Source organism: Bacillus sp. S10(2024) (assembly GCF_050473865.1).
Classification (GTDB): domain Bacteria; phylum Bacillota; class Bacilli; order Bacillales; family Bacillaceae_G; genus Bacillus_A.
Map to the genome: position 1 here is coordinate 920,692 of NZ_JBFLUR010000002.1, position 57,671 is coordinate 978,362.

Genomic DNA, 57,671 nt, shown 5'->3' on the forward strand with positions numbered 1-57,671 from the left:
AAGAAACTAAAGCTAATTCCTAGCACGGCAAGAACAAATATTTCAGCGATAATATTAGGAATAAGTGTTAAGAATGGAAAGCAAAGAGCAGCCATTATAAGTCCAATAATCATTGTTTGATTTCTGCCAAGCTTATTTGACAGTTTCCCAATTACTGGAGCGGTAAACCCATAGGCAAGAGTAGGAACCGCAAATAAAAGTCCAATTGTTCCTGAACTTACGTGTAAAATATTATGTAAATATAAAGGAAGAGTCGGCTCTAAAGCGCTAGGCAAGGCAGCTCCAATTATAATAATTCCGATAATCATAAATAAAGAGTGCATCTTTAAGATGGAACGATAAGAAATGCGTTGGTCAGTATCCTGTTTCGGTTCATCATGAAGTAATGTGATTCGTAATATCCCATCAATAAGTGCGATTGCTGCAGCGAATATAAATGGTAAGTGATAGCCGCCCCATTGGTAAAGAAAGCCGCCGATAGTTGGTCCTAAAAGCATCCCAATTGCTTGGCCGGATAGAGCAATCCCCATAGCCTTCCCGCGTTCTTGCAGAGGGAATACATCTGCAAGAAGGGCTAACCCAGCTGTCCATGTTGCAGCTGCAGATATACCTTGTAGCATTCGTGCTACAAGCAATAACCAAAAACTGTTCGCAAATCCAAATAATATAGTTGCAGCTGCTAATCCAAATAAACCTAGAATCATAGGGAGTCTTCTTCCTACTTTATCAGAGAGCACTCCTAAAATTGGGGTTGCGAGAAGTAACGTAATGGCATAGCTGCCAAATAAAAATCCAATCTCAGCTTGTGTGGCCCCAAGTGTTTTTGCGTAGCTTGGAATAATAGGCACAATCATTCCATAAATAAGCATGTCAGTAAAGACGGCTACTGCTACAACCCATAAAGCGGCTTTTTGTATTCGAGACATTTTTATTTGAGATTTCATCATTTTTCCTCCTTTCTGGTCTTTTCTTCTAATATAGATAACTTCTTTTCTAGCCTTTCAATAAAACGAAGCTGCATCTCACATTGCTCATAAATATTTTCAAAGATAAGAGTTACATGCTCAGGAAGGTCAATCATTTTCTCTTTAATCGATTGTCCTGCTTTCATATTTTCGTACATGTCTACAATCCCTTTTTTTTGCTCCTGCAAAGCAACTGTAATTTTCTCGACAGAAACTGCATCAGCTGTGAAAAAAGTTAGTGCTGTATATAGATGAGTTGGGAAAACTACCGAAGATTGCTGAAAAGATTCAATCATTAACTTATAAAATTTATCTTTTCCAGCTGGTGTGATACTATATATTGCCTTGGAACGATTTCCTGTTTTTTCAACAGTATCTAGTCCTACCAATCCTTCTTTATCCATTTTTTTTAAAGCGTGGTAAATAGAAGCAGGGAAAACACCTGCCCACGTATCAGTTTGCGCAGATTGCATTGCTTGCTGTAATTCGTAGCCAGACATAGGGCCATACTGCATTAATAAACCAAGTACCATTAATCTCGTCATCATTATCCCTCCATTAAAATAGAAAACATTTAATACTAAACGTTTAGTATTAATGTAAGTTTATTGAAAAAGTTTTGTTTTGTCAAGAATTGGAATGTGACTTTTAAACATGTGGAGCAACGAGTAATAACTAAAAATAATTGACAATAATCATTTTTCTGATTATTATTAATGCAATTAAAAAATTGAAAATATTAGTAGCGATGAAGAGAAGAGTAATTAAGAAATGTTATGTAACAGAGAACTCCGGTAGTTGAGAAGGAGAGATAACGATCTTAATGAAAAAAGACTTGGAGCTTCGTATGGAACTAAGTTGATTAGGGATAATGCGACGGGTTCTCCCGTTATAGAGATAGGGTATATGCAATTTGCCGTACCCGAAGAGGTTGGTATGGTGACATATCAATAAACTGAGGTGGTACCACGATGAGCACAACTCTCGTCCTCAAGATTTCTAATCTTGGGGGTGGGAGTTTTTTTATTTGGAAAAAGGTAAAAGTAATTTGAAATAATTTTATGAAGAGGTGATAGTATGCACTGGGTATATAAAATAGCAAATGAATTAATTCATAAGTATCCAAATAAAAATACTTTTGTGTGCGCATCAGGAATTAGTCCTTCTGGATCAGTTCATATAGGGAATTTTCGAGAGATTGTAACAACGCATTTTGTAGTAAAGGCACTTCAAGACTTAGGAAAGAAAACACGTTTTATTTTCTCATGGGACGATTATGATCGTTTTAGAAAAGTTCCTAAAAACATTGATCCGTCTTTTGAAAAATATATTGGTTTGCCGTATTCAGATATTCCAGATCCATTTGGGTGTCATGCGTCGTATGCAGAGCACTTTGAAACAGAATTTGAAAAGTCGCTTATGGCTTTTGGGATTGAAGTAGAGTTTCTATACCAAAGTAAGGAATATAGAACTGGTAGATATAACAAGCACATTCTTCATGCTTTACAACAAAGAAAAGAAATATATGACATAGTCATGAAGTATAAAACGGGAGATGCTTCAGAAGAAGAGAAAAACGCTTTCTACCCAATTGCACTATATTGTGAGAATTGTGGAAAAGATAATACAGAAATAAAAATCTTTGATGAAGAAAATGAAACGATTGAATATGTTTGTAGATGCGGAAACCATTCTATATTATCAGTAATGAGAGCGAATAATCTGAAATTAAATTGGAAAATAGATTGGCCAATGAGATGGATGGTTGAAAATGTTATATTCGAACCTGGAGGAAGAGATCACTCTTCAGAAACAGGAAGTTATAACGTGTCGAAAGAAATTACCCGGAGAATTTTTAACTATGAAGCACCTAGCTATGTAGCTTATGAATTTATAGGAATAAAAGGCGATCATAAAAAAATGTCTAGCTCTGCTGGAAATATAATAACGCCAAATGAACTACTAAACATATATTCACCTGAAATTATCCTCTTTATGTTTTCTAAGTATAAACCAAATGCATCATTTAACATTGGTCTAGATGAAGATGTGATTAAAAATTATTCTGAATATGAAAGGTTTCGAGAAAATTATCGAAATGGAACATTACAAGATAAAGATATATGTTCGTCACTTAAATTATCAAAAGTTAACGATGACAATGAAGTGTTTCCGAATTTTAACCAAGTTGCAAGTGTCTTACCATTAGTAAACTTCCAAGTACAAGTATTACAAAGCGTTCTTAGTAAAACAGGTGAGGAATATACCATAACAGACACCCAGGCAATAAGTGATCGAGTAGAATATTGGATTAAAAATTGGAATCCACAAAAAATGATTCGTATAAATGATAAAAAAGATATCGAATACTATGAAACATTAGATGAGATTCAGAAAAAGTGGCTAAATGAACTTTGTGACGTAATTCGTAAAAGTTGGCAGATAGATCAATTAATGGAGAAAACATATGCAATTTGCCATGACGGGGATAAGAAAACCATGAGAGCCAATCAAAAAATATTATTTAATATAGTGTATAAACTCGTTTTGAATAGTTCAAATGGACCACGATTGCCACTGTTGATTCAGGCGGTAGGGGTTGAGCGAATGGTTTCTTTATTAGATTTTTAATAAAAATAGATTGAAGATATTTTTCAAAATGATAGTTCTTCCTATCTCGAGATATGGAGGAGCTATTATTTTGATGTAATTTATACTTTACATAAGGGAAAATATATATTACATTTTAAGTGGAGGGTGTCATATGAAAAATCACGTAAAGGTTGCTCGCGTAAAAGCAGACTTGACACAACAGCAGCTTGCTGATGCGGTCGGTATTACAAGACAAACGGTTAGCCTTATTGAAAAAGGGAAATATAATCCGTCATTAAAGTTATGTTTACAAATTTGCTATGCCGTAAATGCAAAACTAGATGAAATATTTTGGGTGGAGCAGGAGGATTTTGAATGAAAAAAATTACAGATGAAAGACTTACTTTAAGGAATTTACAAAACATTAAAATTGCGTATATCGTCCAAACAACAGGGGTTTTATGTATTCTTGGCTACGACTTCATTCAAGGTGGAATGGAGAGGATGCGTGAAAATCCTCTTTGGATGGTATTTATGTTAACTGCTATTGTAGCTGCTTATTTATCAATGAGTATTAGTGTAGAACATGAAAAGAAAATAAAAAACCCTAAGAAATCGTTTATTGTTAGCATGGCAGTATTAACTGTAATTGGGACAGGTGTTGCATATCTTACTTCCATTACACCCAACTTTGGCTGTAAAGATGGTCTATTATTAGGAGCTATTATATTTATTTGTGGTCTTATACCGGTTTACTACGTATATAATTTAAGGGTGAAACAGGGACTGGATCTAGAAGATGAGTAGAATGTGTTAATATAATTGTTACTATTTTTTAGAAGAAAAGATAAGTTGTTATTATATTACATTTACTGAAAATACATGTTTAATTGATATTTGCTTTTACTTCAAAGCAATATCAACTACACGCTACAATGTATTTTGGTAAATCCTTTGGATGATGTCGAATGGAAGTAGCGATGCAACAATGATTTATTAATGAGAAATAGAAGAAGGATTCTACATTCCATTCATAGAATCAATTGTATGGCCAAAAGAGAAAATCAACATAAGAAATATAAGTTTACATAACATAATTATGTTAATAAAATTGATAAATATTTTGATAAGGGGAAATACAATTGAAGTATATTGAATTTGGAATCGGGAATAAGTGGCTTATTAGAACAGAAATAGAATATGATGATGGAACTGAGACGGAGCAACGTGGTGTTTTGAAGCCAATTCATTTTGAATCGGCGTATATGAGATGTTGGGTAGGGGAAACGTGTTTTATTGTAGATACAAAAGAAGGTTTTAAGAAAATGAAAAAGAACCGTAAAGAATTTAAATTTATTTTTGGAATTGTTAGTAGAAGATAAGTAGAAAGGAATCAAAAGGTTACATATAATGCACTTTTGATTCCTCTTATTTCATCTATGCCCTTGTTTTCTGGCTTCTACAAATCCATAGTACGCACAAGCACCATTTTGAGAAAGATCTTTAACTTCAAAGCCACATTTTTTATAAAACTCAAAGTTATTTGCTGAAGTATTCGCAAACCAATCACCGTGGGGTAACTTTTGTAAGCATAACTCTACGAGCTTTTTTCCAATGCCTTGTCCTCTATATTCACTTTTTACGACTACATCCATAATCATAGCAGCCATAATTTGATCTGATATGACTCGTATCATCGCAATCATTTCCTCATGATCCCATACTGTAAAAGCCCAAGTAGAATTTTCAAATATTAAACTGAAGCGTTCATCTTGCCAAGTAGGAGTATGATTTCCAATCCAGCCAGCATCTTGAAATAGAATTTTCACAGAAGAAGCAGGGATTCCTTTTGTTCCTTCGCGAATAATGAGTCCGTTATGATAAATGTACATAATATATTGCCTCCTTTTGTACTTCATTTCTTTATGGATTAGATATTTCTTGCATTATGGCTTGTAAATGATAAAGGATTGATGATGAGAAAAAGACAAAATTAAAATTAAGATAGAAGTAGAGAGAGGTTATTTCATAGAGTGAAACATTTCGGAGTGATACGATTCATTCTGATTTAAAATGGTATTGTCAACCAGATAGTTGGAACGTAAAAAAAGAAAAATCAGGTCCCATCATTGAACCTAATGAGATGACTGATTATTGGCAGAAAACTCATTATGTTTTTGCTGTGGACAATGGGCATTTTCTTTATACAGAGATGAATGAGGATGTCATTATTATGACTAGAGTACGATCACATCCTGTACATCAATATGATCAAGCGGGACTAATGGTGCGTTTTTCTAAAGATTGTTGGATCAAAACATCTATTGAATACGAGCCAAATGGTCCATGTAAACTTGGAGTGGTTGTTACAAATTATGGATACTCAGATTGGTCTACTCAAAATTATAGCAAAGGGCCATTAGATTTATATTTTCGTATACGTAGGGAATCAGGAGATTATATCGTTGAATTTTTGGAAGTTGAAAAAGATAAGACTCTTTCGCCAAGTGAACTGATGGAACGAGAGTGGAATCAACTCCGTATTGCTAGATTAACGGAGGATATAGATGGACAATTATTTCAATGTGGGGTATATGCATGTAGCCCACAAGGAAGAGGTTTTGTGGCTGAGTTTGACTTTTTATCTATCGAAAAAGGGATTCTAGCACATCGCTATCAAGCTAAGAAATATTAATACCCCAAAAGCGAGAAAATTGACATCTTTATGTGAAAATGTACAATTTTTTGTTTTTAGGGGTTATAAAATTCTTAAGTTGATGGGCATGGGAGCACTATATCATAAAAAGAAAATTTTACATTTAGACACATTTTGGACACGGTTTAACCAGTACTCAGTACGCTAAGCGAAAGCCTAATTAAACAAGTTAATATAAGCAACCAGTAGGTGTTACAAATTAAATTTTAATAATGACATGCTATTTTATAGCAAAATAGAGAAAAGATTTATGCAACATAGAAGAGGATACATCTACATTTCACCTGGTTACAGCGACGCTGGTACTGAGCCCTATTAAGTCAAAGAAAGGCACTCATTGGAGTGCTTTTTCGTTTTGGGGAACAAAGAATTTCTTAACTTAATGGGGTCATATTAGGGAATAAAAGTAAGGCTATGACTCATTTTTACACGTATCTCAGCTATACTACATTATGTGAAATATTCCAATTTTGCATTTGGAAAGAACTTTTTCATATAAGAATAAAGGTGATTTTTTATATCTTCTTCTTCTTCTTTTTGATAAATATATTTACCAATCCCATATTTCCCCCATTTATATCTTCTTCTCTCTTCATCTAATTCTAATTTTGTCATAGGGTAGTTTTTTTCAATTACCCTCTTAGCAGGCTTTGTAAAACGATGTTGAATAAATTCAAATGTAATATCATCTCTTACATCAAGGGGTAATTCAGCATCGAGACGTTCAAACATATGATAGTAACCGTCCTGCCAACCTTCATGAAGATAGATAGGAGCCACTATGAACCCTAACGGATATCCTGCTCTGGCTACTTTTCCCGCTGCTTCAATTCTTTTAGGTAACGGGGAAGTACCTGGCTCAAAGTTTTTAATAACGTAATCAGCGTTTACACTAAATCGAAATCTTGTTTTTCCATTATGTTTTGCATTAAGCAAATGGTCCACATGATGAAATTTTGTAACAAATCTCAGCTTTCCATATTTAGATTCTCCAAAATGCTCAATTGCATGTTTAAGAGTATGAGTTAAGTGATCAATTCCTACAATATCTGATGTACACGAAGCTTCAAATCTTGTCAATTCAGGTACACGGGCCTCCATATATTTGTCAGCAGTTTCTAGAATTTCGTCAACATTTACATAAGTTCGGATATACGGCTTGCTTCCCATCGTTGTCTGTAAATAACAATAATGACAATGTCCCATACACCCTGTTGCAAAGGGAATAGCATACTCTGCTGAAGGCTTTGAAGTATCAAATTTCAGTGTTTTTCTAACACCAACGACAAGAGTAGATTTTGCTACTCGATATTTTTGGAAATCGTTTTCGCCTGGCAGGTCTCTCACTTGATTGTGGGAAGTAGTATGACGAATTTCAACATCCATATTTGAAAATTTCTCATAAAGTTCTCTCCCTAATGGATAATCTAATGCTTTGGGTTCAAAGTATACAAGTTTAGGCATAAACGGGTTATTCATTCTAACATCCCTTCTGAAACATCCCCATAATAGTAGGTATAGGCTTGATTTGCCTCTTCTTCAGTAGAATAAACCGCCATCTCATTTGTTAGTGGATAATAAGTTTCATAAAGAAATAATGCTAATTCATTTGGTCTCTCAGGATTATTGACAACTGCTGCAGCTTGTATATTTGCTACGTCCTGAGTGTGGGGGTTTCGATAAAAAATATAAACAATATCTCCAGCATGATAAACATTATTATTGTTAGAAAATTCCATCTTATCACCTTTTCTTTTTATAAAATTCAATGTGCTAAGTTATACATTATAAACTTTTTCCAATAGTGGATAAAAATATGTCTTCTTTTATCTAAAATAGGGGAGAATACTCCCGTCTCAAGGAATGTGAAGGGCGTAGCCCAATGAGTAGGTGGGGGATGAATCGCCTTCGGACAAGAGATGGCGATTTACCATCTCGATTGTCCGACTGTTCGAGTGCTACTTTTAATTCTAAAAGAATGTTAGAAAATTGTAATACTACTGTTTGTTTTTCTATGTCTTCACCTCTAAAATTATATACATAAGGAGGTGAAAGTCATGATTGTTAATAAAGCATATAAATTCCGTATATACCCAAACAAAAAACAAGAAATTTTAATCGCTAAGACGATTGGTTGTTCTCGATTCATATTCAATCGCTTTTTGGCACGTTGGAATCACACATACAAGGAAACAGGAAAAGGATTGACATATCATTCTTGTTCAGCAGCATTAACACAGTTGAAAAAGGAATTCATATGGCTGAAAGAAGTGGACAGTATTTCCCTGCAATCCGTACGCAAAAACCTTGTGGATACGTTCACTCGTTTTTTCAAAAAACAAACGGATGCACCTCGCTTTAAGTCTAAAAAGAATAAGATCCATTCCTATACAACAAAACAAACAAACGGAAATATTGCGATTGCAGGAAATAAAATAAAATTATCGAAACTTGGCCTCATTCGTTTCGCAAAGTCAAGAGAAGTAGAAGGGCGTATTTTAAACGCTACCGTTCGACGTAATCCAAGCGGGAAATACTTTGTTTCAATTCTTGTTGAAACAGAAGTGCAACGATTAGAAAAAACAGGTTCGTCTGTTGGTGTTGATGTTGGATTAAAAGACTTTGCTATTCTTTCGACTGGTGAAGTATTTGGAAATCCTAAATGGTTTCGTACATTGGAAAAGAGGTTGGCTGATGCGCAGCAGATTCTTTCCAAACGTGTAAAAGGTTCTTCAAATTGGAATAAACAGCGTGTCAAAGTCGCTCGCATTCACGAAAAAATCACCAACGCAAGAACAGACTACTTGCAAAAAATTTCTACCGAAATTGTCAAAAACCACGACATCATTGGTATTGAAGATTTGCAAGTGTCAAATATGCTGAAAAAACAGAAGTAAAGTATTTCATTTAACGATGTACAATGATGTGTGTAGAGATTAGTTTAAATGAGATTGCTAGGTTTTTGAATCAATACAAATAACATTTCGATTATCACACCTATTCCAATACCTATCGCATAAGCCAATAAGTCACTCCATAAAAAACCATAACCTAATACTAATCCACCTAAAGTTGTTTCGCGAATATGATCTATCCAACAAGCATGATACAATTGGCTGAACTCAATGATATAACAAAATGATATGGCAAGTAACACAATAATTTTTGTTTGAGCTCTATTGAAAATAAATCCAAAACCAATAAAAATCATTAACGCCCATAGTGCATCTCCTAAGTATGTATTCAAAATATGTGGTAATACATAAGCAATTTTTCTTGAAGTTAGCCCTAATATAATTACAATGACGGTCATCATTGCGTATAGGAATCGATTGCGTTTTAATGTCATATGTAAATCTCTCCTCAAAGTATACTTTCGAAAATTAATAGCTTAATGATTTGTAGATTAAAATATTGTTACGTGCTGCAAATATGTTCTTGTTAAGAATACAGTCTCATGTAACTATGCAATTGTAGTTTATACCATTCCTTGTAACGAGAGGGTTTTTATACATTATAGATTGAATAACAATAAAAGGAAATGTTCAATCGTAGTTTATATATAGTGGGTTAGCGGTGTGGAACGTATAAAAGGAGTTGCTTCGTTATTTTTTTGTAGTTTGGATATACCTTCTTTATTGAAAGAATTAGGTTTAGTTTTTATGTTTGAAATAAAGTGATATTAGATAGTAAGGGATGGGAGGTCCATAATTGAGGAGCATTCAGTATAAACGTGTTTATATTTCAGAATAGCCTCTTCAAAATATTTAATTATGCTTTACATGCTTTTCAATTCAAACTGGAATGGGGCTAGTTTACTTAGACCTCATATATAGGTGTGAGGCGCTCTGCGCTTTAAATTAAGTATAAGATTTTTAAATCTGTCATTTTCGACAGGTTTTTTATTTTAAGGAGGGAATTTGTATTATTTGTCGTATTTTAAAAAAATAATAGATTATATAGAATATCTGAATGATTTTGTGTAATTAGCAGTTGAAACTCTAAATAAGTTTGGAGTTAGTGCAAACAGCAAACTCTTTTGTTTAATTTGAGGTTTTTATATAGCGACATAATTCTGACATGCTACATTGGGCATATAATCCTAACAGAAGCTTGGATATTCAGATGTGTAACACTTGTTTAGAAAGATGGAGGTTATTAATGTTTAGTCAAAAAAGAATAAGAGATTATGGTGTGAAAATAGGACGCTTAGAAACAGGCTACTATAACTCTATTACAGATGTTGAAGGAGTTACTGTTGGGCATGTAACTCTTAGTGATAAGGATATACAAACGGGTGTCACAGCTATTCTTCCTCATCAAGGCAATATATTTAAGGAAAAACTAATTGCCTCAAGCCATGTAATTAATGGGTTTGGCAAGACTATGGGAACCATACAAATCAATGAACTAGGTACATTAGAATCTCCCATAATTTTAACGAATACATTAAGTATCGGAACAGCTGCCGATGCATTAATTGAATATATGTTAGAACATAATCCAGAAATAGGACGAACGACTGGAACTGTTAATCCAATCGTATGTGAATGCAACGACATGCTATTGAACGATGTTCGAGCTAGATTTATAAATAAAGAACATGTGATTCAAGCATTAAACAATGCCTCATTCGAAGTTCAAGAAGGTACTGTTGGAGCAGGTACTGGAATGCTGTGTTATTCATTAAAAGGTGGCATAGGTACTGCTTCTAGACGCATGAGAATGGAACATGGAACTTATACTATGGGTATTTTAGTATTATCTAACTTTGGAATCTTGAGTGATTTAAAAGTGAATGGAAAAGCTGTTGGAGAAGAATTGAGAGATGCTATCATTCAATCGCGTGAAGAACAAGATAAGGGATCAATTATCATAATTGTGGGAACAGATCTTCCCGTATCAGAAAGACAGCTAAATCGAATTATAAAAAGAACTATAACAGGCTTATCACGTACTGGTTCTATCATTACAACTGGAAGTGGTGAGGTGGTAATTGGTTTTTCAACAGCTACAAAAATCCCCCATGAAAAAACTGCACATTACATTTCGGTTCCAATGATTCACGAAGAAGATATAGATTTAGCATTTCGAGCTATTGGTGAGGCTACTGAAGAGGCTGTTTTGAACTCATTAGTGACTGCCACACATGTTATTGGACGAGATGGAAATGAAAGACCCACTTTCAAAGATTTATTAGATAAATATGACATTCAATTAACATAGAAAGTGAAAATGTTTTTTATAAGTGATATTCCTTCCTAACTACCGATAACACTGATTGTGCGAGGGGGCTTTTAAAGATTTTGCGATACCTTGGTTTTACATTAGAAAACAGAAGCTTCGATATTGGATTATGGATGTGGATATGGAAGAACGTTACTTGAGCTAAAACAAAATCAATTTATGAATTTGTACGGTGTAGATTTTTCAGAGGAAATGATTAAGCGAGCGAAGTTACTTAATAAAGACATCCATTTTGAGGTTGTTGAGAGTGGAAAGATTCCTTTTCCAGATCATTCTTTCGATGCGGTACTGTTAGTTGCGGTATTAACTTGTGTCTATCGTAATCAAGAGCAGGAGGCTATTTTACAAGAGGTGAAAAGAGTATTAAAGCCTGAAGGAATTGTTTATATTAATGATTTCTTACTAAATGATGATGACAGAAATATAGATTGGTATACCAAATATTATGAAAAGTATCATACATACGGTGTATTTGAGTTACCTGATGGAGCTATGTTGCGGCATCATAATGAGGAACGAGTAAAAGAATGGACAAGCAATTTTCAACAGTTAGAATATGAAAGAGTAGAATATGTGACGATGAATAGAAATCGCTCTAATGGATTAGTATATATGGGAAGTTTGAAGTAATAGAATTTTTGAATCATATGTGATGAAGGGATGAATCTAGTGGATACAGTAATAGTTTATCATTATGACGCATTTAGCGATAAACCAAATAAGGGAAATCCGGCAGGGGTTGTTTTACAGGCTGACAAGTTACCTGATGATGAGATGCAGAGTATAGCTTATAAAGTCGGATTTAATGAAACTGCTTTTGTAATGGAATCAAGCGTAGCAGATTGGAGAATCCGTTACTTTACTCCAGGATATGAAATGGATCTTTGTGGTCACGGGACTATAGCTGCCATTTATGCAATGCAAACTAGAGGTCTAATTAAAGAGGCGGGAGACTTTACAATCGAAACGAAAGCAGGGGTTTTACCAATAGAAGTGGAGTTAGATTCCAACAGTAGACCATACATAACGATGAAACAAGCAAATCCACAGTTTCAAGGATTTGATGGTTCAATAGAAGAGTTAGCTGCTTCTATCAACCTACATAAAAATGAATTAGAAGAAAACTTATCAATTGTATATGGAAGTACAGGGAATTGGACTTTATTAATTCCAGTGAAAAAGCTTGCGTCTTTTAAAAAGATGAAACCAAACAACAGGTTATTTCCATCTATCTTAAAAGAAATGCCTCGAGCTTCCATTCACCCTTTCTGTTTCGAAACATACGACTCAAATGCTCATATGCATGCACGTCATTTTTCATCAGCATATGCTGGTACAATAGAAGACCCAGTAACTGGAACAGCTTCTGGAGTTATGGGTGCATATTACGTTATGTTTATTGATAAAGAATCTAACGAAAAAAGAGAATTTTTAATAGAGCAGGGGCATGAAATGGGGAAAGATGGAAGAGTGCGAGTAATGGTGAGAAAAGAACAGAATGATACTTTAGAGGTTAAGATTTCGGGAAGTGCGGTGTATGTGAACGAGTTTGAAGTTACTTTATAAAAATGTTTAGCAAGAATGGATGTTTAGTTTTTTATTATAAGTAATTTTATAAAATTGATTCAAAAAGCCATGGGGGCGGAGATGTTATTAAATAATTTTATGCACAAAACATTTCCTAATTTAGAACTTAGACCACCTTTGTTTGATAGTTGGGAGATTGGTATCCGTTTTGAATTAGGTGTGGACTATATTTATGATGACAGGGGTGTGATTTGTTAGCTACATCACCTGAAACAATAAGAGAAATTTATAATAAATATAATGAGTAGATTTTAGATTACAACAGGGATGAAATTGCTAAGGTGTTTAAATAATATATGAAGGACTTAGCTTGAATATAGGGAAATCTTATTTATGAGATAATTCTTTTTTTATTTATGTAAATATTAACAGTAATGTTTAAAACAATCTATAAAAATTAATGTATTTTTTATTTTACTTGAAATGAATAAAGAGATTATTAATGAATGGAGAGATTTAAATATTGAATGCACTATTAGGAATTACAGAAATTATTGATGAAAATAAAGTTAAGATCAACTACAGAGAAGCTGTCAGAGCAATTATTATTCAAGACAATAAGATCCTTCTCGTTCATTCTAACTTAGGAGATTATATATTTCCTGGAGGCGGGGTTGAGAAGGATGAAAGCCATGCAGAAGGGTTAATGAGAGAGGTAGCTGAAGAGACGGGTTATCTTAACTGTGTAATCGGAAAGAAAATGGGTGTGGTCGTTGAAAGGTATATAGATAAATATGATGAGAAAGCTATCTTTCAAATGACTTCCCATTATTATTTTTGTGAAGTGAATGGTGAGAAAAGCGCTCAAAAGTTAGAAGGCTATGAGCTTGAACAAGAATATACACCACAATGGGTAAGGCTTGATGAGGCAATTAATCAAAATGAAAATATCATTAACCAATGTGAACAAAATTGGTGGATACATCGAGAAAATTTTGTTTTAAAGGAACTGCATAAAATCAAAAATTAAATTCATGATATAAAAGAAAGTGGGAGTGACAAGTTGAATATTAGAGTAGCGAATGAATTAGATTATCCTTCTTTAAGAAAAATATATTTAGAATCACGTCGTAATAGTTTCCATTGGGCGAATATAGAAAAAATGACTCTAGAAGATTTTGATAAGGACACTGTAGAAGAATATATTATTTTAGTAGAAGAAAATAATCATATCCTTGGATTTGCTTCTTTGTACTTGCCAGAAAACTTTGTACATAATTTATTTGTTCATCCTGATTTTTTCGGTAAGGGTGTTGGTGGAGAGTTACTTAATGCTTCTATAGAAAAAATGAATAAACCGATAAGATTGAAGTGCATATCTGAAAATGAAAAAGCAATGAAATTCTATGAAAGTAAAGGTTGGAAGAAGGTTGTTGAAGAGGGAGAACCTGGGGAAAGATATTGGGTTATGGAATATGAATGAAAATATATAAGGAAAAGCCTGTTGATTAGGCTCTTTTTTGTTGAACTTATGTAAGATGAAAACACAAAATTACACTGCTAATCTTTAATCACAAATAATTTAGGGGGAGAGGCATCGATACATGCCATCAAGTCACGAATTTTTTATAATTATTTGCTACTTTGTCCCGAGTTACAAGAACGCTGGTACTGGGCTAACAAAACAAACTCCCCCCTAAAACGTTAAAAATTTCAGGTGTTGCAGGTTATTCTTTGAATTGTTGCTGTCCACTTACAGGAAGTCAGTTAATTTATGCTCAAAATGTGTCTAAACGTGCAATTTTCCTGAAATAATATGTGCTCCTCAATAGACTAGGCACAAAAAACAATCTCTAACTCTTCTTTTCTCGTAACCTAGTTGGGTTTAGTGGTTTTAAAATTACGAATAGATATTATTTTCTAACTATATTTTTTACAAAAAACATCTTTTGTGGAAAAATATACATTGTGGTAAATTTCTAATTTAATGTAGAAGAAAGGTTATGTATAGATAAAGAAAAAGAAATTGTTTGTGGACTTTCTGGAATAGGACATATTAGTGATGAAGCTAAAAAACATGGAGAAATTTTAGATTTAGAGGAGAGGATTTGAGATGAAATCCTTTAAAGCCATCATACATAATAAAAATTTATGCATTGTATTAGGAAGTCAACTAGTCTTTCAATTAGGGATATGGTTCGGTACAATTGGTAATTTACAATTTTTACAAATACATATAAAATCTCATGTTCTTCAGGCTTTTTTTCTTGTTATTGGTGGTGTCCTTGGGGTTATAATAGGCCCTTATGCAGGACGTTATATAGATTCTACTTCTAAATTAAAAGTATTACAATTAGTCGGATTGATGAGAATTGCATCTGTTTTATCAATGTTAGTTGCCATATATACGGGATCAATTTATTGGATGGTTATTTATAGTATAGGAATTGGCTGCTCGGCTTCTTTTTTTAATCCCACTATACAAACAATATTGCCAACTTTAGTTAAAGAAGATGACTTAATTACGGTTAATGCTATCAATATAAATATTATCACTTTATCAAGAATTTTTGGAGCTGTATTAGCTGGTCTTTTATTAACAGTCGCTCCTCTATATACATTATTTATTATTGCTCTTATTGCTTATGTAACCTTATATTTTATCAATTTTTTATTAGTTATTCCAAACGATGTACGATTGAATCCTAAAAAATTTAAGACTAATTTTAAGGATATTTTCCCTGTTATTATAAAGAATCATTCTATTAAAGTAGTTCTTACGTTATCCATTATCCCTCTAATCTTTATTTCAGGCTTTAATTTATTTGTTATTGAGATTGGAAAGGGACAACCGGGTTCAATCATGGGTATACTCTATTTTATGGAAGGGGCAAGTATATTAATTGCAGGATTATTTATCAAAAAAGTAATAAAACGATATCAAAAACAAGTGCGTATCCTTTTATTTACTTGCTGTTTGATGGGTATAGCTCAAATTTTATTATCATTGACAAACTTTTATCTAACTATTTTCTCTTTTAGTATATTTGGTTTGGCATATGGTATGTTTAATCCTCTTTTATACACATATGCACAACAAAAAGTTCCTTCAAGTATTCATGGAAGATTTTTTTCATTTAAAACAATGTTAGATCGTACCATTATGCAACTATGCTTGGTGTTAATTGGATTTTTACTAGATCAAATAGGATATAGAAGTTTAATGGTTTTGTTAGGTATATGTACTCTTACCCTAGTTTCTTCTATTATAATTGATTTTAAGGTAAACCCTAAAAGCTATACAATTGAGAATAGAAATAATTATTCTGATGTTTAATTAACTAATGGGCCTAGTGACAGGGTTCTTACTGCAAACCGCAAAGTAAATAAGATAATACTTTTATCAGTGGGCGATTGTATCTGGTAATGCTAGAAAATCTTTTGATAAAGCGATATGGTATTATTCTTAAGTGCAGATAATGTTTAGTTGTTTTTAGAAAACAATTCTAGTTTATCAGAAATCAATAAATTCATATCAAAAACGTTATCTTTTTTGTGTATTTCTCCAAAAAGAATAACGTTTTTTCGTTTTATAGATACAATTTCACTTAAGTTTGATAGGCGTAAGACGGTACTCCTAACTGTGTTTATCATATACAGTTAAAACAAGCACCTTACGACTGTATTGTTTCAACTAACATCAACTTTTTAAGCAATTCTTCAGTCGTTAAAACGGTGGCAAACTCATCTTCAAAAGCTTTTTGAACATCAATTATAATTCACTTGTTACTATACTAGATAGTCGGGGAACAGCGTTGAAAAAAGATGAACTTCTATAGTCACTACCTTAATCAAGAAAAGCAGTAACTTGATTTATGTTTTCTAACGCATTTGGGCCAATCTTCAACGTTGATGTTGGTTCGCCTGTACCTCCGTAAATAAATGGATAGCACATAAGTCCTCTATCTAAGATACAAGGTAATGGAAGAACTAAAGATACGCTGCCAACATTGTATCCAGTTATTTGCTTAATTTCTTGTGGAGTCGCCATTTTCAATTGATTACATCTTAAAATTCCCGATACTTCTTGTAAATTTACACGTCCGCGAGCTCCAGAAACAATAACCGCAAAATAATCTTTTTCTGACTTGATCACTAATGTTGCAGCCGTTTGACCAATCTCAATTCCGAAATAATCTGCACCTTCTTGGGCGGTACGTATTTGTTTTTCATGATGAATAATATCAAATGGAACTTCATGTTCTAGCAAAGTCATTTTTAAATTATTCATTGGTAAAAATCCCCCTTAGTGTAAATATATTTCCTAATAAAATTATACTATCTTTTGGATAACATAAAGAAAACTACGTGTTAGTAACGCTATCATTCTCCTCATCTAAAAAGGAAAAGAAGGGAAGTAACATACCAAATAAAGCAGGAATCATAATAAAGCTACCAATCATGATATACAAAAAACGGATACCTGATATTTCGACAATTTGCCCTGCAAATAAAATACCTAAAGGCATAGTTGCTCGGATCAAGAAGAGTCGAACAGAAAATATTTGTCCCATAAGATGAGAAGGAACGATTTTTTGAAGAAGACTCGTTTGATAAATATTGAAAAACGGGAAACAAATACCTCCAAGAATTTCGCATAAAACAGCAAGAGGAAAGGAGGTTACAAAACCAAGTAAGAAAAAGGATAACCCGCCCATAAGTAGACCAGGAAGCATAACATATCTTTGCGGCCATGTATTTCCCCATTTTCCGACTAGAAAAGAACCAATTACATAACCGAAAGGAAAACTCCCCATAAAAATACCATATGAAAAAGATGTTCCGCTTAATTCTTCTATTATATATGGAACGTTGATTACCATGGTTACCCCAACGCTAAATTGAACTAAAGAAGTAAAGAAGCCAAGCCATATAAGCGTACGTTGCTTGAAAAAATATTGATATCCAGAAATGATTTGTTTTAACCAAGTCACCTTTTTACTATCGTGTGTAACGGAAGGCTCATGAAGATAAGCAAGGCTACTCGCACTTATAAGAAATAAAACTCCTACCATTATATAAGTAGATGAAGCTCCTATGTAAGCAATGATGAGCCCTCCTAGTGTAGGAGCTAAGAAGCTCATTGTTCGGACTGTACCGTCGAGCCAAGCATTTGCTTGTGTCAGTTTATTATGTTCGACCATTGTAGGAAGCAGGGCTGACGCAGCAGGAACATATAGAGGTTGCAGAATTCCAAGTACGATTTGAATAATGAACAAACTCCATATCTCAATCTGACCTGAAAACATAAGAAGAACGGGTATAAAAAACACCATTCCTCTTAAAATTTGAGCCCACAGCATAATATATTTACGACTTATCCTGTCAATGAACGGGCCGATAAACAGCTGAAGAATTAAAGACGGGATAAAATACGTTAGCCATAGCGTTCCCATAGCGGACTTTGACCCGGTCAATTCATACAATAATAACGAATTACATAGAGCGCCTATCGCTCCTCCTAGTTCAGAAATGGTTTCTCCGAGCCATAAACATAAAAAAGAACGATTGGTAAATACATGTTGATTTTCCTTCATTTTTTCACCTCTTTTCTAGAAAACGCTGTAATTTTTCTTGGAGAGAAGTTAAATGATCAAGCTGTATATAATACCGAGAACCTTTGCCATTAATGATGCGAGCTGCTCGAAGTAAAGACAAATGATGATGAAGAGTCGTTTTTGGAATTTTAAGCTGCTCGGTTAGCTCTTGAAGTGAGTGATCTCTTTCTGTTAGCAACTTTATAATTTTTAATCGCGTTTCATCTCCAAGTGCCTTAAAACTATGAACTAATGTAGAAGGTGGAGAATAAGGATCTTCGATTAAACTCACATTATTGTCTGAGATTGGATAATAAAATACTTTCATCCCTGGTAAAGTTGTTTCTACATTCCAAGGCCGATACACATATTGCGGGATAAGTATAACTTGATGAATAGAAGGCTCAGGTTGATACATACTGCCTGCTATATATTTAACAAGCTCTTCTGGATGATACGTTGATTGAAGCGCACGTTTTTGCTGGGCATCACGTTCAAGCATACTGGTAAACTCGATGTAATTAGGTTGTATCACAGTTTCATACCAACCTTCAGAGATAATTTTTAAATGTTGTTTAAGCAAGGAAGTATCGATAGATGAAATATGTTTCATGTATGCTGGAAAGAATTTATGATGTTGGCAAGCTTTTATAAGGGAAGCAATAGCTGCACTGTCTTGCTGGGATGCTTTTTGCCGATGATCTTCATGCTGTAATCCGATATAAGGAAGAGAGTACCAACGTAATTCCTCTTCAGTTAATTCATCAAGAAAATGAAAGAAACTTTCAAGAGAATCAAAAATACGTGAGTGAAGTAATTGCAGCAAAGCAAACCACGTATTGTGCTTGTGTGTATACTGTAGTTCTTCGCGTACAGCCGCAGGTAATTTTTTCCGAATGTCCGCCCAATACTCGATTGGCTTTTCAAAGGTATGATGAAAATCATAATACGTAAAAGCCGCAATACCTAATCCCATTTCGAATAAAATCGAATGTTTAATTTGAACAGAATACGTTTCTCTTGTTGCATTTAAGTTCATTACTTTCATTGTTTAGCCCCCTTTTTATTTTATTCTATATTTTTGGAATTTTATTTTCAATAATTTTCGAATAATTTAAAAATAATACATAATACTTAAGGTTTAATGAAGGTTTTTTTAGATCAGTGAAGAATTTGTATATGTTTAAAATATAGTAAAAGTAAAAGGGTGGAGAAAAGCATGCAGATACAACAATTTAACCAGCACATTGAAGAATTATTTCGAGAACATTTACGTAAGTACGGTGATCAGTTTGGGATGACAAACGTAAGCCATGAACATTTTCATAAGATTGGTTATGCTACTAATTTAACACTTGAAACGATTGAAGAAGCAAAGAAAGAGAATGTAGATATGATGATAACGCATCATGATGCATGGGAGTTTCTATACGGAATGGAAGAAGCTTGTCTAACAAAACTGAAAGAATATAACATCAATCACTTTTGGGTGCATTCACCGTTAGATTTTGTTGAATTCGGAACATGTACTTCGTTATTTCATACAATCGAAATTGATGAAATGATAACGTATTCTTCTTGTGACGATGAAGAATTACCTGGCGTTGGTGAATATACAAATCCAATTCCGTTTGCAGAGCTTGTAGAAAGAGTAGAGAATAAACTAGGTGAAAAGGTGAAGGCGTGGAAAAATAATGATAAAGAAGTAAAACGAGTTGGTATTATAACAGGAGCAGGTCATTCAACTGATCATATTCAAGCAGCGCTGGATAGTGGCTGCGATACATACATTACGGGAGAAAAGACGTTATATACAGTTCAATATGCGCAGTTTAAAAGGATTAATCTTATCGTGGGTAGTCATACGTTTACCGAAATATTTGGGGTGGAAAGTTTAGTGAAAAGGTTGCAGGAGTTGGATAACTCGCTTGAGGTTGTTCGATTGAATGAGGAGCACATGGAATAGATAAAGGGTGATGAATTTCTGACAACGATTTATGCAAATTGCGGCCTAGAAAAAGCATGGTATTTCTAACCATGCTTTTTCTATTATTCATGAACGCTCCTGTGTATAAAATCTTCGACGATAATATTAAAGAGATTAGGAGCATCGTGATGAACTAAATGGCCAGCTTTAGGAACGACAGCTTTTTCAATAAAAGTAGAATTGTTGAAATGTGAAAATAAATATTTCGTATCAAGTTCAGCGTTTGCTCCAGCGATTAATAGAGTAGGTATTTCTATCTCTTGTAATTGCTGAATTTGCTCAAAAGGATACCAGTTACTTTGAAAACTAATTTCAAGGAGTGTTTTCCAATCATTTTTCATATGAAGTTTATTAAAATAGTGTATGGAATTTTGGTCCTTCATTAACAATTGTAAACGATGTGCGTTTTCTTCGTTTAATACCTCCCAGTTTTCAGGTTTTTCTAACATAATACCAGCAAGCGTACAGGAAGATACTTTTTGTTGTGGAAGTTGTAAAATATGAGCGGTAATAAGAGCACCTAAGGAGGTACCAACAATTTGGTATGTTTCTAAGTGGAGCTGCTCGGTTAATTCTAGTATATCTAGTGCGGCTTGTTGAAAAATAATTAGTGAAATCTTCAGCGTACGAATGACCGTGTCCTCTTAGATCGGGAACAATAACACGAAAATGGTTACTAAAATAATCAATTTGATGTTGGAAGCTTGACGCCCCGGTTTCTAGACCAGGATGCAAAAAAATAACAGGGTCTCCTTTTCCCTATTCTTCAAAGTACAATTGCATATAACCACCTCTATTGTATAGAATATATATATTATAATGTATTTTTCTGAATTTTAGTTAGAGCAAAATCTTAAAAATAAGTCCATGAGCCTTCAGAAATCGTTGTAAATGTAGCTGTTAATTATGGGGAAATTACAGATGTCAAGTAGGAGGCTTTGCTTCTAATTTTCAAGATATATTTATATAAATTAAGAAATATTAATAATCATACTTATGTGAAGAACGAGAGCCATATTTTAAGATTAATAATGTTGGGGGTATATATGCAATTTAAATATGAGTTAATTGGTACCGGTTGGGCGAACGGATTTATTGAACTAAACTCCCAAAAAATTGTATTTAGTCCCAGTTACATAACTGATGCATTTGGAGGTTTATTAGGTGGTTTAACCGACTTATCAAATGGTGAAGAACGAGTTGTAACTTTTTTATGGGAGGAAGAGCCCCATGGATTAGGTTGGAGACTCGAGCTTCAAGACAGCAAGGAACTATTCTTAACTATAACAGAATATAATGACACACTAGACTATATTAAGGGGAAGGAAGGCGTGACCATTGTAGACGCCACTTGTAATTTTCTTGACTTTGTTAAAATGGTTATAAAAGAAGCGGATAAAATATTACTTAGATATGGAATTGTGGGTTATCAAAATTTATGGGCCGAACACGAATTTCCATTAAGCAGTTACTTGCAACTGAAATATTTCTTAATGGAAGCAGACAAAATTTCCTTACAGACTAAAGAGAAATGTGAAAAAAAGGAATTAAAACAAGAGCTTCAATTCCTTATTCGTAATTTTAACTTTTAACTTTTACTTTTAAAAAGGATGTAAGCGACTGGTGAATGTATGGATAGGTGTTTTAAAATATGATACATATTAGCTATCATAAGTACTGTGATGGTAGTTTGAAGTGAAAATTTACATAATAATAGAAACATATGAAGGGAATTAGATTTAGAAAATGAAACAACAATACATAAAAGGAATACCATTTTGTAGTTTGGAGTATAAGCAGGTAGTAAATGTACTAAAAGATTGGGTATCAGAAAAGAACGGGAAACCAAGATTTATTGTTACTGCTAATCCTGAAATTGTGATGTCTGCGAAAGAGACATCAGCCGAATCTGTACACTTCAAAAACATTTTGTTATCTGCGGATTTAATCACAGCTGATGGAATCGGTGTTGTAATAGGCTCTAAAATTTTAAATGGGCAGTTGAAAGAGCGGGTTACAGGTGCAGATTTAACGTATGACTTAATAGAATATTGTAATCAAAACAGCTATCGCGTGTTTCTTTTTGGAGCTGCTCCAGAAAATAATGAAAAAGCAATTAAAAATTTAAAAATAAACTATCCACATGCCATTTTTCAAGGGCAACACGGTTTTATAGGTAAGGAACAAATCGGAGAAGTTAAAAATCATATTAAACAGTTTCAACCACATTTGCTGCTTGTAGGCCTTGGTTCTCCTAAGCAAGAGATGTTTATCTATGATAATCTACAAGAACTAAATGTTCCTTTGTCCATTGGTATTGGCGGAATGATCGACATCATATCAGGTAATGTGAAAAGAGCCCCAAAGGTTATGAGAGATACAGGAACAGAATGGTTATATAGATTGGTAACACAGCCGAAGAGAATCAAACGGCAGCTTGTACTGCCGAAGTTTTTGTTGTCAGTTATGGCGGATAGGGTTAGAAAAACAACGAATTAAAAGTATAAAAAGAGATGGGAAACCATCTCTTTTTATACTTTTAAAGAATTATTATTGGATCCAAAGTTTAAACAGCCCTTCTGTCACTCCTATGTTGTACATGTAATATATTCCAAATATTATACTGATGCTCCCGGTTATTTGGGTGAGTGTTTTATTCAGACTTATTTTTTTGGCACTAAAAACAAATGGAATCCCAATAATTGTTGTAAAGAAAAGCATCCCAATAACAGTTCCTACACCAAATATAAGAATATAAATAGCCGCTTCCCAAACATTCTTCACCGTACTCATAGTTAATAGAACCATTGCTCCACTTCCAGCAAGTCCGTGCACTAAGCCGATGAACATGGATTTTAAATATGAAACATTTTTATGTTGGTGTTGATGCTCATGTTTACCGCTATGTATATGAGAGTGGATATGCTTATGTTCTTCCCCATCATGTTCATGCTGATGTACATGAATATTTTTTAAAGAAAAGACGGTAGTCACACCAAGATAAACGAGCATAATACCTACTAGAAATTCTAATGACATCGCCCACTTTTCTGGTATTTCACCTTTCATAAAAATAAGAATAATTCCAATGATAAATAACGTAGCAGTATGACCTATTCCCCAGAATACTCCCGCTAAAGTGGAACGAGATAATTTTTTACTCTGACTAGCAATAGTAGAAACAGCGATTACATGATCCGGCTCAATTGCATGCTTGATTCCAAGTACAAATCCTAAAGCCAGAATGGATAGAAAACCAATCTCCATTCAAATACCTCCTCTAATAATATAACTTGTGAGATAAAGTGAAACTTTACTCAGTGGGGAGTTTTTCATCCCCCACTGAGTATTAGCCCGACCAATCGGGTTTTTACGGGCAGTTTATTTACCGCCTAACTTTTTTGCTTTTGCTAAATTTTGAGGTGGGAGTATTACTGCACGTTAATGCTGGATGGAAAGTTTAGAAACACGTTATAAATGTTAGTAAAAAAGAAGTAACATTCAACCCAATGCAGGAATGTTATTTCAAAGGTAAATTATAACAGAGAAAAATTAATTACTTTTATAAAAGTGGAAAAATTCATAAATTCTTCTTAAACGAGCAGGTGAGTTAATTTAAGAAAAAAATTCTATAGATAAGTGCGATGTTGTTGCCTTTAACTTGTTGATGTGCAAATCAATATTAAAAGAATTTTATTACACGAACAACAAAACAGACACATTTCGTTCATATTCGAACTTCTTGTGAACTTTCCACTATTTGGGACAATGTTTTCCAAAATAATACTATAATCAATTTAGCAAAACACATCAGAAGTGAAGGGGTGAATACGCATGTTTTCTAATATTGGCATTCCTGGTTTAATTTTAATTTTAACTCTTGCACTTATAATATTTGGCCCTAAGAAGCTCCCCGAAATTGGTCGTGCGTTTGGTCAAACGTTAAAAGAATTTAAGAAATCTACAGCTGAGTTAAGGGATGATGTGGTAAGTGAAGTGAAGATCGAGAAAAATGAAGAGCAAAAAGTTGAAACAAAGTAAGGTGTAGTAGAAAGAATTTGGAATGTTCGCGGTTTTACTTGTTATGAAAGCGATTTCGTATTTTTTATACGAGTCGTTTTTTTGTAAAGCGGTAGCCGTTACCATTGTGAATGGGTAGGGGAAGAGGATGATAGATAAAGAATTGCAGATTGTGGACCATTTAGAGGAATTGCGCAAACGGATTATTATTTCAGCTGTTGCATTTGTTGTCTTTTTTATCGTTGGGTTTATGTTTACCACTGATATTTATAAATGGTTTGCAAAGGGTATAGATATGAAACTATCGGTACTCGGACCAAGTGATATATTATGGGTATATTTTATGCTTGCGACGGTGGTTGCAATTGCAGGAACAATCCCTGTAATTGCGATGCAAATATGGTTGTTTGTACGTCCAGCGCTGCGTCCGAAAGAGAGAAAGGTTACGCTTACGTATGTACCAGCACTCTTTTTCTTATTTATCATTGGGCTTGCGTTTGGCTATTTTGTTATTTTTCCTATGATTCTTTCGTTTTTGCTTCATTTGGGTCAGGACATGTTTGTTGCTCAATTTACAGCGGAGAAATATTTTCAATTTATGATGAATGTGACGTTGCCGTTTGGGGTTTTATTCGAGCTTCCGGTTGTAGTTATGTTTTTAACTTCACTTGGTATTTTAAATCCCTACGTATTATCAGCCATTCGTAAGTATGCATATTTTATTTTGGTTGTAATTGCTGTTGTCATTACACCGCCCGATTTCGTGTCCGATTTTATTGTAACGATTCCCTTATTAGTATTATATGAAATTAGTATCTTTCTATCTAAATTTGTTTTTCGAAAGCAATTGAAGCGTCAGCAGGAAGAAGAAAAAGAATGGAATGTGTATGAGCAAGGGGGCGCTATCAAATAGTTATGAAAAGTGATTCAAGAGTTTTTTCTGAACAATTTTTCTATATCAAGGTGAAAATTTGATTAGTATGTTACATTTACTCTGAATTTTTGAGTATTACCTACTTGTTCCATGGAAAATGGAGGGGGCTAGCAAATGAAAAAGCAGAAAACAATCTATGAAACTGCGATGGATAACGGGGTTACCCGAAGAGATTTTTTAAAAATGTGTACGGTATTGGCTGCGGCGGTTGGTCTCGATTTTTCAAAAACGGATAAAGTCGTAAAGGCGATGGAGACGAGTACAAGAGTTCCTGTAGTATGGCTGCAATTTCAAGATTGTACAGGCTGTTCGGAGTCGTTTATCCGTTCTTCTCAACCTAAAGTTGAAAGCGTTTTATTTGATATGATTTCACTCGAATATACAGAAGTTCTTTCGGCTGCATCTGGATTTCAAATTGAAGAAGCGATGGAACAGGTGTTGAAAAAATATAAAGGAAAGTATGTTCTTGCTGTTGAAGGAAGTATTCCCCAAGAGGGCTTCTTAAACATTGGGGGAAAATCAGGAAAAGATACTTTTATTGAAATGGCTTCGAACGCACAAGCGGTCATTGCTTATGGGTCTTGTTCTGCATGGGGTGGCATTCCTGCTGCTTATCCGAATCCAACAGGTGCAAAACCAATTACGAGCTTTCAAACGAGTACACCTACTATTCTCGTTCCAGGTTGCCCGCCGATTGCAGAGGTAATGACTGGTGTGATAGCTCACATAATAACGTTCGGAAAATTGCCGGAATTAGATCATCTGGGACGTCCGAAGGCATTTTATCGTCACCGTATTCATGATAAATGTAACCGCCGTGCCTATTTTGATGCAGGCTTGTTTGTAGAGTCCTTCGATGATGAAGGAGCAAAGCAAGGGTATTGCTTATATAAGGTTGGCTGCAAAGGGCCAACAACATATAATTCCTGTGCTGAAATGCGCTGGAATGGAGGGGTTAGCTATCCGATTCAATCGGGAAATCCTTGTATTGGTTGTTCAGAAAAGGGATTCTGGGATAATGGTCCTTTCTACACAAGAAGAGCGAAAATTCCAGGCTCACAAACAACAATTAATCCGGATACGATTGGATTAGCAGCCGTTGGTGTTACGACAGCGGGTATTGCTGTTCATGCAGCAGGAACTGTAATTAAGAAAAAAATCGATGACAAACGAGGGGAAGACGAATGAGCGAGCGTATAGTAGTAGATCCAGTTACGAGAATTGAAGGCCATCTTCGCGTTGAGGTAGATATCGATGATAGGGGGATGATTAAGGATGCATTTAGTTCTGGGACAGCGGTTCGGGGACTGGAGTTAATTGTTCGAGACCGGGACCCTCGTGACGTATGGGCGTACATTCAACGTATTTGTGGTGTTTGTACATCGACTCATGCTCTTGCGTCACTTCGGGCTGTTGAGGATGCATTAGAAATTAAAATTCCGAGAAATGCTCATTTAATACGGGACATTATGAATATGGTAATCTTCTTTCATGACCATGTCGTTCACTTCTATCATTTGCATGCGTTAGACTGGGTCGATGTAATAAGTGCTTTACATGCAAATCCTTCTGAAACATCACGAATTGCACAATCGATTTCAAGTTGGCCAAAATCTTCCCCGGGCTATTTTGCAGATGTGCAAAACAAAATAAAGAAGCTTGTAGATAGCGGACAGCTTGGCATATTTGCGAATGGATATTGGGGACATAATGCATATAAACTTCCGCCAGAAGTGAACTTATTAGCAGTTGCTCACTATCTAGAAGCACTTGACTGGCAAAAAGAAGTTGTAAAAGTACAAACGATTTTTGGAGGCAAAAATCCGCATCCTCATTATGTAGTAGGCGGTATGGCAACTCCACTTGATATTAATAGTGACAATGGTATTCATGCAGAAAGATTAATGCATGTATCTCAAATCATTGATCAAGCTCGTGAATTCGTAAGTCAAGTGTATGTGCCTGATGTAATTGCTATCGGTTCTTACTATAAAGATTGGACATATGGCGGTGGGTTAGATAACTATTTATGTTATGGTGATTTCTCTACGCGCAGCATATATGATACAAAATCATACCGATTCCCAAGAGGAATTATTTTAAATGGAAACATGAATGAAGTACATGATATAGATCTCAAAGATCCTGAACAGGTGAAAGAGTTTATTGATCATTCTTGGTATACGTATGATGGAAAGGAAGGCAGTGGGATTGGAAAGCATCCGTTTGAAGGAGAAACATCCCTTCATTATACAGGGCCGAAAGCGCCGTATAAGAATTTGGATACGAATAAGCAATATAGTTGGCTGAAAACACCACGCTGGAAGAATCAGCCGATGGAAACAGGTCCACTCGCCCGGATGATGGTTGGTTATGCAGCAGGGGATAAAGAGATTATCAGTTTGATGGACGACACGCTGAAAAAGCTAGATCTTCCAATTACTGCAATGAAATCAGCGCTTGGTCGCACATTGGCACGTGCGCTCGAGACGATTCTTCTATCGAGTTGGATTCGACATGATATGGATGAACTACTTAAAAATGTGAAGAATGGAAACCAGGTCACATTTGACCGTACAAAATGGGAGCCAAGCACTTGGCCGAAGAAAACAAAAGGAGTTGGTTGGGTTGAGGCGCCGCGCGGAGCATTAGGGCACTGGATTGATATTGAAAATGGAAAAACAAAAAACTATCAAGCTGTTGTTCCGTCTACTTGGAATGCATCGCCTCGTGATCATAACAATAATCTTGGAGCTTACGAAGCGGCATTGAAGGGAACACCGATGCTGAATAAGGAACAGCCATTAGAAATTTTACGGATTATTCATTCCTTTGATCCTTGTCTTGCTTGTGCAGTGCATTTAACAGATTTAGAGTCTAATAAAACAACTGAAATCCGATTAGGTTAGGAGGGGACACATTATGTCAGACCTCATGCCAACAACACATAACACCAATACGATTGTTACAGAAAAAAACAGCGAGGTGACGCTTCATCCAGAACGTCCAATTCAATATAAGAAAACAAAAGATGTCGTCAAAGTTTATGTATGGCAATTACCGGTTCGAGTGTTTCATTGGATTAACGTAGTGGCAATTATCTTGCTTATGATAACGGGAATGTATATAGGAAAACCATTCATTAGTTCAAGCGTACAAGAGGAAGCATATTACTCCTATCTCATGGGATGGGCGAGATATATACACTTTTTTGCAGCATTTCTTTTCACAATCAATCTTCTTTATCGATTGTTCTGGGCGTTTATAGGAAATAAATTTGCCACATCAAACCCATTTCGCTTGGTGTTTTGGAAAGAAGTATTAGAAACGATTAAATTTTACTTATTCTTAAAAAATAAAAAGCCGCATTACATTGGCCACAATCCATTGGCACAGCTTAGCTATTGGATTTTTATCGGTCTTGGTTCTTGGGTAATGATGCTAACAGGCTATTATATGTATTTTGAGCCGCAGCCAGAATCATTCTGGGCTAAGCTATTTGTATGGGTTCCGACACTGTTTGGTGGAGATAGCTATACGATTCGTTCTTGGCACCACCTAGTGGCATGGGCGTTTATGTTATTTACAGTTATTCATGTCTATATGGCAATTCGTGATGACTACATGGAGCGAAATGGTACTATTTCGTCGATGTTTACAGGCTACAAGACCGAACCAAAAAAATTAGTTGGTGATAAGAATGATAAATCAAAATAAGAAAGTGAAAATCACGATACTTGGAATTGGCAACACCCTCTTTACAGATGAGGGTGTTGGCATTCATTTATTGCCGCTGCTTGAAGAAGCGTATAAGGATGATAAGCAAATTGAGATTATAGAGGGATTAACGGATGGGATGAAGCTTCTAGGTCCTGTTGAGGAAGCGGAAAATCTTATTATTATTGATGCGATTAATGCAGGTGTAGAAGGCGGAACTATTCTTTCATTAGAAGGGGATGAAATTCCTGCTTATTTTGGTATAAAGATGTCCGTTCATCAAATGGGCTTCCAGGAAGTGTTATTTGCAGCGAAATTCAGAGAGCGCTATCCGAAAAAGATTATTATGTTTGGCATGCAGCCTACTTCATTAGAGCTTGGTGTAGAACTAACGGAAATGAACCAGGAAAAACTAGGGGACCTAGCGGAAGCAGTTATGAATCAAGTAAATCGTTGGAGACATATATCATGAATCGTCTCGATTTCTTAAAAGAGGTGACAGGAAGCATATTTCAAACCATGAAATATGTGTATGAGCCTTTTTTAAAGGATGATTTAGAAAAAGTGGAAGAGGCAGCAGATCGAGCACTTGGAATTACATGGGTACCTGTGATGAAAGTTGATGAAATGGTTATTGGGCCGGAAGTTCGCTTTGCTTCCGGCAAATCGATTATCGTGTTCTCGCATGAAGAAAAGCTTCATGCTATTAGCGGTATTTGTCCGATTTGCTCCAATCTCATTCAAGTTCGTATGTATGATCATCGGGCGACTTGTCCGATTTGTGACAAGGACTACGATTTTAAAACGCTGGGCGGAGAATTATCTGTCCAAAGGTTACAGATAAAAAGGAAGGACCAAATGTATGTTGTCGGTTTTACAGACAACAGTAAAAGGTGATCGCGATGCATGAAATGTCATTGATGGGAGATATTTTGCAGCTTGTTCAAGAGGATGCAGCAAAAAGAAATATCGTACAAATAAAGAAAATTGAATTAATTGTAGGGGAAATTAGCAATGCGATGCCAGATGCATTGCTAATGGCCTTCGAAATTTTTCGTGACCAAAACCTGCATCTATTTAGCCCCGCTGCACAATTAATTATTCATATAGAGGGAGCGAAGGCGGAATGTGTTATATGCGGCTTGACATATCATCCTACTCAGAAAATTGCATTGTGTCCGAACTGTAACATTCCATCTGGCAAGATATTAGCGGGGGAAATATTTCAAATTTTATCTTATGAGGGGAACGATGATTGATGAATATAACGTTACGAACAGATGTATTAACGAACAATAATAAGGCGGCTGAATTTAACCGCGATCTTTTTGAAAAAACAAATACACTTGTGATTAATTTAATGAGCTCTCCTGGAGCTGGTAAAACGACATTGTTAGAGGAAACGGTAAAGGCATTATCTGGATCTTATCGTATTGCTGTTATTGAAGGAGACTTGGCAACGGAGCGAGATGCTAATCGTATCCGTGCACTGGGAGCAAAGGCTGTCCAAATTAACACGTATGGCGGTTGCCATTTAGATGCCCGAATGGTTGCAGCAAGCCTTGGCGAACTGGATTTAGATGAGGTTGATGTATTATTTATTGAGAATGTAGGTAACCTTGTCTGCCCATCTGGATATGATTTAGGACAGAACCATAAAGTTGCGGTTCTTAGTGTTCCTGAAGGAAATGATAAGATTCCGAAATATCCGCAAATGTTTATACGTACGGAGCTAGTTCTTCTTAACAAAATTGATTTACTCCCTTATCTTGATTTTAATGTGGAGGAAGCGAAAAAGGATTTAATGGAGATTAACCCAAATTCAACGCTTATTCCTCTTTCAGCAAGATCAGAAATCGGACTAGAAGAATGGTATGAATGGATTCAAGAGGCGTATAAAAAATGTACGCAGTAAATGTTAGTATCCGCGGGAGGGTACAAGGAGTTGGGTTTCGTCCATTTGTATACCAGCTTGCCCATGAATATCATCTAGCGGGAAAAGTACAAAACAATATGGACGGCGTAAGAATTACAGCACAAGGAGAGAAGGCGGATGTGCAGCAGTTTTTGTTAGAGCTGCAAAGTAAAGCGCCCCGTCTCTCGCGTATTCATAACATAACTGTAGTAAATACAGAGCCAACCGATAGAGCCGAGTTTATCATTATTGATAGCGAGCGTCAGGGAGCTTCATCTCTTGTCATTCCAATTGATTCTGCAGTATGTGATGATTGTTTACAAGAGATGAATGATAAGGACAATTTCCGTTATGAATATCCGTTTATTAATTGTACGCAGTGTGGACCGCGATATACCATTATTGAAGAATTGCCCTATGACCGGCCGTACACGGTGATGAAGAACTTTGCGATGTGCACAGATTGCCAAAGAGAATATGAAGATCCAACAAATCGGCGCCATCATGCTCAACCTATCGCTTGTCCTTCATGTGGTCCGAAAGTTACACTTTTGGATCAGCATGGACATAAGCTTGAAACGAAGCAACCGATTCAACAAGCCGTGCGGTTAATACAAGCGGGACATATAGTGGCGATAAAGGGACTCGGTGGCTATCATCTTTGCTGCGATGCAACAAATGAACAGGCTGTGGCACTGCTACGAAAACGAAAAGAACGTCCAGCACGGCCGCTTGCAGTTATGGCTGTCTCTGTTCTTGCAATTGATACGTTTGCTTATGTGAATGAGGCAGAAAGAAATTTGTTAAAAAGTCCAGAAGCGCCTATTGTAATTGTAAAGAAAAAAGAAGGTAAACTTGCAGAAAATATAGCGCCAAATATGACGACAGTTGGTGTGATGCTTCCCTATACACCGCTTCATCATTTGCTCTTTAAGTATAATGAGAATGGTTGCTTTGTCATGACGAGTGCTAATCCTTCCGGGATGCCGATTCTCTATAAAGATAATGAAGCGCTGACCTACTTAAACGGAATAGCTGATTATTTTCTTGTTCATGATCGAGACATCCTTCACCCTGTTGATGATTCGGTTGTGCAAGTAAACGACAATCGCTTAGATTTTTTCCGAAGAGCTAGGGGATATGTTCCTGATCCTTTTGCGGCAAGTCATGATGTATCTGGAATGGTTGCCTTTGGCGGACAACAGAAAACAACTTTTACAATTGGAAGAAATAAGCAATTTTTTCTTGGACCGCACATTGGTGATTTGGAAAATGTGGAAACAATGAGTCATTACTTGCAGGAGTATAACCATTTAATGAAATGGATGGATACAGAGCAGGACATCGCAGTTATAGATGCGCATCCAAACTACACAACGAGACAGCTTATTGAAGGATTTCATACAGTGCTAGAAGTGCAACATCATCATGCCCATATGGCCGCATGTATGGAGGAACACCATCTTACAGGAAAAGCTTATGGAGTTATCCTTGATGGAACCGGATACGGACTTGACGGAAACATTTGGGGATTTGAAATTTTTTATGGAGATGCCAGCAGTGCGGAAAGACTTGCTCATTTGCAATATACACCTCTTCCTGGCGGGGAAGTGTGTATTCGTGAGCCATGGCGAAATGCGGTCGCTATGCTGCTATCTTTGCTTGGAGAAGAAGGGGGAATCCTAGCAAACGCTCTATTTCCAGATAAAGAGAAAGAAATTCATATTTTAAAGAAAATGATAGAAAACCATATAAATATTATTCAAGCTGGTACATGCGGTCGCTTGTTTGATGCAGTTAGCGCGCTGTGCGGGATTACGAAAATTGCGAGCTATGACGGAGAGGCAGCAATATTGCTCTCGGAATTAGTGGATGAAACATGCGTATACGAGCCATATTCGTATGAATACATAGAAGAAGAGCTTGTTACAATTCAAATGAAGGAAATGATTAAAGAAATTGTGCGTGACGTTTTAGCTGGTGAGGAGCCTGCAAGTATTAGCGGTCGTTTTCATGAAACGGTTGTCCAGTCTATTCTTACTGCCATAGAAAAGATTGCTAGTACACAACCTGAGCGAAGCAAAGACGTCGTATTAAGCGGTGGTAGCTTACACAATCGTTATTTACGCAAACGATTACGAGAAGAATTAGTGAAACGAAAGTTTATCGTATATGTACCAGAACAAGTGCCGTGCAATGATGGCGCTTTATCATATGGTCAATTGGCAGTTGCAGCGGCGAAAAGGAGGGCTCAGTCATGTGTGTAGGAGTACCGGCAAAGGTTATGAAAAAAATGGAATATACGGCGGTAGTTGATGTGATGGGATCACAAACGACCGTTGGGATTATTTTCGTTCCAGAAGTAGAAGAAGGGGAATTTGTGATTGTTCATGCAGGTCAAGCGATGAGTATTGTTGATGAACAATATGCAAAAGATAGCGTGTTGGAATGGAGGAAGTTGGTCGATGCTCGAAATTCTGAAACAGTCGAATGATCCTGGTATATGTATGCCGCTTGTGGAAGCAGTTCTTGAAAAAGCGAAGGAATTTCAAAAGAAGTTTGGACGGAAGCCGGCTTTCATGGAAGTATGCGGTTCTCATACGATGGCACTTGCTAAAACGGGAGTAAAGCAATGCCTAAAGGCTGATGTAAATTTAATATCTGGTCCAGGATGTCCGGTCTGCGTAACGGATCAAAAGTCTATTGATGCAATGATTGCGCTTAGCGATGGAGATAACCGCATTATTTGCACGTTTGGTGATATGATGCGCGTTCCTGGGTCGAACAAAACTCTGCTAGATAAAAAAATTGCTGGCAGTGATATTCGGGTAGTCTATTCTCCGATTGATACGCTTACAATCGCAGAAGAAAATCCAGATAAAGAAGTCATTTTTTTAGGTGTCGGGTTTGAAACAACCATTCCGATTCTTACACTAATGGTTGGGGAAGCAAAGAAGAAGGGGATTATAAATTTTTCTATTTGGATGACGACGAAATTGGTGGAGCCTGTCCTGCGCTATTTACTAGAAGTAGGGGATGTACAACTCGATGGTTTTATCCTTCCAGGACATGTTTCCATTGTGTTAGGGGAATCATCTTATAACTATTTAGTTGAAGAGTATAATATGTCTGGTGTTATCGCAGGATTTGAAACAGCCGAATTGCTTTCTACCATTTATAAACTCATTGATTTAGCATTGCAAGAAAAGACTGCTATTGAAAATAATTATTCATCGGTTGTAAGCAACAGCGGAAATAAAGTTGCTAAGCAATGGATGGAAACATATTTAACGACTTGTGATGAAGTATGGCGTGGCATAGGTGTTATTTCAAATAGCGGGTTAGATTTAAAGAAAGAATATGATTTGTATAATGCAAAAAAGCGGTTTAAAGTGGAAGTAGGAGAACCGCGGAAAACAAAATGTCGTTGCGGGGAAGTCATAAGAGGTGTGATTTCACCGAGTGAATGCCATTTGTTTGGAAAAGCATGTCAGCCATTAAATCCAATCGGTCCATGCATGGTATCGGCAGAAGGTAGCTGCGCTGCCTATTATCAATATATGAGGGAGAGTTTGTAATGGAAACGTTCATCAATTTGGCGCATGGAGATGGAGGAGAATTAACGCATCGTCTCATTCGTGATGTATTTGTAGTTGCATTTGGTGGGAAAGATGCAGCATTATTTGATGCGGCATCTTTGCATATTCCAACCGGAAACATTGCTGTCACAACCGATTCCTTCGTCATTAAACCGATTTTTTTTCCAGGTGGTTCGATCGGTAAATTAGCCGTTGCTGGTACGATCAATGATTTAGCTGTGAGTGGTGCAAAGCCGCTTTATTTAACGTGCGGCTTTGTCATTGAAGAAGGTTTTCCGATTGCTGATTTAAAGAAAATCGCAATCGATATGGCGAATGAAGCGAAAAAAACGGGTGTTACGATTGTTGCTGGTGACACGAAGGTAGTTGAAAAGGGAAGTGCTGACGGGGTATATATTAACACCACTGGGATTGGCGTGTATGAACAAAATAAGGGTTGCAGCCTTGCCTTTGAAGAAGGTGATGCTATTATCATCTCAGGAACGATTGGCGATCACGGCATTGCAGTCTTAACAGCAAGAGGAGATTTAGGAATAACAGCTCCTACCTTAAGCGATTGTGCTTCACTAAACGGCATGATTGACAGCGTACTTCAGCAATGCGGGACTGTTCGCATTATGCGGGATCCAACGAGAGGTGGTCTTGCTACAACACTTGTAGAAATTGCCGAAGATTTTCAAATTACGATGACAATTAATGAACGTTCGCTGCCAATTAAACAAGAGGTACATGGTGCCTGTGACATTCTAGGCTTCGATCCTCTTTATCTTGCAAATGAAGGGAAAGCCATTTTTATCGTTGCAGACAGCCAGAAAGAAAAAGTAATCGATATATTAAAATCCCGCCCCGAAGGAAAAGATGCTACCATCATTGGCAGCATTACAAGCAAAGGAAAAGGACAGTTACTTTTGGAAACTCCCATTGGCTCTAAACGAATGCTGAATCGATTATCGGGCACTATGTTTCCGCGTATTTGTTAAATGACACCTCCTTTATTTGGAGGTGTTTTTTTATGCTTTTGAGATTAGTATGTGTAGTATAATAGAAGGAAAGTATAAGAGATTTTTCCTGAATTGGAATATTATCGCTGTAGGAAATAACCTGATATAAGGGGGGAGAGGATTGAATAAGTATAGTTTACTCTTATTCGATTTGGATGACACGCTTCTTGATTCCACTTGGTTTAAAGTTGGATTAGTTAAGACTCTTGAAATGCATCCTATTACCAAAAACATTGATGCATCTATATTCCTTGAAAAAAAGTTGCATATTCCTACGTCTTTATTGGAACGTTTTAAAAATCGAGAACTAACCCCAGTTGAATTTAGAAGAGCTAGGTGGAAGCACGCTTTTGCTCATTTTAATGTAATACCTGATGTAGAAGTTATTGATGAGATTGATGCACTGTTTCTTAAAACTAGTATGTCTTGCATTGATATAAATAATTCAATTACAAGTTTATTAAATGAGTTAAAAACACATTATAACCTTGGAATAGTCAGCAATGGATTATATGACCCTCAATTAAAAATTATCCAAATGGGATTGTCGAAGGTATTTAGTAGCGACACAATATTCCACGCAGAACAATTAGGTTATAGAAAGCCAGATTCAAAAATCTATTCGATGGCATTGGAACGCTTTGGCAAAAAACCAGAGGAGACTCTTTTTATTGGTGATTCATGGATTCATGACGTAGTTGGACCAATAGATGCTGGAATGGACGCTATTTGGATAAACAAAAAGGGTATTTCCAAAGCCACCGCACATATTCCAATTGCAATCGTATCAGATGTGACGGAAATAAGTGATATATTGCTAGGGAGTAACTAAATTACTAATTCAATGTAAAGAAAGGAGGCGTGTTAATTTGGAAGAATATTATTGGGGTGAAAAGTTAGATTATTTAAAAAATACAAGAGATTTATATTATAACGATGATTATTTAGGATTTTTAGTGAATTCAGTTTGGAAAATTTCTAAGCCTGTACATATTATTGACTACGGTTGTGAGTATGGTTATTTAGGACTTAAGTTGTTACCACTGTTACCGATAGGTTCAAGATATACAGGTATTGATAAAGGACAGAAATTGATTAACGATGCAAAGAATTTGTTTAAAACTCTTCCTTATGAAACTGAATTCATAGTGGCTGATGTTGCTGAAATTGAATTAGAGAGTAAATATGATATAGCAGTTTGTCATGCTTTTCTACTACATATGACTGATCCAATAAAAATGTTGCAGAAAATGATCGATTCGGTTGTTAATGAAGGGAATATCATATGTTTTGAACCGCACTGGATCTCCAATATGTCTTCGTATCATCTTAGTGAATACGATCAATCAGAAATTATGCAGCTTGGTGTTCTTCAGAAACTGTTTGAAGAAGATGCAAAACGAAATGGAAAAGATGGAAACATTGGGATTAAATTACCGACATACTTAAGTAAATTAGGTGTAAAAAATATTGATTGTCGAGTTAGTGATAAAGTTAATTTTCTTGACTCTAACGCAAACCAAGCAGATAAGCAGAGATTATATGATTCTCTCAAAGAGGAAGGACTAGGAATAGCCCCCGCTGAAAGAGAAGAGTTTCTTGAACGCTTAATAAATCGAGGGGCTACATGTAATGAGGCATATGAACAGTATAAAGCAGAACTACGATTTTCTGAGGTATTCAATATTAATTCTTCTTTAAATTATGCTCCAAGTATGAAAATTACCTTTGGGGTTGTAAACAAATAAGGAAGATATTTTATTTACTGCCGATAAGTGTACACCATGTAAAGAAAGAAGGAAACAAAATTGAATTTAATAAATATGTCTTTTATAGGTGAAGTGGCATCAATTATTGATGAAAAGGTATATGAACGGTGGGGAGAGGTTGTTTCAACAATCATAATTCATCCAGAATATAAAGATGGGCTAATTGGATTAGAAGAATATTCACATGCGATCGTTATTTTTTATATGGATCAATTTAAGGAAAAAACGCAGTCTTGGATTAGAAAACCAAGAGGGATAGAATCTTTAGATGAAAAGGGATGTTTTGCACAAAGAACAAAGTATCGTCCGAATCCTATTGGGATTTCTACCGTTGAGATCGTATCAATTGAGGATAATGTAATGATTGTAAAAGGACTAGATGCGAATAATAAGACACCAGTTCTGGATATTAAGCCTTATGTATCAGAGTTTGATTCAAGAGAAGATACTCATTCTCCAATATGGATGAAGGAATTAATGAAAGATTATTTTTAATTTATTTGATAGCGATGATAGTAATTTACGTATGTAGAAAGTATTTTTATTGCTTGTTTTAATAGATGAAAGACTAAAGTATATGGAGGGTGTATTCTTATGTTTTTTCTTCAAATGTCAGGTTTCCCAGGTTCGGGTAAGTCAACTTTGTCTAGGGAAATATCAAAAATGACAGGAGCTATTATAATAGACCATGATATTGTGAAAACGGCACTGCTAGAATCTTTTGGGGTAGATGATATTGATACAAGGCTTGCTGGTAAGATTTCGTATGATATTGAATGGGCGTTAATAGATTTTCATCTGTCACAAGGGCATGATGTGATACTTGATAGTCCTTGTTTGTATGTAGAAATGGTGGAAAAGGGGACAGCTGTGGCTAAGAAACATGATGCGAAATACAAATATGTTGAATGTTATCTGAATGATATGCAGGAAATTGATAACAGGTTAAAAAATCGGAAGCGAATGATTAGTCAAATTCAGCATGTAGAATCGGAAGAATTATTTAAGGAATGGATTGAAAATAGTAAAAAACCATCTGATTCTCATTATTTGGTTGTTGATTCTGGGCAACCTTTAGATTGTTATATAAATGATGTGATAATATATATTAATAGTTAAACCCTGATTATTCACCAACCAACACAAAATCTCACTGAAAAGATGAAAAAAAAATCCGTTTCTGTTAAAGTTATTGCGACCAAACATCAACCAACAGAAAGGATTCTTATGGATTCTCATTTTAACTTAATAAATGAAAAAAGTAATCAAAACCGTCTTATGATATAAATTTAATAATCAACTAACAAAGTTCCTCATTTCTTTCTTCATTGGTTTCTGCATTGGCAAACATAGTTTTTCTAATGTTGAATGTTATGAGGGCGAGTATAGAAATAATAATAAGATTAGTAAGTTTACTAAAGAAATCATTATTTAATAATTTGGGGAAATTTCCTATGGAGATGACACAGATTGTTGTATATACTAAAAATGTTCCAATCCAAGATATAATGTAATTAAAAAATGCAGCTAGTCTAGGAAAGTTAATAACTAGATAATTTAAAGCAATATAATATAGGACGCAAGAAACAATAAAAAATATAGTATCCCAAAAATAAACGGCGTTCCCACTTGCTATTTTTATCGATATAATTTCATGTAAAGAATAGGCAGTGAATCCTCCTAAAAATAAAAAATCGATTAAAACAGCTACAGTTTTACTAACCATTTTAGAAATCTTATAAAAGATAAATAATAGAAATAAAAACATAGGTAATACTAGAATCATTATTTTTCACCTCGGATTATTTGGATAAAATTTCATAAAGTAATTATAACAAATATAGAAACATTTACCATTAATAATGTAATATTTTTCTATATTTTTTAACTCATAATAGATATTTCTTTTTGATGCTGAATCTGTTTACTCAAAAGCCTCTAGTTAATCTGTATGTAATGACTGGATAAAGTGGAACAAGGATAAAATCCCCCGTCTGTCGTATATAGATGTAAACGACAAAATGGAGGTATTTTTTCTATGGGTAAGAAGAAAAAATATTATCCAGAATCCGTAAAGAGACAAGTAATTGAATTGAAGGTGGAGGGAAAGTTAACCAATCGTAAAATTATGGAGAAGTTTGGTATTCGTGATGTATCGCAAATTAAAACATGGATGAAATGGTTTCGAAATGAGGAAGAACATCGATTCGCACAACCAATCGGCAAACATTATAGTTATTGGAAAGATCCTGCAGACTTAACGGAAATAGAAGAATTAAAATGTACAAATGCTTATCTTGAGATGAAAGTAGAATTATTAAAAAGTATCAGGAAATCGAAAGGAGATGGTCCCAGAAGTCATCATTACGCTCATAGAAGAAATGAAAGATCGGTATTCCATTGGCCTCATCTGTGAATGCATGGGTATCTCCCGTGCTACGTATTATCGTTGGAAGAGAAAGTCATGGGGCTTGTCTCCTCTAGAAAAGCAAATTAAAGAGCTTTGTACAACTTGCAAATTTTGAATTGGACATCGCACTGTCACGGGGTTGCTACGAACAAAATTAGCAATACACGTTAACCGAAAGGCCGTACAAAGAATTATGCAAAAATATAACCTTTAGTGTAGAGTAAAGCCAAAACGGAAAGTGAAGATATTAGGAGAAAGTCGGAAGAATTCTATATCCAAAAAGGGTACGACTTACAAATTCTATTGTACTAGAAAAAATAAATGATTCCATGCATTATTATAATTACATACGACCGTTTAAAAAATTAAACTACCTGTCCCCGATTGAGTATCGGGAACAGGTAGCATAGATGTTTTATTTCTGTCTCATATTGGTGGTCCAGCTCAATATCTCTTGAACTTCTTGCGGTTTCTTTTGTGTTATAAGTTTCTATTCTGAATTTCCTGCTGAATATTTGCAAAGAATTCGTCAAATCGTACAGCTTTAGATTGTTTTTCTCCATATTTTCGTATGTTTACTTCGTTACGCTCGGCTTCTTGATCACCAACGACAAGGACATATGGAACTTTTTGAACTTGCGCTTCTCGCATTTTATAACCGAGTTTTTCATTGCGAAGATCAAGTTCTACTCGTACACCAGCATCTTTTAACTTTTCTTCTATTTCTTTTGCGTATTGTTCATGTACTTCGGCAGATACAGGAATGATTTTTGCTTGTACGGGAGCTAACCATGTTGGGAATGCTCCGGCAAAATGTTCAATTAAGATGCCAAAGAATCGATCTATTGAACCGAATACAGCACGGTGAATGACAACAGGACGTTGCTTTTCATTTTTTTCATTAATATAGCTTAAGTTAAATTTCTCCGGCATTTGGAAATCGAGCTGTACAGTTGCACATTGATGGCTTCTATTTAAAGCATCTTTAATGTGAAAGTCAATCTTTGGACCGTAAAACGCTCCGTCACCTTCATTGATTTTATAGCGGAAATTGAGCTCTTCTAGTACATTTTGCAGGGCGCCTTCCGCCTTGTTCCATAACTCGTCATCTCCCATTGAATTTTCTGGTCTTGTAGAGAGCTCAACTTCATATTCAAAACCAAATGTACGATATACATAATCGATTAAATCAATGACTCCTTTTATTTCATCTTCAATTTGTTCAGGTGTTACAAAGATATGGGCATCATCTTGACAGAATGTACGAACTCTAAGAAGTCCATTAAGAGCGCCGCTAAATTCATGACGATGGACTTGCCCAAATTCAGCCATTCGAACTGGTAAATCACGATAAGAGTGCAGCTTATTTCTAAACATTAACATGTGACCAGGGCAGTTCATTGGTTTTAAAGCAAATTTTCCATGATCAACTTCTGTGAAATACATATTCTCTTTATAATGGTCCCAATGACCGGAGTTTTCCCATAGTTTTTGATTCATCATTAAAGGAGTACGAACTTCTTGATAATTACGCTTTTGCTGAATCCCTCGTAAAAAAGCTTCCATTTCGTTTCGGATAATTTGTCCTTTTGGTAAATAAAATGGCATTCCTGGCGCTTCTTCAGAGAACATAAATAATTCTAATTCATTGCCTAATTTACGATGATTGCGTTTTGCGGCTTCTTCTAAAAAGATTACATACTCATCTAGTTCCTTTTTAGAAGGGAAGGCAACCCCATATATTCTTTGAAGGACTTGGTTATTACTGTCACCGCGCCAATATGCTCCTGAAACATTTGTTAATTTAAAAGCTTTCATAAAACCAGTAGATGGTAAATGTGGTCCGCGGCATAAGTCTAAAAATTCACCTTGTTTGTAAAGAGTTATGTTTTGATCAGCAGGGATATCTTGTAATAGCTCTAATTTTAAATGGTCACCGAGCTCTTCAAATATTTGTTTTGCTTCATCTCGGCTTACTTCGATTCGTTGAATTTCTAAATTTTCATCAATAATGTTTTGCATCTCTTGTTCAATTTGAACTAATTCTTCAACTGCAATACTATTTGGAAGATCCATATCATAGTAAAACCCATTTTCAATAACAGGACCAACGCCTAAGTTGATGTGACCGTGTATTCTTTTAACGGCTTGTGCTAATATGTGGGCTGCTGTATGACGTAGCACATCTAAACCTTCTTTTGATTCTAAAGTTAGAATCTCAATTTTTGCATCTTCCTGTATGCCTCTACGTAAATCAAATAGTTGCTGATTCACTTTTCCGGCAATAGCTTTCTTTTTTAACCCAGGACTAATTGATTCTGCAATTGCCTCTAATGTAGTTCCTTTTATATACTCCTGTTCACGACCATTTGGAAAACGAATTTGAATCATTTTGTTACTCATCATTATCACTCCATTTTATAATATAAAAAAACGCACTCATCCCTAAAATAGGGACGAGTGCGTTAATACCCGTGGTTCCACCCAGATTCCCATCACACTAAACAAGTGTCGATGGCTCCATGCGCTGTAACGTAGCGTCTACGGTATTGGATACTATGTTTCCCCAATACAGCTCCAAGGTGGTAAGTATATTCTTCTGCGTTTAGGAAGATCTCAGCAATTCTTCCTTCTCTGTAAAACCGTAAGAATACCTCATGTCCTTTTCATAGCTAATTGTTATATGGAATTGAGAAAAATAAAAAACGCACTCATCCCTAAAACAGGGACGAGTGCGTTAATACCCGTGGTTCCACCCAGATTCCCATCGTACTAAAAAAAGTGTCGATGGCTCCGTGCGCTGTAACGTAGCGTCTACGGTATTGGATACTATGTTTCCCCAATACAGCTCCAAGGTGGTAAGTATATTCTCCTGCGTTTAGGAAGATCTCAGCAATTCTTCCTTCTCTGTAAAACCGTATAGAATATCTCGTGTCCTTTTCGTTGCTTTTTTATAGCATTAGTATGTTGATTCATAATATACAATATTTAAATAATTTTTGCAAATATTTTTTGGGATGAATTGTATTTTTTATAATTTAATATATGTAAAAAGAAAACTTATTTTACAAAAAGTCTCAAAAAATAAACGGTAAATATGTGAATTCTGATATACTACAAATAAATATCAGAAAAAACAGAAAATATTAAGAAGGAGGATGAGAAGAGTATGTCAATTTTAGAAAGAATTCGAGAAAATGTCTCGCAAGTCATTGTAGGAAAAGAAGAGGTAATTGATTTAGCAATGATTGCATTGGTAGCAAACGGACATATTTTATTAGAAGATGTTCCAGGAACAGGGAAGACATCATTAGCGAAAAGTCTTGCGAAAAGTATAGATGGAAAATTTCAGCGTGTACAATTTACATCAGATACATTGCCGGGGGATGTAGTTGGTTTAGAGTATTTTGACATGAAAGAATCTGATTTTAAAACGAGGATGGGGCCGATTTTTGCTAATATCGTGCTAGTCGATGAAATTAATCGTGCCGTTCCGCGTACTCAGTCCGCTTTATTAGAAGTGATGGAGGAGCGTACGGTTACGATTGCCGGGGAAACGCATGTGTTGCCGCAGCCGTTTATTGTACTTGCTACGCAAAATCCATTAGAGTCTGCTGGTACATTTCCGCTTCCGGATGCGCAGTTAGATCGTTTTTTATTAACGATCAGACAAGGGTATCCAAGTCGAATGCATGAAAAGGAGATGTTACGTCGTTTCCGCAAACAAGATCCGATGCGCGATTTACAAAGTGTGGTGTCTCTTACGGATATTCTATCTTTGCAAGAACAAGCAAAGCAGGTTGAAATTCATGAAGAAGTAGAAGATTACTTATTGGATATTGTGGAGAAGACACGTCAGCATGAACTTGTTGAAATTGGGGTGAGTCCACGGGGTTCATTGGCTTTCATGAAAGCAGCACAAGCCCGGGCGTTATTAAAGGGAAGAGAATTTTGTACACCGGATGATTTTTATACGCTAGCAGAGCCTGTTTGTGCTCACCGATTAACTCTTAGCATTGAAGGGGATATGAAAACAACGAAAGCACATGTAATGAAAGAGATTTTGGAGCATGTGGCTGTCCCAGTGGAGAATGTATGAAAGAGAAATTAACAATTAAACATCCGTTTGTGGAAACGTATGTTGCATGGAGTATCGCTTTTATTACTATACTTATGTGGCTATTTATACAAAATTTCTTTCTGTTTGTACTTGCTTTTTTTTATTTGCTTATGGTTAGTTTTGCTCATTGGTATGTACGGAAAGCTTCACAAATATATTGTGAAATATCACAACAACACGAACGTCTTTTTATTGCTGAGAACGGGCATTGCCGTGTACGTATTGTAAATCCAACAAAACTGCCGATTTTTGAAGTTTCTTTTCGCTTTCGCTCGGATGAACAGATGAAATGGGGATGGTCAGAAGGTGAATTAGAGCAATCAGTTCATTCGTATCGTATTCCTTTGCAACTGAAAAAGCAGGAAACGTTAGACATATATTTACATGTATCAGCGCAGCAAAGAGGACTACATAGCTGGCAAGAAGCGGAAATCATTTTGTCTGATCCATTTCATCTTATTACAATTCACATCCCAATAAGGAAACAACATATGCCGTGCTTTCGTATATATCCTCGCATTGCCAAAATAAATATTCCGGAAACAAACAGCTGGAAACACGGATTTCGAACTGCAGCTGTTTCGCCTCTTTATGATGAAACGAAGATTATTGGCGTAAAGGCATATGAACAGGAATCATTTCGTGCTATCCATTGGGGAGCAACTGCAAAAACAGGTGTATTAAGTGCAAAAAAATATGAATATACGCAAGGTGATCGGTATGCGGTCTATTTAAATGTATTAGGTTCAACGGGTTATACACTGCGTACTGATATAGAGTATTTAATCGAAGTGACAGCGGGTATTTGCCGGGAACTAATAGCACAAGATTGTTCATTTGAACTATGGGTGAATAGTATGTGCGAAAACGGAATTGTCCATATAACGTCTGGTAAATACCGAAAACAATTGCACAAAACATTACAATTATTGTCTTCTTTAACAGATCGAGATGTTCCGTTATCTTCGACTTATTTCTATCAAACCGGTTTCCGCCAGCAAGAAGCTGGAGCTATTCCGATTATTATTGGGAATCCACCTGAAAAACATGGGGGATGGTTGCAAGTGGTGAAATAAAGTAGCGGGGATAATTAGTGGTTATTATTGCAATTGATCTGGGAGGCCATACGAGTATGATATATAAACGAAAGCGTTTCATGTTTCAGATGCTTTTAGTTAGTATTTGTTTATTACTTGCTATGTCTATATCAAGCGGTGCGCTTTATACGCAAAAAATATTAAAAGAATTGTTGAAACAAGAGCGATCACCTATTACGGATGGGTGGGTTCCCGCTAAAACATCTAAGAGCAAAGAAGCGGTGCCTCCTTGGGAGAAGGCAAAACGGACAAAAACAAAATCGGATGTCAAAAAAGGTGAAGGGGAGCCGATGGAACAAGAGGATAGCGAAGTAGAAAAAAGAGTCACAGCGCCCCATGTTGATAGTAAACCCTTTCCTGGCCAGCAATTGTTTATCATGATTTCAGTTATCACAATCATACTAGTTTTAATTGTATTATATCGTTTGAAGAGAAAGAGAGGGAAAAGTGAAGAAGAAATTCTTAAAATGAGCAGTGAACAGAAAGGTGAGGAGACTACTATTCAGCAAGTTTTCGCTTCTTTACCAGACAATAAAATTAGAGCCGCTGTTGCACAGTGGGAGCGAGCGTTACCCCAACATGAACAACGTCGTCCTTTTGAAACCATTCAACAATGGCTGTTTCGTCTACGGAAAAGCAAAGATATTGTCTCGATTTACGAAGATGTACGTTACGGACATCGTAATGTTTATAGTGAAGATGTAGAAAAAGTGAAAAAGTGGACAGAAGAGAATTGAAAATGAAAAACATCCTAAACTTGTTCAGTTTAGGATGTTTTTTTACGTGCAAGATCATGAGATGTATCTACACTAGAAGTATTCTTCACTCGTAATAAACTAATTCCATAGCCTAATACAGCTCCGATAAGTGCTGGCATAATCCATCCAAGTCCAGCATCATATAAAGGTAAAATGCGAGAGAATAAAGAATTGATTGCTTCAACTTTTAGATTTGCAGCATTTAGTCCATCAAAGAGACTTACGATAAAAGTAAACAGTAAGCTTACTTGATATACTACTGATCTTCCTTTAAACGCGCGGTGTAAAAACGTTAAGAAAATTAATACAATCGCTAACGGATATATCGCTGTTAATACAGGTACAGATATGGTAATCAGCTCTGTTAAGCCAAGATTTGCAATGATAGCACTGAATATAGCTAAAATAACAGCGAATGTTTTATATGATATTTGTGGAAATACTTTATGGAAATAGGATGAACATGCTGTAGTCAGCCCAACACTTGTTGTTAAACAAGCTACAGTGATCATCATTCCTAATAACACATTTCCTAAAGAACCGAAGTAGTAATTTGCTACTTTTGATAAAACTTCTCCGCCATTTTCTAAGTGTCCTAATTTAGAAACACTAGAAGCCCCCATAAATGCAAGTGAAGTGTAAACAGCAATTAATACGACTGCAGCAATTAATGCGGCTTTTATACAAACATTGATGATTACTTTTTGGTCACTTACACCTTTCGCTTTGATTGCATTAATAATGATAATACCAAATACGAAAGCTGCAAGAGTATCCATTGTTAAATAGCCTTGCTGAAAGCCTTTGAAGAAAGAATTTGTAACAAATTCTTGTGTTGGCGCTTGAATGCCACCAATTGGTTTTACAACAGCGGTAACAACTAAAATACCGATAAATGATAATTTAATCGGAGTTAAAAACTTTCCGACAACATCAACAATCTTTGTAGGATTTAAAGAGAGTAAACAAGTTATGCCGAAAAATACGATAGTGAAAATAATTAAAGGTAAATGACCACTATTTTCTCCTACGAATGGTTTTACACCTATTTCAAATGATACGCTTCCTGCTCTTGGTAAGGCAAAAAGAGGACCAATTGCTAAATAAAGAATAAATGCATATACACTCGCAAACCATGGATGTACTCGACTTGCCATTGCTTGTAAGTCATCACTACCAGAAACACCAAATGCTAATACACCAAGTAGTGGTACACCAACTCCTGTAATTAAAAATCCAGCGGTAGCAACCCATACGTTACTTCCAGCTGTTTGTCCTAACATAGCAGGGAAAATTAAATTACCTGCTCCAAAGAAAAGGGCAAAGAGCATAAGCCCAATCACAAAAATATGTGAAGTTTGTACATTTTTTGACACGAAAAAACCTCCGAATTTAAAAATTTTGAATTTTTTGTACAACAATTACAATACAAAGTCATTTTTTGTCGAATTACTAACGATAATAACAAAAATAAATTATTATGCAAGACAAAAATGAATTTTTCGTAAATTTATTTTTTCAATCATTTTTATTGTATAGAAAATTTAATTTCTTTCTCTTGTTAAGCGCTTTCTTTCTGTATTGTATTATATAATAGTTTATGATAATTATTATTTTTGTATAACAAACAAGATAATAAATTAAATATTCAATTATTTTAAAATAATGTAAAAATAATTGATTTGAAAGTTTATTTTGTGATATTCTGTAAAAAAGAACGAATGTTTGTAGGGAGATGGTTATGGCGCAAACATCAATTGTTGAATATTGGGAGTATTATTCTAGTCTTACTAATAGTTTATTAGATTACTTAAGTTCAGAAGATCTTTCTTTTCGGCCATATGAATCTATGAAAACATTAGGAGAAGAGCTTCGTCATATTGCAGATGCACGAGAAATATATTTGCGTGCGATGGTGAATAAAAAAGGGCCATCATGGCGGGGAAAACGAATGGATTCAGAAATGGCTGTAAATCTCGATAAGTTGAAAGCATATTATAGTGAATTAGAGAATGGTTATAAAATGTTTACTTCGGAGCAAATCGAGTGGGAAAGAACTGTGGTTTGGAAAGAAATGAATGATCCTGATATCGAAAAGTGTTTCAATTGGTTGGTTCACTTTGAATGTACACATCAAGGGATATTAAGTGTGTACTTAACTGGACTACACATTGATTATGATATTTCTAGTTAATTTGAAGGAGAGATATAAAGATGAAGCATTATGTTTGTATCACGTGCGGTGTACAATACCCACTTTATAATGAACCACCTGTAAACTGTGTAATTTGTAATGAAGAGCGTCAATATGTAAATCCGATGGGACAAACATGGACAACGTTAGAGAGTCTACAGGAAAGCAAAACGTATAAGAATGAGATTGTAAAAGAAGAAGAAAATTTATATAGCATCACAACAAAACCGAAGTTTGCAATTGGTCAAAATGCTTATTTAGTCCAAACAGATTCATATAATTTGTTATGGGATTGTATTACATATATTGATGAAGAGACTGTAGAAAGAATAAATGAATTAGGGGGGATTCATGGCATTGCTTTATCACACCCGCATTATTATTCTACACAAGTAGAATGGGCAGAGCGCTTTGATGTTCTTATTTACATGCATGAAGATGATAAGGAATGGGTGACGCGTCCAAGCGAACGTATTGTATTTTGGTCTGGAGAATCGTTACAACTTTCTGAGAATCTTACACTGTATCGTTTAGGTGGGCATTTTAGCGGTGGCTCTGTATTACATTGGAAAAATGGAGATGAAGGAAGAGGAGTTCTATTAACTGGAGATATTATTCAAGTTGTTGCTGATGCAAAATGGGTAAGCTTTATGTACAGTTATCCGAATCTTATTCCATTACCAGCATGGAAAGTGAAAGAAATGGCTGAGAACGTAAAAGAATTGAAGTTTAATCGATTATATAATGCGTTTCATGGAATTGTGAAGGAAAAAGCAAATGAAGCTGTTCAAAAATCAGCGAAGAGGTATATTGAGGCACTTGAAGGAAAGTTATTTGATAAATAATATCATATAAAGATAGGTTATAAATAGAAACGGCAAGTGCAGAAAGTGAAAAGGTTAATTTGTTTTGGGGATAGTATAACAGCAAGAGAAATATTTGAAAATAAGGCATTGCGATTAACACCTAGATTGCGAAATGCTTTTCCTGAATGGGAGATTTTGAATGCAGGTATTTCAGGTAATAATACGAATGATGCACTCAAAAGGCTTGAAGAAGATGTATTATCTCATCAGCCTAGTTTTGTAATTGTATTTTTTAGTGCGAATGATGCTGCATTTCATAAACAAATACCATTACAAGAATATAGAGAGAATATACAAGAAATTGTAGAACGAATTTCACCACACAAAGTATTGTTAATTAGCCCAGCTCCAGTTGATGAGGAAAGGCAAAATGCAAGAACAAATGCTGTTTTAAAGCAATATGCAGAAGTTGTATCAGATGTAGCAACTCGAACTGGTAGCAATTTTCTTGATTTGTATACATCTATCATTCAGCTACCAAATTATAAGCTTCTTTTAGAGAATGAAAATCAAGATGGACTACACTTTGGAGTACATGGGTATGAATTTTTAGCCGAAGTAATCATTGAAAAGATAAAAGAAATTAAGTGGTGAAAAAATAACAGTAAAGAGCGCAAAATCTTATAGATTTTGCGCTTTTAATACGTAAAACCGTTATTTTTTTTTCGGTCTTCGAACTAATTCACCACCACAATTTGGACAGACATGATTTGTATTTTCTGTACAAGATGGGCAAAAGGTACATTCATATACACATATATATGCTTCTGAATCTCCTTGAAGGGAAGTATTACAAGTTTGACAATTTGCTTTCATTTCTAGTGCCATGGGGTTTCCTCCTTACATAGATCAATAAATTTTATAAGTATATAATAATATGAGATGGAGCTATTTTCCTTTCTATAAATAATGCATTCTATGATTTTTCTTTGTGGTTAAAACGAATTTATGAGAGGGACATTACAAATGAAAATAGATGTAATTGACGCACAAATTTTACAATGCTTAAATCAAAATTCTCGTCTTTCCATTCGTGAATTATCTAAAAAAGTTAATTTGTCTGCGCCTTCCGTAGCTGAAAGAGTACGGAAGTTAGAGGATGAAGGGATTATTGAAGGTTATACAACAAAAATTAATTATGATAAGTTAGGTTTTCATATTCAGGCTGTATTAGAAGTGAAAACAAAAAATGGACAGTGTGAAAGGTTTAGAGCATACATGAAAGCTTATCCACGAGCTGTTTTTTGTTATCGCGTAGCAGGGCCTGCTAGTTATATAGTGAAAATTTCTGTCCGAAGCTTTCAAGAAGTAGAAGCGTTTATTGACGATGTTTCAAAATTTGCTGAAACAGTTACCCATGTTATTTTTTCAGAAGTAGGGATAGGCAATAATGTGTTAGATTATTATAGTCCAGATGAAATGTAATGAAAACGGGACTCGTATTAATTGATATTCAAAATGATTACTTTCCAGGTGGCAGATGTGAATTGCATGAACCATTAAAAGCGGTAGAAAATGCAAAAAAAGCGCTGGATTTTTTAGGGGAATGAATTTACCTATATTTCACGTGCAACATATTTCAGTAAAAGAAGGAGCTACTTTTTTTCTTCCGAATACAGAAGGTGTAAAAATTCATCCTCGTGTGGTACCGTTTAAAAATGAATTGGTTGTACAAAAAAATTATCCAAACAGTTTTCGGAAAACTAAATTACTCGAATTACTTCAGCAAGAGGGAATTAATCACTTGGTGATATGCGGAATGATGACACATATGTGTATTGATACAACAGTTCGAGCTGCTAGTGATTTAAAGTTTAGATGTACAGTAATTGAAGATGCTTGTACGACAAAAGATCTTGTATTTAACAATGAATTGATTCAGGCTAAACATGTTCATACAGTATTCATGAGTGCTTTAGATAAAATGTTTGCGAATGTAATAAAAACCACAGAACTTTTATCAAATAAAATGTAGTAAGAAATAGAAGCTATTCTACGACATGTAGATTTATAGCTTCTTCTTTTTGGCTGAAAAAAGGTGAATCTTAATATTTCTATAAAACATTTTTTAAACTGTAACGTTTGACTGTACAGTTTATGTATTGTATGATTGAATGTGACATATACTGGGGAGGGAAGGTCGTTGGGAAGGTGTACCGAATCGGACAGTTGGCTCACATGGCTCATGTTTCGAAACGAACGATTGATTATTATACGAATCTAGGTATTTTGAAAGCGGAGCGATCTCAATCCAATTATCGCTACTACGACGAAACAGCAATTGAAACATTACGTTTTATTGAGAGATGTAAAGAAATGCATATACCGCTTTCTGAAATTAAGGATAGGATCGAGGAGAAAAAAAAGCTGCTCGGTGTAAATGAAAACGTTTCGGAACAAGTAAATGATGTAACAGAGCGTATCCACCGTTTGGAGACGGAATTAGTAGAATTAAAACCGTTATTAGATGGGTTAACAGATTTACAGCGCAAAAAACTAACGAAACATTTATCAACTCAAACGACAGCTTTAATCCAATCTCTTATCTTACTATTATAGTAGATAGAGCTATCCACCCTTTTAATTTCTGTATAGCGCGTTATTTTCTAAATTTAGAGAGTAAAAGAAAGTAATTATTTATACAGGAGGTGGACACCTTAGTTTTCGAACTAAGGGGGATTCTTTGGAAATATTTAATTTAGTTATGATTGCGATTTTAATCGCATTTACTGGATTTTTCGTGGCAGCAGAGTTTGCTATGGTTAAGGTGCGTTCAAGTCGTATCGACCAACTTGTCGCGGAAGGAAAACGAGGCGCATTAGCAGCCAAAAAGGTAACAGCGAATTTAGATGAATATTTATCGGCGTGTCAATTAGGGATAACTATTACAGCTCTTGCGCTCGGATCATTAGGAGAGCCTACGGTTCATCGCTTATTACAACCGTTATTTCAAGATCTGCATTTACCAGAAACAGCTGCGAATTCAGTATCGTATATTCTTGCATTTGCAACGGTTACCTTTTTACATGTTGTTGTTGGTGAATTAGCACCGAAAACTGTGGCAATTCAAAAGGCAGAGACAATTACAATGTTGTTTGCAGCACCGCTTATTATGTTTTACAAAATTATGTTCCCATTTATTTGGATGTTAAATAAATCAGCGCGTCTTGTAACTGGTTTATTCGGATTAAAACCCGCTTCTGAGCATGAGGTAGCGCATTCAGAAGAGGAATTACGTTTTATTCTTTCAGAGAGCTATGAAAATGGAGAAATTAATCAAGCGGAGTATAAATATGTAAACAATATTTTTGAATTTGATAATCGTATTGCAAAAGAGATTATGGTGCCGCGCACAGAAATCGTTGGTTTCTATCTTGAAGATTCAGTGGAAGATCATATGAAAGTTATCCGAAGTGAAAAGTATACACGTTATCCAATCTTTGGAGAAGACAAAGATGATATTATTGGTATGGTGAACGTAAAAGATTTCTTTATTCGTTATATGAAAAACGATAAAGAAGACCTACAATCTATCAAAACATTTATGCGTCCTATTATTGAAGTAATGGAGACAATTCCAATCCATGATTTACTTCTGCAAATGCAAAAGAAGAGGATTCCAATGGCTGTATTATATGATGAATATGGCGGGACAGCAGGAATTGTGACGCTTGAAGATATATTAGAAGAAATTGTTGGTGAAATTCGTGATGAATATGATGAAGATGAGCATCCTCCAATTCATCATGTTGACGAGCATCATAAAATTGTCGACGGTAAAGTATTGATAAGTGAGATTCAAGATTTATTTGGATTACACATTGATGAAGTAGAAGTTGATACAATTGGCGGTTGGGTGATGACACAAAATCACGAAATTCAAGAAGGACAATTTGTTGAAACAGAAGGATATGAATTTAAAGTTTTAGAAAAAGACGCACATCAAATTAAGCGTATTGAAATTCGTAGAATAGATGTACAAAAAGAAGAAGCAGCAACTGTATAGTTGCTGCTTCTTCTTTTATTCATGTAAAAATAAATGCCAGTATTATCCAGTTGAATGTATTTAATTATTCGGAATTATGTTAAAATGAAAAATGTGTCCTTTTAAACGAGAGGTGGATTCATGTGATGTTTTCTTCTTTACCTGGCTGGTTTTGGGCAATCTATTATGTTTTTTTATTAATCGCATTCAGCCTTTCCTGTGTTTATCTCTCCCAGAAAAAGAAACAACGCATCAGTATAATAGGCAGTATCATTAATATTTGTTGTATTTTATTTGTTCCAGTGTTCTCAGCCTTGAACAGTATTGCAAGAGAGGGAAATGAATGGGATCATTTTAAGTTGTCTTTCTCTCAAGGGGAAAGCTGGACGTTTTTTACACTTGGTGGACATATATATTCTACTTTGGACTTTGTTACTGATTTGGTTACTTTTTCACCTTTTTAAACGGAAGAGAATCGAAAGTACTATGAAAGAATAGCTTTTCTTCTGCATATTTGAGGATTTTTTAGTGGCTTTTTTAAAGAATAAAGTGTTTTTGGTTAATGGTTGTAATTATATGGAATTTATTAGAAAGTTACGTCTTCAGAAATGAAAGGAAGATAGAGTATGAATAAACAGCAAATTATTGATGCATACGATATATTAGCTAGTTATTATGAACATAGCGTTGATCATGAGGGCCCGTATAATACAGATTATGAACGTCCAGCTATGATGAGTCAGTTCTCTAGCAATATGAAAGAGATGAATGTACTCGATGCTGGGTGTGCAGCAGGATGGTATACAGAGCAGTTTTTAAATAGGGGAGCAAATGTAACCGCGATTGATATTAGTAGTGAAATGGTTGCGGCTACAAAAAGAAGAATAGGAGAGAAAGCAGACGCTTTTCAACTAGATTTTGAAAATACGTTACCTTTTGCAGATCGTACATATGATTATATTGTTAGTTCGTTAGCTCTTCATTATATTGCAGACTGGAACCTTACATTTGCTGAATTTGCGAGAATACTAAAGCCAAATGGAACATTTTTGTTCTCCGTTCATCATCCAACAATGGATATTCATTTATCAGAGAATAAACAGTACTTTAACCGCGAATTTCTTCACGATAGATGGAAGAAAAGTGATAAGTATGTTGATATATACTTTTACCGCCGGCCGCTGCAAGATATTATAAATGATACACTTCATCAATTCGAGATTGAAAAAATGATTGAACCGACCCCTACTGAAGAATTGAGAAAAAATCATCCATCATCTTATGAGAAGTTATTAAAACAACCAAGTTTTTTAATTATAAAGGCAAAGAAAAAAAGAGTCTAAGATTGTAATATTAATCGCCGTGTAGGGTTCTACGAGGTTAAACCCTAGATTTGTGTATAATATAAAATCACAGTAATTTCAGGAGGAAATTATGTATACATACATTTATATGGTAAGACATGGTGAATCCCCTAAAACAGAAGGTAACGAACGAATGCGTGGATTGACTGAGAAGGGGAAGTTTGATGCAAATAGAGTAACTGAATTATTGAAAGATGAAGGGATAAACACATTCATTTCCAGCCCATATAGCCGAGCTATGTTGACAATTGAGGAGTTAGCTCATTTTTATAAGAAAGAAATATTAATAGACGAAAATCTTAGAGAATGTATGTTTACAAGTGAAGACACGATAATGTCAGATAAGGAGGTGTATCCACTTGTAAAGAAGATGTTTTCGAGTCCAAATTTTTCAATACGCGGCGGAGAATCAAAAGAAGAATGTCAGAACCGTGCTGTTACAGTATTGAAGGAGATATTAACAGATTATAAAAGGCATAAAATTGTAATTGGAACTCATGGACTTGTCATGACTTTAATGATGGAATACTTTGATCGTCAATATGGATATGAATTTTTAATGGAGACTTCAAAACCGGATGTATATAGGATGAAATTTAACGGTGAGCAATTAATTGATATAAAGAGATTATGGACAGAATGATTCTGATTTTAAAAATGCGAAGCTAGGTTGCTTCGCATTTACTTTTGTAAATTTTATAATGTTTCACTCGGAATAATAAGGGCAATACATTTATTACAGGTTCTTCGTAGGGATGAATGCTTTTGATAATACGTAACACTTCTTCAATTTTTTCATACAAACATCTAAATTCCATTTTACATTCCGTACCGAAGCATATTTCACCAGTAGTACCGTTAAAAGGGATAGCCCCTTCTAGTGGCCTCCAAGATCCCTTAACATATGAGTAAGAAATAACATGATCATACTTACCTATTGTCAAAATACCAATATCATTTAGTCTATTTCTTAATGTTTCGATATATTCTTCTGGTAATAGTACCTCAACTTTTACAAACGTAATTTTCATTTTGGTAGCTCCTTAAAACAAGTTGTATTGTAAATAACTTGTTTTATTAGATAAAGCGTTTTTGATGATTAAGCTTTGATGGTGAACGAAAAGCTATGAAATACCACAAAACGTTAACGATTAAAGAGGCTATGCAAAGTACTAGTAAAATAGGGGATTTACCCATCGTTAAAATGACCACAAGTATTGTCAAGGTTGTGAGAATCCCCAATCCACAAAAAACGGCCATGACGATTTTCATTACATTTACTCCTACAATATATAAAATTAAAGGTAGGATATAAATTGCAAGAACGGTACCTATACTTGCCCACATACCATAAGTACCAAACTTATTGGTTTTAGGCCCGGAATCAGCAAGTGGAGAAAGTGAACCCGCAACAAATAAAGAACAGAAGAGTAATGCGGAAACGATAGTCATGAAAATAATACGAGATTTGTTTGTGTCTTTTGTCATAATCTGTTTCATTCCTTTCAAAGTAATTTACTTTCTTTTTATATAATAACAAATATATGAAAAAAAGGTTATTTTTGGTTTGATTGTAGATAAATTTAACATATGTGAAGGCGAAAACAGGGTATGTAAGAACGTTACATACTCTGTTTTATATGCATTAGATTTTCATCCGTTTTAACAGATCGATTTAAAAAATGAAGAAGTGAAAATCCAACAATGCCTAAAAGACCAAAAAGAATCCAAGGAAAACTCATATTTTGCCAATACTTCGTAAAGAAAGTTCCTGTATAGTTTCCAATCGTAAATCCTAGGGCAAGTGATAGTTGGAAGAAACCAAAATAGGTTGCTGTATATTGTTCGTTGCTAAAGTTCGCTACCGCAATATCGGCATTCGGTAATACAAGTGTTTCCCCGATTGTAAATAAAATAACACATACCAAAAGCCAATTTGGATGAAAAGCCAATGGGATGAGAAGAAAAGATAGCCCCATTAGTAACACACCATACTTTACAAGAGACAGCGCATAATATTTTTTGAAGAGATATTTAAATACAATCATAAATAAAAAACCTGTAATCGCGTTTACTGTAATGACAAGTCCTACTAAGTTTTGATCGTGGCTTATATTATTCATATGAAGTGGTAATGCAACCGTAAGCTGTGTAAACATCGTATAAAAAAACACCATGATGAGTGAAAAAGATAGAAAGGGTTTGTTTTGACCAGCCGCTTTTATTCCTGTTAAAAGTTGTGTTTCGTACACAGTAACATGAAAGTGAGATCTAAGAAGAAAGAATAGGAATGCAAGAACTAACATGAGTGATCCGGTAAATATAAATGGATACATAGGATTCCATTTAAGCAATATGCTCCCTGCAATCGGTCCAATAATTGCTCCGCCATTTAAAAAGAGATTTAAGTATGTAAAGGTATCTTTTCTTATATGGGCTGGTTGAGAGCCGAAGACAGCTCGTGCAGAAGGTTCATAGAAAGCTGTCCCAAATCCAATGAATATTGTAGCGAGCATAATGGTGTGAAATCCAGAAAATATTCCTAGTGAAAGAAAACCAATCCCTCGTAAAATTATTCCGATTATCATCATAGTAATATAGCCGATTTGATCTGCAAGTATTCCGGTACATAATGGGAATATTCGCGAAGTAATCGTAAGGGCTGTTAAAATGGTACCCACTTGCATAGCGGAAAAATGTAAAGAATTAGATAAATAGATAGCCAAAAAAGCCATTACAGCAAAATGACCGAGTGTCATAAAAAAAGAAGAAAATAATACAAAACGAATAGGTAATGAAAAAGACCTCAAAGTTGTCACCCTCCTTGTTAACCATCTATTTTTTTAAGCGGTTAACATTTTTATGTTATGATTATACTGAAAATACGAAATAAAGTAAACTATGGAAAGTTGGTGGTGATTTTGAGTAACAACCAAATTGCGCCAGAGATGTTAGAAAGTATAAGAGCCTTTTTAAATACATGGAGAATTCCAAATGAAACGAGAGAACCAGTCGATTTATTTGAATCGGAAAAAGATATACATCAGTTTATGATTGAGCAGTGGAATGAAAAACTACCTTTTGGTTCAGTGAAAGAAGTAAAAAAATTCCGTGATACGATTCGTAGGGCGGTGGAACAACAGAAGCCGTTAAAGCCATTGTTTGAAAAATATCCATTGCAAGTAATGACGATGGATGAAGCGGACGTCATTACATACCAAGCACTTGGTGAAGAAAATTTATATACATTTTCATTGCGAGTTATTATCTCTGCCATTACAAACAACCAGT

General features: G+C 35.2%; 67 protein-coding genes, 3 pseudogenes and 3 other annotated features (2 of these 73 only partly in view). Of the genes and pseudogenes, 51 read left to right on the forward strand and 19 right to left on the reverse strand.

What is annotated here, in order from left to right:
- Both AB1280_RS04735 and AB1280_RS04740 read right to left on the reverse strand, forming a co-directional pair.
- Positions 1-944 carry the 5' portion of an MFS transporter gene (locus AB1280_RS04735; RefSeq protein ID WP_429755030.1) on the reverse strand. It extends 235 nt beyond the left edge of the window, so 944 of the gene's 1,179 nt are visible here — the first part of the coding sequence; it begins with the start codon at positions 942-944; the stop codon falls past the left edge of the window.
- A complete protein-coding gene (locus tag AB1280_RS04740) occupies positions 944-1,510 on the reverse strand; it encodes a PadR family transcriptional regulator (RefSeq protein ID WP_429755031.1) in 567 nt (188 codons plus the stop codon). The genes AB1280_RS04735 and AB1280_RS04740 overlap by 1 nt, the downstream gene beginning before the upstream one ends.
- 194 nt (positions 1,511-1,704) lie before the next feature.
- Positions 1,705-1,960, forward strand: a binding site (T-box leader).
- Between the two features lie 82 nt (positions 1,961-2,042).
- On the opposite strand from AB1280_RS04740, the gene lysS reads away from it, so the two are divergent.
- From lysS to AB1280_RS04760, 4 genes are all read left to right on the forward strand, one after another.
- Positions 2,043-3,596, forward strand: a complete 1,554-nt coding sequence (gene lysS, locus AB1280_RS04745; protein ID WP_429755032.1) for a lysine--tRNA ligase — start codon at positions 2,043-2,045, stop codon at positions 3,594-3,596.
- A 133-nt stretch (positions 3,597-3,729) separates the two neighbouring features.
- Positions 3,730-3,936, forward strand: a complete 207-nt coding sequence (locus AB1280_RS04750; RefSeq protein WP_272190101.1) for a helix-turn-helix transcriptional regulator — start codon at positions 3,730-3,732, stop codon at positions 3,934-3,936.
- Complete coding sequence (locus AB1280_RS04755) at positions 3,933-4,364, forward strand: hypothetical protein (RefSeq protein WP_429755033.1); 432 nt, start codon at positions 3,933-3,935, stop codon at positions 4,362-4,364. The genes AB1280_RS04750 and AB1280_RS04755 overlap by 4 nt, the downstream gene beginning before the upstream one ends.
- Positions 4,365-4,699: 335 nt before the next feature.
- Complete coding sequence (locus tag AB1280_RS04760) at positions 4,700-4,939, forward strand: DUF3977 family protein (RefSeq protein ID WP_429755034.1); 240 nt, start codon at positions 4,700-4,702, stop codon at positions 4,937-4,939.
- Positions 4,940-4,990: 51 nt separating this feature from the next.
- On the opposite strand, the gene AB1280_RS04765 is transcribed toward AB1280_RS04760, so the two are convergent.
- On the reverse strand, positions 4,991-5,449 hold the full coding sequence (locus AB1280_RS04765; protein WP_272190098.1) for a GNAT family N-acetyltransferase: 459 nt from the start codon (positions 5,447-5,449) through the stop codon (positions 4,991-4,993).
- 164 nt (positions 5,450-5,613) lie between these two features.
- Here AB1280_RS04765 and AB1280_RS04770 point away from each other — a divergent pair, with 164 nt between their 5' ends.
- Entirely contained in the window at positions 5,614-6,252 is a 639-nt protein-coding gene (locus tag AB1280_RS04770) for a DUF1349 domain-containing protein (RefSeq protein ID WP_429757276.1), read from the forward strand.
- 471 nt (positions 6,253-6,723) lie between these two features.
- Here the strand turns inward: AB1280_RS04770 and splB are convergent, their stop codons facing one another.
- The gene (gene splB, locus AB1280_RS04775) at positions 6,724-7,752 is read right to left on the reverse strand and encodes a spore photoproduct lyase (protein ID WP_429755035.1); all 1,029 of its coding nucleotides are present in this window, start codon (positions 7,750-7,752) and stop codon (positions 6,724-6,726) included.
- Complete coding sequence (locus AB1280_RS04780; protein ID WP_272190228.1) at positions 7,749-8,012, reverse strand: transcriptional regulator SplA domain-containing protein; 264 nt, start codon at positions 8,010-8,012, stop codon at positions 7,749-7,751. The genes splB and AB1280_RS04780 overlap by 4 nt, the downstream gene beginning before the upstream one ends.
- A 318-nt stretch (positions 8,013-8,330) precedes the next feature.
- On the opposite strand from AB1280_RS04780, the pseudogene tnpB reads away from it, so the two are divergent.
- Positions 8,331-9,167: pseudogene (gene tnpB, locus AB1280_RS04785) on the forward strand (IS200/IS605 family element RNA-guided endonuclease TnpB); the annotation flags it as partial.
- Between the two features lie 47 nt (positions 9,168-9,214).
- Here the strand turns inward: tnpB and AB1280_RS04790 are convergent.
- Complete coding sequence (locus AB1280_RS04790; RefSeq protein ID WP_429755036.1) at positions 9,215-9,622, reverse strand: DUF2809 domain-containing protein; 408 nt, start codon at positions 9,620-9,622, stop codon at positions 9,215-9,217.
- 812 nt (positions 9,623-10,434) lie between these two features.
- Here AB1280_RS04790 and AB1280_RS04795 point away from each other — a divergent pair.
- From AB1280_RS04795 to AB1280_RS04825, 7 genes and pseudogenes are all read left to right on the forward strand, one after another.
- Entirely contained in the window at positions 10,435-11,499 is a 1,065-nt protein-coding gene (locus AB1280_RS04795; protein WP_429755037.1) for a P1 family peptidase, read from the forward strand.
- Between the two features lie 120 nt (positions 11,500-11,619).
- Entirely contained in the window at positions 11,620-12,150 is a 531-nt protein-coding gene (locus AB1280_RS04800; RefSeq protein ID WP_429757277.1) for a class I SAM-dependent methyltransferase, read from the forward strand.
- A gap of 39 nt (positions 12,151-12,189) precedes the next feature.
- Positions 12,190-13,086, forward strand: a complete 897-nt coding sequence (locus AB1280_RS04805; protein WP_429755038.1) for a PhzF family phenazine biosynthesis protein — start codon at positions 12,190-12,192, stop codon at positions 13,084-13,086.
- Positions 13,087-13,185: 99 nt separating this feature from the next.
- Positions 13,186-13,275: pseudogene (locus AB1280_RS04810) on the forward strand (DUF3885 domain-containing protein); the annotation flags it as partial.
- Positions 13,276-13,570: 295 nt separating this feature from the next.
- Complete coding sequence (locus AB1280_RS04815; RefSeq protein WP_429755039.1) at positions 13,571-14,077, forward strand: NUDIX hydrolase; 507 nt, start codon at positions 13,571-13,573, stop codon at positions 14,075-14,077.
- Between the two features lie 33 nt (positions 14,078-14,110).
- On the forward strand, positions 14,111-14,530 hold the full coding sequence (locus tag AB1280_RS04820) for an N-acetyltransferase family protein (protein ID WP_429755040.1): 420 nt from the start codon (positions 14,111-14,113) through the stop codon (positions 14,528-14,530).
- Positions 14,531-15,160: 630 nt separating this feature from the next.
- Complete coding sequence (locus tag AB1280_RS04825; RefSeq protein WP_272187491.1) at positions 15,161-16,384, forward strand: MFS transporter; 1,224 nt, start codon at positions 15,161-15,163, stop codon at positions 16,382-16,384.
- A 510-nt stretch (positions 16,385-16,894) separates the two neighbouring features.
- On the opposite strand, the gene AB1280_RS04830 is transcribed toward AB1280_RS04825, so the two are convergent.
- From AB1280_RS04830 to AB1280_RS04840, 3 genes are all read right to left on the reverse strand, one after another.
- Positions 16,895-17,338: an aminoacyl-tRNA deacylase gene (locus AB1280_RS04830; protein WP_429755041.1), complete on the reverse strand. Its 444-nt coding sequence runs from the start codon at positions 17,336-17,338 to the stop codon at positions 16,895-16,897.
- Positions 17,339-17,411: 73 nt separating this feature from the next.
- On the reverse strand, positions 17,412-18,644 hold the full coding sequence (locus AB1280_RS04835) for an MFS transporter (RefSeq protein ID WP_429755042.1): 1,233 nt from the start codon (positions 18,642-18,644) through the stop codon (positions 17,412-17,414).
- A gap of 4 nt (positions 18,645-18,648) precedes the next feature.
- Entirely contained in the window at positions 18,649-19,692 is a 1,044-nt protein-coding gene (locus AB1280_RS04840) for an ArsR/SmtB family transcription factor (protein WP_429755043.1), read from the reverse strand.
- Between the two features lie 171 nt (positions 19,693-19,863).
- Here AB1280_RS04840 and AB1280_RS04845 point away from each other — a divergent pair, with 171 nt between their 5' ends.
- Positions 19,864-20,610, forward strand: a complete 747-nt coding sequence (locus AB1280_RS04845) for a Nif3-like dinuclear metal center hexameric protein (RefSeq protein ID WP_429755044.1) — start codon at positions 19,864-19,866, stop codon at positions 20,608-20,610.
- An 83-nt stretch (positions 20,611-20,693) separates the two neighbouring features.
- On the opposite strand, the gene AB1280_RS04850 is transcribed toward AB1280_RS04845, so the two are convergent.
- Together AB1280_RS04850 and AB1280_RS04855 are read right to left on the reverse strand one after the other, a co-directional pair.
- Positions 20,694-21,080, reverse strand: coding sequence for an alpha/beta fold hydrolase (locus AB1280_RS04850; RefSeq protein ID WP_429755045.1), 387 nt, complete (start codon positions 21,078-21,080; stop codon positions 20,694-20,696).
- The gene (locus tag AB1280_RS04855) at positions 21,064-21,366 is read right to left on the reverse strand and encodes an alpha/beta fold hydrolase (protein ID WP_429755046.1); all 303 of its coding nucleotides are present in this window, start codon (positions 21,364-21,366) and stop codon (positions 21,064-21,066) included. Before AB1280_RS04855 ends, AB1280_RS04850 begins: the two co-directional genes overlap by 17 nt.
- Before the next feature lie 311 nt (positions 21,367-21,677).
- Between AB1280_RS04855 and AB1280_RS04860 the strand changes: the two genes are divergently transcribed.
- Together AB1280_RS04860 and AB1280_RS04865 are read left to right on the forward strand one after the other, a co-directional pair.
- Positions 21,678-22,223 (forward strand): hypothetical protein, encoded by a 546-nt coding sequence (locus AB1280_RS04860; RefSeq protein ID WP_272187496.1) that lies wholly within the window; start codon positions 21,678-21,680, stop codon positions 22,221-22,223.
- Between the two features lie 154 nt (positions 22,224-22,377).
- Positions 22,378-23,130 carry a WecB/TagA/CpsF family glycosyltransferase gene (locus AB1280_RS04865; protein WP_429755047.1) on the forward strand — a complete coding sequence of 251 codons (753 nt, stop codon included), beginning with the start codon at positions 22,378-22,380 and terminating at the stop codon, positions 23,128-23,130.
- Positions 23,131-23,181: 51 nt separating this feature from the next.
- Here AB1280_RS04865 and AB1280_RS04870 read toward each other — a convergent pair whose 3' ends face one another.
- Positions 23,182-23,898: a sulfite exporter TauE/SafE family protein gene (locus AB1280_RS04870; RefSeq protein ID WP_429755048.1), complete on the reverse strand. Its 717-nt coding sequence runs from the start codon at positions 23,896-23,898 to the stop codon at positions 23,182-23,184.
- Positions 23,899-24,465: 567 nt separating this feature from the next.
- Here AB1280_RS04870 and AB1280_RS04875 point away from each other — a divergent pair.
- The 17 genes from AB1280_RS04875 (at position 24,466) to AB1280_RS04955 (ending at position 38,705) form a co-directional block, all read left to right on the forward strand.
- Positions 24,466-24,672: a twin-arginine translocase TatA/TatE family subunit gene (locus AB1280_RS04875; protein WP_272187499.1), complete on the forward strand. Its 207-nt coding sequence runs from the start codon at positions 24,466-24,468 to the stop codon at positions 24,670-24,672.
- 127 nt (positions 24,673-24,799) lie between these two features.
- Complete coding sequence (gene tatC / locus AB1280_RS04880; protein WP_272187500.1) at positions 24,800-25,564, forward strand: twin-arginine translocase subunit TatC; 765 nt, start codon at positions 24,800-24,802, stop codon at positions 25,562-25,564.
- 135 nt (positions 25,565-25,699) lie between these two features.
- Positions 25,700-26,773, forward strand: a complete 1,074-nt coding sequence (locus tag AB1280_RS04885; RefSeq protein WP_429755049.1) for a hydrogenase small subunit — start codon at positions 25,700-25,702, stop codon at positions 26,771-26,773.
- Positions 26,770-28,494, forward strand: coding sequence for a nickel-dependent hydrogenase large subunit (locus tag AB1280_RS04890; RefSeq protein ID WP_429755050.1), 1,725 nt, complete (start codon positions 26,770-26,772; stop codon positions 28,492-28,494). The genes AB1280_RS04885 and AB1280_RS04890 overlap by 4 nt, the downstream gene beginning before the upstream one ends.
- A 13-nt stretch (positions 28,495-28,507) precedes the next feature.
- Positions 28,508-29,302, forward strand: a complete 795-nt coding sequence (gene cybH, locus AB1280_RS04895; RefSeq protein ID WP_429755051.1) for a Ni/Fe-hydrogenase, b-type cytochrome subunit — start codon at positions 28,508-28,510, stop codon at positions 29,300-29,302.
- The gene (locus AB1280_RS04900) at positions 29,286-29,774 is read left to right on the forward strand and encodes a HyaD/HybD family hydrogenase maturation endopeptidase (RefSeq protein WP_429755052.1); all 489 of its coding nucleotides are present in this window, start codon (positions 29,286-29,288) and stop codon (positions 29,772-29,774) included. Before cybH ends, AB1280_RS04900 begins: the two co-directional genes overlap by 17 nt.
- Positions 29,771-30,199 carry a hypothetical protein gene (locus AB1280_RS04905; protein ID WP_272187505.1) on the forward strand — a complete coding sequence of 143 codons (429 nt, stop codon included), beginning with the start codon at positions 29,771-29,773 and terminating at the stop codon, positions 30,197-30,199. The genes AB1280_RS04900 and AB1280_RS04905 overlap by 4 nt, the downstream gene beginning before the upstream one ends.
- A 5-nt stretch (positions 30,200-30,204) precedes the next feature.
- Positions 30,205-30,561 (forward strand): hydrogenase maturation nickel metallochaperone HypA, encoded by a 357-nt coding sequence (locus AB1280_RS04910; RefSeq protein WP_429755053.1) that lies wholly within the window; start codon positions 30,205-30,207, stop codon positions 30,559-30,561.
- Positions 30,561-31,217 (forward strand): hydrogenase nickel incorporation protein HypB, encoded by a 657-nt coding sequence (gene hypB / locus AB1280_RS04915; RefSeq protein ID WP_429755054.1) that lies wholly within the window; start codon positions 30,561-30,563, stop codon positions 31,215-31,217. Before AB1280_RS04910 ends, hypB begins: the two co-directional genes overlap by 1 nt.
- Positions 31,205-33,484, forward strand: a complete 2,280-nt coding sequence (gene hypF / locus AB1280_RS04920; RefSeq protein ID WP_429755055.1) for a carbamoyltransferase HypF — start codon at positions 31,205-31,207, stop codon at positions 33,482-33,484. The genes hypB and hypF overlap by 13 nt, the downstream gene beginning before the upstream one ends.
- Positions 33,475-33,711, forward strand: coding sequence for a HypC/HybG/HupF family hydrogenase formation chaperone (locus AB1280_RS04925; RefSeq protein ID WP_242224590.1), 237 nt, complete (start codon positions 33,475-33,477; stop codon positions 33,709-33,711). The genes hypF and AB1280_RS04925 overlap by 10 nt, the downstream gene beginning before the upstream one ends.
- Positions 33,683-34,795, forward strand: a complete 1,113-nt coding sequence (gene hypD, locus AB1280_RS04930; RefSeq protein WP_429755056.1) for a hydrogenase formation protein HypD — start codon at positions 33,683-33,685, stop codon at positions 34,793-34,795. Before AB1280_RS04925 ends, hypD begins: the two co-directional genes overlap by 29 nt.
- Positions 34,795-35,796 (forward strand): hydrogenase expression/formation protein HypE, encoded by a 1,002-nt coding sequence (gene hypE / locus AB1280_RS04935; protein WP_429755057.1) that lies wholly within the window; start codon positions 34,795-34,797, stop codon positions 35,794-35,796. The genes hypD and hypE overlap by 1 nt, the downstream gene beginning before the upstream one ends.
- 142 nt (positions 35,797-35,938) lie before the next feature.
- Complete coding sequence (locus AB1280_RS04940) at positions 35,939-36,649, forward strand: HAD family hydrolase (protein WP_429755058.1); 711 nt, start codon at positions 35,939-35,941, stop codon at positions 36,647-36,649.
- Between the two features lie 37 nt (positions 36,650-36,686).
- Complete coding sequence (locus AB1280_RS04945; RefSeq protein WP_429755059.1) at positions 36,687-37,565, forward strand: methyltransferase domain-containing protein; 879 nt, start codon at positions 36,687-36,689, stop codon at positions 37,563-37,565.
- A 60-nt stretch (positions 37,566-37,625) separates the two neighbouring features.
- Positions 37,626-38,081, forward strand: coding sequence for a tRNA (N6-threonylcarbamoyladenosine(37)-N6)-methyltransferase TrmO (gene tsaA / locus AB1280_RS04950; RefSeq protein WP_429755060.1), 456 nt, complete (start codon positions 37,626-37,628; stop codon positions 38,079-38,081).
- Positions 38,082-38,180: 99 nt separating this feature from the next.
- The gene (locus tag AB1280_RS04955; RefSeq protein WP_429755061.1) at positions 38,181-38,705 is read left to right on the forward strand and encodes an AAA family ATPase; all 525 of its coding nucleotides are present in this window, start codon (positions 38,181-38,183) and stop codon (positions 38,703-38,705) included.
- 181 nt (positions 38,706-38,886) lie between these two features.
- Here the strand turns inward: AB1280_RS04955 and AB1280_RS04960 are convergent, their stop codons facing one another.
- Positions 38,887-39,372, reverse strand: a complete 486-nt coding sequence (locus AB1280_RS04960) for a hypothetical protein (RefSeq protein WP_429755062.1) — start codon at positions 39,370-39,372, stop codon at positions 38,887-38,889.
- Between the two features lie 252 nt (positions 39,373-39,624).
- Here AB1280_RS04960 and AB1280_RS04965 point away from each other — a divergent pair, with 252 nt between their 5' ends.
- From AB1280_RS04965 to AB1280_RS04980, 4 genes are all read left to right on the forward strand, one after another.
- Entirely contained in the window at positions 39,625-40,002 is a 378-nt protein-coding gene (locus AB1280_RS04965) for a transposase (RefSeq protein WP_429755063.1), read from the forward strand.
- Complete coding sequence (locus AB1280_RS04970; protein WP_429755064.1) at positions 39,968-40,111, forward strand: hypothetical protein; 144 nt, start codon at positions 39,968-39,970, stop codon at positions 40,109-40,111. The genes AB1280_RS04965 and AB1280_RS04970 overlap by 35 nt, the downstream gene beginning before the upstream one ends.
- Positions 40,112-40,210, forward strand: coding sequence for an IS3 family transposase (locus AB1280_RS04975; protein ID WP_429757278.1), 99 nt, complete (start codon positions 40,112-40,114; stop codon positions 40,208-40,210).
- A gap of 103 nt (positions 40,211-40,313) precedes the next feature.
- Positions 40,314-40,406: an IS3 family transposase gene (locus AB1280_RS04980; RefSeq protein WP_429757279.1), complete on the forward strand. Its 93-nt coding sequence runs from the start codon at positions 40,314-40,316 to the stop codon at positions 40,404-40,406.
- 70 nt (positions 40,407-40,476) lie between these two features.
- Here the strand turns inward: AB1280_RS04980 and thrS are convergent, their stop codons facing one another.
- A complete protein-coding gene (thrS, locus tag AB1280_RS04985) occupies positions 40,477-42,399 on the reverse strand; it encodes a threonine--tRNA ligase (protein WP_429755065.1) in 1,923 nt (640 codons plus the stop codon).
- A gap of 46 nt (positions 42,400-42,445) precedes the next feature.
- Positions 42,446-42,675 (reverse strand) — a binding site (T-box leader).
- Between the two features lie 42 nt (positions 42,676-42,717).
- Positions 42,718-42,949 (reverse strand) — a binding site (T-box leader).
- Between the two features lie 216 nt (positions 42,950-43,165).
- Between thrS and AB1280_RS04990 the strand changes: the two genes are divergently transcribed.
- From AB1280_RS04990 to AB1280_RS05000, 3 genes are read left to right on the forward strand one after another with little or no spacing between them, the layout of a single operon-like run.
- Positions 43,166-44,095: an AAA family ATPase gene (locus AB1280_RS04990; protein WP_429755066.1), complete on the forward strand. Its 930-nt coding sequence runs from the start codon at positions 43,166-43,168 to the stop codon at positions 44,093-44,095.
- Positions 44,092-45,192, forward strand: a complete 1,101-nt coding sequence (locus tag AB1280_RS04995) for a DUF58 domain-containing protein (protein WP_429755067.1) — start codon at positions 44,092-44,094, stop codon at positions 45,190-45,192. The genes AB1280_RS04990 and AB1280_RS04995 overlap by 4 nt, the downstream gene beginning before the upstream one ends.
- 56 nt (positions 45,193-45,248) lie before the next feature.
- Positions 45,249-45,950 carry a hypothetical protein gene (locus AB1280_RS05000; RefSeq protein ID WP_429755068.1) on the forward strand — a complete coding sequence of 234 codons (702 nt, stop codon included), beginning with the start codon at positions 45,249-45,251 and terminating at the stop codon, positions 45,948-45,950.
- Positions 45,951-45,979: 29 nt separating this feature from the next.
- Here the strand turns inward: AB1280_RS05000 and brnQ are convergent, their stop codons facing one another.
- Positions 45,980-47,347, reverse strand: a complete 1,368-nt coding sequence (brnQ, locus tag AB1280_RS05005) for a branched-chain amino acid transport system II carrier protein (RefSeq protein ID WP_429755069.1) — start codon at positions 47,345-47,347, stop codon at positions 45,980-45,982.
- Between the two features lie 365 nt (positions 47,348-47,712).
- On the opposite strand from brnQ, the gene AB1280_RS05010 reads away from it, so the two are divergent.
- From AB1280_RS05010 to AB1280_RS05020, 3 genes are read left to right on the forward strand one after another with little or no spacing between them, the layout of a single operon-like run.
- A complete protein-coding gene (locus AB1280_RS05010) occupies positions 47,713-48,165 on the forward strand; it encodes a DinB family protein (protein WP_272187521.1) in 453 nt (150 codons plus the stop codon).
- A gap of 20 nt (positions 48,166-48,185) precedes the next feature.
- Positions 48,186-49,010 carry an MBL fold metallo-hydrolase gene (locus tag AB1280_RS05015; RefSeq protein ID WP_429755070.1) on the forward strand — a complete coding sequence of 275 codons (825 nt, stop codon included), beginning with the start codon at positions 48,186-48,188 and terminating at the stop codon, positions 49,008-49,010.
- A 45-nt stretch (positions 49,011-49,055) separates the two neighbouring features.
- A complete protein-coding gene (locus AB1280_RS05020; protein ID WP_429755071.1) occupies positions 49,056-49,625 on the forward strand; it encodes a GDSL-type esterase/lipase family protein in 570 nt (189 codons plus the stop codon).
- 60 nt (positions 49,626-49,685) lie between these two features.
- Here AB1280_RS05020 and AB1280_RS05025 read toward each other — a convergent pair whose 3' ends face one another.
- Complete coding sequence (locus AB1280_RS05025) at positions 49,686-49,859, reverse strand: DUF1272 domain-containing protein (protein WP_272187524.1); 174 nt, start codon at positions 49,857-49,859, stop codon at positions 49,686-49,688.
- A 138-nt stretch (positions 49,860-49,997) separates the two neighbouring features.
- On the opposite strand from AB1280_RS05025, the gene AB1280_RS05030 reads away from it, so the two are divergent.
- The 7 genes and pseudogenes from AB1280_RS05030 (at position 49,998) to AB1280_RS05060 (ending at position 55,023) form a co-directional block, all read left to right on the forward strand.
- A complete protein-coding gene (locus AB1280_RS05030) occupies positions 49,998-50,456 on the forward strand; it encodes an Lrp/AsnC family transcriptional regulator (RefSeq protein WP_272187525.1) in 459 nt (152 codons plus the stop codon).
- Positions 50,456-51,006, forward strand: a pseudogene (locus tag AB1280_RS05035) (cysteine hydrolase family protein). The gene AB1280_RS05030 and the pseudogene AB1280_RS05035 overlap by 1 nt, the downstream one beginning before the upstream one ends.
- 176 nt (positions 51,007-51,182) lie before the next feature.
- Complete coding sequence (locus AB1280_RS05040; RefSeq protein WP_272187526.1) at positions 51,183-51,590, forward strand: MerR family transcriptional regulator; 408 nt, start codon at positions 51,183-51,185, stop codon at positions 51,588-51,590.
- Positions 51,591-51,714: 124 nt separating this feature from the next.
- Positions 51,715-53,037 carry a hemolysin family protein gene (locus tag AB1280_RS05045; protein ID WP_272187527.1) on the forward strand — a complete coding sequence of 441 codons (1,323 nt, stop codon included), beginning with the start codon at positions 51,715-51,717 and terminating at the stop codon, positions 53,035-53,037.
- 125 nt (positions 53,038-53,162) lie between these two features.
- Positions 53,163-53,480, forward strand: coding sequence for a hypothetical protein (locus tag AB1280_RS05050; protein ID WP_429755072.1), 318 nt, complete (start codon positions 53,163-53,165; stop codon positions 53,478-53,480).
- A 162-nt stretch (positions 53,481-53,642) separates the two neighbouring features.
- Complete coding sequence (locus AB1280_RS05055) at positions 53,643-54,359, forward strand: class I SAM-dependent methyltransferase (protein ID WP_429755073.1); 717 nt, start codon at positions 53,643-53,645, stop codon at positions 54,357-54,359.
- Between the two features lie 91 nt (positions 54,360-54,450).
- Complete coding sequence (locus AB1280_RS05060) at positions 54,451-55,023, forward strand: histidine phosphatase family protein (protein WP_429755074.1); 573 nt, start codon at positions 54,451-54,453, stop codon at positions 55,021-55,023.
- A gap of 22 nt (positions 55,024-55,045) precedes the next feature.
- On the opposite strand, the gene cutA is transcribed toward AB1280_RS05060, so the two are convergent.
- From cutA to AB1280_RS05075, 3 genes are all read right to left on the reverse strand, one after another.
- Entirely contained in the window at positions 55,046-55,411 is a 366-nt protein-coding gene (gene cutA, locus AB1280_RS05065; RefSeq protein WP_429755075.1) for a divalent cation tolerance protein CutA, read from the reverse strand.
- A 46-nt stretch (positions 55,412-55,457) separates the two neighbouring features.
- Entirely contained in the window at positions 55,458-55,868 is a 411-nt protein-coding gene (locus AB1280_RS05070; RefSeq protein WP_429755076.1) for a DUF5391 family protein, read from the reverse strand.
- Between the two features lie 134 nt (positions 55,869-56,002).
- Positions 56,003-57,190: an MFS transporter gene (locus AB1280_RS05075; protein WP_272187533.1), complete on the reverse strand. Its 1,188-nt coding sequence runs from the start codon at positions 57,188-57,190 to the stop codon at positions 56,003-56,005.
- Positions 57,191-57,328: 138 nt separating this feature from the next.
- On the opposite strand from AB1280_RS05075, the gene AB1280_RS05080 reads away from it, so the two are divergent.
- Positions 57,329-57,671, forward strand: partial view of a CGNR zinc finger domain-containing protein gene (locus tag AB1280_RS05080; protein WP_272187915.1) — the 5' portion only. It continues 179 nt past the right edge of the window; only the first 343 of its 522 coding nucleotides appear in the window; its start codon is at positions 57,329-57,331; the stop codon falls past the right edge of the window.

Coding starts and splice junctions, on each gene's coding strand:
- AB1280_RS04870 (WP_429755048.1), bottom strand. CDS start 23,898: ATGGAGATTGGTTTTCTATCCATTCTGGCTTTAGGATTTGTACTTGGA.
- AB1280_RS05025 (WP_272187524.1), bottom strand. CDS start 49,859: ATGGCACTAGAAATGAAAGCAAATTGTCAAACTTGTAATACTTCCCTT.
- tatC (WP_272187500.1), top strand. CDS start 24,800: ATGATAGATAAAGAATTGCAGATTGTGGACCATTTAGAGGAATTGCGC.
- AB1280_RS05015 (WP_429755070.1), top strand. CDS start 48,186: ATGAAGCATTATGTTTGTATCACGTGCGGTGTACAATACCCACTTTAT.
- AB1280_RS04995 (WP_429755067.1), top strand. CDS start 44,092: ATGAAAGAGAAATTAACAATTAAACATCCGTTTGTGGAAACGTATGTT.
- cybH (WP_429755051.1), top strand. CDS start 28,508: ATGTCAGACCTCATGCCAACAACACATAACACCAATACGATTGTTACA.
- AB1280_RS04845 (WP_429755044.1), top strand. CDS start 19,864: ATGCAGATACAACAATTTAACCAGCACATTGAAGAATTATTTCGAGAA.
- AB1280_RS04910 (WP_429755053.1), top strand. CDS start 30,205: ATGCATGAAATGTCATTGATGGGAGATATTTTGCAGCTTGTTCAAGAG.
- AB1280_RS04925 (WP_242224590.1), top strand. CDS start 33,475: ATGTGTGTAGGAGTACCGGCAAAGGTTATGAAAAAAATGGAATATACG.
- splB (WP_429755035.1), bottom strand. CDS start 7,752: ATGAATAACCCGTTTATGCCTAAACTTGTATACTTTGAACCCAAAGCA.
- AB1280_RS04790 (WP_429755036.1), bottom strand. CDS start 9,622: ATGACATTAAAACGCAATCGATTCCTATACGCAATGATGACCGTCATT.
- AB1280_RS04825 (WP_272187491.1), top strand. CDS start 15,161: ATGAAATCCTTTAAAGCCATCATACATAATAAAAATTTATGCATTGTA.
- AB1280_RS04890 (WP_429755050.1), top strand. CDS start 26,770: ATGAGCGAGCGTATAGTAGTAGATCCAGTTACGAGAATTGAAGGCCAT.
- AB1280_RS05000 (WP_429755068.1), top strand. CDS start 45,249: ATGATATATAAACGAAAGCGTTTCATGTTTCAGATGCTTTTAGTTAGT.
- AB1280_RS05010 (WP_272187521.1), top strand. CDS start 47,713: ATGGCGCAAACATCAATTGTTGAATATTGGGAGTATTATTCTAGTCTT.
- AB1280_RS04875 (WP_272187499.1), top strand. CDS start 24,466: ATGTTTTCTAATATTGGCATTCCTGGTTTAATTTTAATTTTAACTCTT.
- AB1280_RS04885 (WP_429755049.1), top strand. CDS start 25,700: ATGAAAAAGCAGAAAACAATCTATGAAACTGCGATGGATAACGGGGTT.
- cutA (WP_429755075.1), bottom strand. CDS start 55,411: ATGAAAATTACGTTTGTAAAAGTTGAGGTACTATTACCAGAAGAATAT.
- AB1280_RS04850 (WP_429755045.1), bottom strand. CDS start 21,080: ATGTTAGAAAAACCTGAAAACTGGGAGGTATTAAACGAAGAAAACGCA.
- AB1280_RS04840 (WP_429755043.1), bottom strand. CDS start 19,692: ATGAAAGTAATGAACTTAAATGCAACAAGAGAAACGTATTCTGTTCAA.
- AB1280_RS04860 (WP_272187496.1), top strand. CDS start 21,678: ATGCAATTTAAATATGAGTTAATTGGTACCGGTTGGGCGAACGGATTT.
- AB1280_RS04955 (WP_429755061.1), top strand. CDS start 38,181: ATGTTTTTTCTTCAAATGTCAGGTTTCCCAGGTTCGGGTAAGTCAACT.
- AB1280_RS04780 (WP_272190228.1), bottom strand. CDS start 8,012: ATGGAATTTTCTAACAATAATAATGTTTATCATGCTGGAGATATTGTT.
- AB1280_RS05050 (WP_429755072.1), top strand. CDS start 53,163: ATGTTTTCTTCTTTACCTGGCTGGTTTTGGGCAATCTATTATGTTTTT.
- AB1280_RS04960 (WP_429755062.1), bottom strand. CDS start 39,372: ATGATTCTAGTATTACCTATGTTTTTATTTCTATTATTTATCTTTTAT.
- AB1280_RS04990 (WP_429755066.1), top strand. CDS start 43,166: ATGTCAATTTTAGAAAGAATTCGAGAAAATGTCTCGCAAGTCATTGTA.
- AB1280_RS05060 (WP_429755074.1), top strand. CDS start 54,451: ATGTATACATACATTTATATGGTAAGACATGGTGAATCCCCTAAAACA.
- hypB (WP_429755054.1), top strand. CDS start 30,561: ATGAATATAACGTTACGAACAGATGTATTAACGAACAATAATAAGGCG.
- AB1280_RS04740 (WP_429755031.1), bottom strand. CDS start 1,510: ATGACGAGATTAATGGTACTTGGTTTATTAATGCAGTATGGCCCTATG.
- AB1280_RS05070 (WP_429755076.1), bottom strand. CDS start 55,868: ATGACAAAAGACACAAACAAATCTCGTATTATTTTCATGACTATCGTT.
- AB1280_RS04905 (WP_272187505.1), top strand. CDS start 29,771: ATGAATCGTCTCGATTTCTTAAAAGAGGTGACAGGAAGCATATTTCAA.
- AB1280_RS04900 (WP_429755052.1), top strand. CDS start 29,286: ATGATAAATCAAAATAAGAAAGTGAAAATCACGATACTTGGAATTGGC.
- AB1280_RS04750 (WP_272190101.1), top strand. CDS start 3,730: ATGAAAAATCACGTAAAGGTTGCTCGCGTAAAAGCAGACTTGACACAA.
- lysS (WP_429755032.1), top strand. CDS start 2,043: ATGCACTGGGTATATAAAATAGCAAATGAATTAATTCATAAGTATCCA.
- AB1280_RS04830 (WP_429755041.1), bottom strand. CDS start 17,338: ATGAATAATTTAAAAATGACTTTGCTAGAACATGAAGTTCCATTTGAT.
- AB1280_RS04970 (WP_429755064.1), top strand. CDS start 39,968: ATGAAAGATCGGTATTCCATTGGCCTCATCTGTGAATGCATGGGTATC.
- AB1280_RS04795 (WP_429755037.1), top strand. CDS start 10,435: ATGTTTAGTCAAAAAAGAATAAGAGATTATGGTGTGAAAATAGGACGC.
- AB1280_RS05055 (WP_429755073.1), top strand. CDS start 53,643: ATGAATAAACAGCAAATTATTGATGCATACGATATATTAGCTAGTTAT.
- thrS (WP_429755065.1), bottom strand. CDS start 42,399: ATGAGTAACAAAATGATTCAAATTCGTTTTCCAAATGGTCGTGAACAG.
- AB1280_RS04835 (WP_429755042.1), bottom strand. CDS start 18,644: ATGAAGGAAAATCAACATGTATTTACCAATCGTTCTTTTTTATGTTTA.
- AB1280_RS04765 (WP_272190098.1), bottom strand. CDS start 5,449: ATGTACATTTATCATAACGGACTCATTATTCGCGAAGGAACAAAAGGA.
- AB1280_RS04865 (WP_429755047.1), top strand. CDS start 22,378: ATGAAACAACAATACATAAAAGGAATACCATTTTGTAGTTTGGAGTAT.
- AB1280_RS04755 (WP_429755033.1), top strand. CDS start 3,933: ATGAAAAAAATTACAGATGAAAGACTTACTTTAAGGAATTTACAAAAC.
- AB1280_RS04965 (WP_429755063.1), top strand. CDS start 39,625: ATGGGTAAGAAGAAAAAATATTATCCAGAATCCGTAAAGAGACAAGTA.
- AB1280_RS05030 (WP_272187525.1), top strand. CDS start 49,998: ATGAAAATAGATGTAATTGACGCACAAATTTTACAATGCTTAAATCAA.
- hypD (WP_429755056.1), top strand. CDS start 33,683: ATGCTCGAAATTCTGAAACAGTCGAATGATCCTGGTATATGTATGCCG.
- hypF (WP_429755055.1), top strand. CDS start 31,205: ATGTACGCAGTAAATGTTAGTATCCGCGGGAGGGTACAAGGAGTTGGG.
- hypE (WP_429755057.1), top strand. CDS start 34,795: ATGGAAACGTTCATCAATTTGGCGCATGGAGATGGAGGAGAATTAACG.